Origin of the sequence: Sphaerisporangium sp. NPDC005289, assembly GCF_040607455.1 — a bacterium.
Lineage (GTDB): Bacteria > Actinomycetota > Actinomycetes > Streptosporangiales > Streptosporangiaceae > Sphaerisporangium > Sphaerisporangium rhizosphaerae.
The window spans coordinates 170,112-227,782 of sequence record NZ_JBEXGS010000010.1 but is presented as its reverse complement, the minus strand read 5'-3'; the positions used below and the strand labels follow the sequence as shown (position 1 = coordinate 227,782).

At 72.4% G+C, this 57,671-nt stretch carries 46 protein-coding genes (1 of these 46 only partly in view); 22 read left to right on the top strand and 24 right to left on the bottom strand.

The window, feature by feature from the left end; translation table 11 throughout:
- Positions 1-1,265: the 3' portion of a cytochrome c oxidase assembly protein gene (locus ABZT47_RS19745; RefSeq protein WP_354843711.1), read on the top strand. 727 nt of this gene lie to the left of the window's left edge; only the last 1,265 of its 1,992 coding nucleotides appear in the window; its start codon lies off the left edge, out of view; it ends in the stop codon at positions 1,263-1,265.
- Between the two features lie 267 nt (positions 1,266-1,532).
- Positions 1,533-1,910: an ATP-binding protein gene (locus ABZT47_RS19740; protein ID WP_354843708.1), complete on the top strand. Its 378-nt coding sequence runs from the start codon at positions 1,533-1,535 to the stop codon at positions 1,908-1,910.
- Positions 1,911-1,964: 54 nt separating this feature from the next.
- On the opposite strand, the gene ABZT47_RS19735 is transcribed toward ABZT47_RS19740, so the two are convergent.
- The 5 genes from ABZT47_RS19735 to ABZT47_RS19715 all read right to left on the bottom strand — a co-directional run bounded on the left by ABZT47_RS19735 (position 1,965) and on the right by ABZT47_RS19715 (position 7,331).
- Positions 1,965-2,138: a hypothetical protein gene (locus ABZT47_RS19735; protein ID WP_354843705.1), complete on the bottom strand. Its 174-nt coding sequence runs from the start codon at positions 2,136-2,138 to the stop codon at positions 1,965-1,967.
- 339 nt (positions 2,139-2,477) lie between these two features.
- Positions 2,478-5,516, bottom strand: a complete 3,039-nt coding sequence (locus ABZT47_RS19730; RefSeq protein ID WP_354843702.1) for a hypothetical protein — start codon at positions 5,514-5,516, stop codon at positions 2,478-2,480.
- 192 nt (positions 5,517-5,708) lie between these two features.
- Positions 5,709-6,215, bottom strand: a complete 507-nt coding sequence (locus ABZT47_RS19725; RefSeq protein WP_354843699.1) for a GNAT family N-acetyltransferase — start codon at positions 6,213-6,215, stop codon at positions 5,709-5,711.
- A gap of 40 nt (positions 6,216-6,255) precedes the next feature.
- Entirely contained in the window at positions 6,256-6,522 is a 267-nt protein-coding gene (locus tag ABZT47_RS19720) for a DUF397 domain-containing protein (protein ID WP_354843696.1), read from the bottom strand.
- On the bottom strand, positions 6,513-7,331 hold the full coding sequence (locus ABZT47_RS19715) for a helix-turn-helix transcriptional regulator (protein WP_354843693.1): 819 nt from the start codon (positions 7,329-7,331) through the stop codon (positions 6,513-6,515). Before ABZT47_RS19715 ends, ABZT47_RS19720 begins: the two co-directional genes overlap by 10 nt.
- Before the next feature lie 824 nt (positions 7,332-8,155).
- Here ABZT47_RS19715 and ABZT47_RS19710 point away from each other — a divergent pair.
- Positions 8,156-9,151 carry a LuxR C-terminal-related transcriptional regulator gene (locus ABZT47_RS19710; protein ID WP_354843690.1) on the top strand — a complete coding sequence of 332 codons (996 nt, stop codon included), beginning with the start codon at positions 8,156-8,158 and terminating at the stop codon, positions 9,149-9,151.
- A gap of 446 nt (positions 9,152-9,597) precedes the next feature.
- Entirely contained in the window at positions 9,598-10,398 is an 801-nt protein-coding gene (locus ABZT47_RS19705) for a hypothetical protein (RefSeq protein ID WP_354843687.1), read from the top strand.
- 313 nt (positions 10,399-10,711) lie between these two features.
- On the opposite strand, the gene ABZT47_RS19700 is transcribed toward ABZT47_RS19705, so the two are convergent.
- The 3 genes from ABZT47_RS19700 to ABZT47_RS19690 form a co-directional block, all read right to left on the bottom strand.
- Positions 10,712-12,430 (bottom strand): thiamine pyrophosphate-requiring protein, encoded by a 1,719-nt coding sequence (locus ABZT47_RS19700; RefSeq protein ID WP_354843684.1) that lies wholly within the window; start codon positions 12,428-12,430, stop codon positions 10,712-10,714.
- A 181-nt stretch (positions 12,431-12,611) separates the two neighbouring features.
- Positions 12,612-13,250, bottom strand: a complete 639-nt coding sequence (locus ABZT47_RS19695) for a DedA family protein (protein WP_354843681.1) — start codon at positions 13,248-13,250, stop codon at positions 12,612-12,614.
- Positions 13,251-13,511: 261 nt separating this feature from the next.
- Positions 13,512-14,213 carry a TetR/AcrR family transcriptional regulator gene (locus tag ABZT47_RS19690; protein ID WP_354843678.1) on the bottom strand — a complete coding sequence of 234 codons (702 nt, stop codon included), beginning with the start codon at positions 14,211-14,213 and terminating at the stop codon, positions 13,512-13,514.
- An 85-nt stretch (positions 14,214-14,298) separates the two neighbouring features.
- Between ABZT47_RS19690 and ABZT47_RS19685 the strand changes: the two genes are divergently transcribed.
- From ABZT47_RS19685 to ABZT47_RS19675, 3 genes are all read left to right on the top strand, one after another.
- Positions 14,299-15,177, top strand: a complete 879-nt coding sequence (locus ABZT47_RS19685; RefSeq protein ID WP_354843675.1) for an aldo/keto reductase — start codon at positions 14,299-14,301, stop codon at positions 15,175-15,177.
- Positions 15,178-15,272: 95 nt separating this feature from the next.
- Positions 15,273-16,171 (top strand): IS5 family transposase gene (locus tag ABZT47_RS19680; protein ID WP_354843878.1). Its coding sequence is split into 2 segments (ribosomal slippage): positions 15,273-15,621 and positions 15,621-16,171, totalling 900 coding nucleotides; the frame shifts between segments, so codons are not numbered across the junction.
- Between the two features lie 186 nt (positions 16,172-16,357).
- On the top strand, positions 16,358-18,307 hold the full coding sequence (locus tag ABZT47_RS19675) for an alpha/beta hydrolase (RefSeq protein ID WP_354843672.1): 1,950 nt from the start codon (positions 16,358-16,360) through the stop codon (positions 18,305-18,307).
- 93 nt (positions 18,308-18,400) lie between these two features.
- Here ABZT47_RS19675 and map read toward each other — a convergent pair whose 3' ends face one another.
- Positions 18,401-19,249, bottom strand: a complete 849-nt coding sequence (map, locus tag ABZT47_RS19670; protein ID WP_354843668.1) for a type I methionyl aminopeptidase — start codon at positions 19,247-19,249, stop codon at positions 18,401-18,403.
- 105 nt (positions 19,250-19,354) lie between these two features.
- Here map and ABZT47_RS19665 point away from each other — a divergent pair, with 105 nt between their 5' ends.
- Positions 19,355-19,537 carry a hypothetical protein gene (locus ABZT47_RS19665; RefSeq protein WP_354843665.1) on the top strand — a complete coding sequence of 61 codons (183 nt, stop codon included), beginning with the start codon at positions 19,355-19,357 and terminating at the stop codon, positions 19,535-19,537.
- Here the strand turns inward: ABZT47_RS19665 and ABZT47_RS19660 are convergent.
- Both ABZT47_RS19660 and ABZT47_RS19655 read right to left on the bottom strand, forming a co-directional pair.
- Entirely contained in the window at positions 19,534-19,794 is a 261-nt protein-coding gene (locus ABZT47_RS19660; protein WP_354843662.1) for a hypothetical protein, read from the bottom strand. The two genes, ABZT47_RS19665 and ABZT47_RS19660, sit on opposite strands and share 4 nt — an antisense overlap.
- 402 nt (positions 19,795-20,196) lie before the next feature.
- The gene (locus ABZT47_RS19655) at positions 20,197-20,781 is read right to left on the bottom strand and encodes a hypothetical protein (RefSeq protein WP_354843660.1); all 585 of its coding nucleotides are present in this window, start codon (positions 20,779-20,781) and stop codon (positions 20,197-20,199) included.
- A 97-nt stretch (positions 20,782-20,878) separates the two neighbouring features.
- Between ABZT47_RS19655 and npdG the strand changes: the two genes are divergently transcribed.
- Positions 20,879-21,550 carry an NADPH-dependent F420 reductase gene (gene npdG / locus ABZT47_RS19650; RefSeq protein ID WP_354843657.1) on the top strand — a complete coding sequence of 224 codons (672 nt, stop codon included), beginning with the start codon at positions 20,879-20,881 and terminating at the stop codon, positions 21,548-21,550.
- Positions 21,551-21,668: 118 nt separating this feature from the next.
- The gene (locus ABZT47_RS19645; protein ID WP_354843654.1) at positions 21,669-22,844 is read left to right on the top strand and encodes an aminotransferase class I/II-fold pyridoxal phosphate-dependent enzyme; all 1,176 of its coding nucleotides are present in this window, start codon (positions 21,669-21,671) and stop codon (positions 22,842-22,844) included.
- Between the two features lie 128 nt (positions 22,845-22,972).
- On the opposite strand, the gene panB is transcribed toward ABZT47_RS19645, so the two are convergent.
- Positions 22,973-23,824: a 3-methyl-2-oxobutanoate hydroxymethyltransferase gene (gene panB, locus ABZT47_RS19640; RefSeq protein ID WP_354843651.1), complete on the bottom strand. Its 852-nt coding sequence runs from the start codon at positions 23,822-23,824 to the stop codon at positions 22,973-22,975.
- 433 nt (positions 23,825-24,257) lie between these two features.
- Here panB and ABZT47_RS19635 point away from each other — a divergent pair, with 433 nt between their 5' ends.
- Positions 24,258-25,817 carry an MFS transporter gene (locus ABZT47_RS19635; protein WP_354843647.1) on the top strand — a complete coding sequence of 520 codons (1,560 nt, stop codon included), beginning with the start codon at positions 24,258-24,260 and terminating at the stop codon, positions 25,815-25,817.
- A 7-nt stretch (positions 25,818-25,824) separates the two neighbouring features.
- Positions 25,825-26,430 (top strand): TetR/AcrR family transcriptional regulator, encoded by a 606-nt coding sequence (locus ABZT47_RS19630; protein WP_354843644.1) that lies wholly within the window; start codon positions 25,825-25,827, stop codon positions 26,428-26,430.
- 93 nt (positions 26,431-26,523) lie between these two features.
- Here ABZT47_RS19630 and ABZT47_RS19625 read toward each other — a convergent pair whose 3' ends face one another.
- Both ABZT47_RS19625 and ABZT47_RS19620 read right to left on the bottom strand, forming a co-directional pair.
- The gene (locus ABZT47_RS19625; RefSeq protein ID WP_354843641.1) at positions 26,524-28,314 is read right to left on the bottom strand and encodes an NAD+ synthase; all 1,791 of its coding nucleotides are present in this window, start codon (positions 28,312-28,314) and stop codon (positions 26,524-26,526) included.
- Between the two features lie 114 nt (positions 28,315-28,428).
- A complete protein-coding gene (locus ABZT47_RS19620) occupies positions 28,429-29,658 on the bottom strand; it encodes an MFS transporter (RefSeq protein ID WP_354843639.1) in 1,230 nt (409 codons plus the stop codon).
- Positions 29,659-29,739: 81 nt separating this feature from the next.
- Between ABZT47_RS19620 and ABZT47_RS19615 the strand changes: the two genes are divergently transcribed.
- Positions 29,740-30,708, top strand: coding sequence for a DUF5937 family protein (locus tag ABZT47_RS19615; protein WP_354843636.1), 969 nt, complete (start codon positions 29,740-29,742; stop codon positions 30,706-30,708).
- 217 nt (positions 30,709-30,925) lie between these two features.
- Here ABZT47_RS19615 and ABZT47_RS19610 read toward each other — a convergent pair whose 3' ends face one another.
- A complete protein-coding gene (locus tag ABZT47_RS19610) occupies positions 30,926-32,641 on the bottom strand; it encodes an expansin EXLX1 family cellulose-binding protein (RefSeq protein WP_354843633.1) in 1,716 nt (571 codons plus the stop codon).
- 684 nt (positions 32,642-33,325) lie between these two features.
- Between ABZT47_RS19610 and ABZT47_RS19605 the strand changes: the two genes are divergently transcribed.
- Positions 33,326-34,687, top strand: coding sequence for a glutamine synthetase family protein (locus ABZT47_RS19605; RefSeq protein WP_354843630.1), 1,362 nt, complete (start codon positions 33,326-33,328; stop codon positions 34,685-34,687).
- Positions 34,688-34,793: 106 nt separating this feature from the next.
- Positions 34,794-35,306: a hypothetical protein gene (locus tag ABZT47_RS19600; protein ID WP_354843627.1), complete on the top strand. Its 513-nt coding sequence runs from the start codon at positions 34,794-34,796 to the stop codon at positions 35,304-35,306.
- Here the strand turns inward: ABZT47_RS19600 and ABZT47_RS19595 are convergent.
- Entirely contained in the window at positions 35,261-36,190 is a 930-nt protein-coding gene (locus tag ABZT47_RS19595) for a hypothetical protein (protein WP_354843624.1), read from the bottom strand. The two genes, ABZT47_RS19600 and ABZT47_RS19595, sit on opposite strands and share 46 nt — an antisense overlap.
- Positions 36,191-36,439: 249 nt before the next feature.
- Between ABZT47_RS19595 and ABZT47_RS19590 the strand changes: the two genes are divergently transcribed.
- Positions 36,440-37,171 carry a hypothetical protein gene (locus ABZT47_RS19590; RefSeq protein WP_354843621.1) on the top strand — a complete coding sequence of 244 codons (732 nt, stop codon included), beginning with the start codon at positions 36,440-36,442 and terminating at the stop codon, positions 37,169-37,171.
- A 60-nt stretch (positions 37,172-37,231) separates the two neighbouring features.
- On the opposite strand, the gene ABZT47_RS19585 is transcribed toward ABZT47_RS19590, so the two are convergent.
- From ABZT47_RS19585 to grpE, 6 genes are all read right to left on the bottom strand, one after another.
- Positions 37,232-39,283, bottom strand: coding sequence for a hypothetical protein (locus ABZT47_RS19585; RefSeq protein WP_354843618.1), 2,052 nt, complete (start codon positions 39,281-39,283; stop codon positions 37,232-37,234).
- An 82-nt stretch (positions 39,284-39,365) separates the two neighbouring features.
- The gene (locus ABZT47_RS19580; RefSeq protein WP_354843616.1) at positions 39,366-41,981 is read right to left on the bottom strand and encodes a hypothetical protein; all 2,616 of its coding nucleotides are present in this window, start codon (positions 41,979-41,981) and stop codon (positions 39,366-39,368) included.
- A 375-nt stretch (positions 41,982-42,356) separates the two neighbouring features.
- Positions 42,357-43,529: a hypothetical protein gene (locus ABZT47_RS19575; RefSeq protein WP_354843613.1), complete on the bottom strand. Its 1,173-nt coding sequence runs from the start codon at positions 43,527-43,529 to the stop codon at positions 42,357-42,359.
- 4 nt (positions 43,530-43,533) lie between these two features.
- The gene (locus ABZT47_RS19570) at positions 43,534-46,242 is read right to left on the bottom strand and encodes a hypothetical protein (protein WP_354843611.1); all 2,709 of its coding nucleotides are present in this window, start codon (positions 46,240-46,242) and stop codon (positions 43,534-43,536) included.
- 12 nt (positions 46,243-46,254) lie between these two features.
- Positions 46,255-47,838 (bottom strand): Hsp70 family protein, encoded by a 1,584-nt coding sequence (locus ABZT47_RS19565; RefSeq protein ID WP_354843608.1) that lies wholly within the window; start codon positions 47,836-47,838, stop codon positions 46,255-46,257.
- A 3-nt stretch (positions 47,839-47,841) separates the two neighbouring features.
- Positions 47,842-48,606: a nucleotide exchange factor GrpE gene (gene grpE, locus ABZT47_RS19560; RefSeq protein WP_354843605.1), complete on the bottom strand. Its 765-nt coding sequence runs from the start codon at positions 48,604-48,606 to the stop codon at positions 47,842-47,844.
- A 369-nt stretch (positions 48,607-48,975) separates the two neighbouring features.
- On the opposite strand from grpE, the gene ABZT47_RS19555 reads away from it, so the two are divergent.
- From ABZT47_RS19555 to ABZT47_RS19540, 4 genes are all read left to right on the top strand, one after another.
- The gene (locus ABZT47_RS19555) at positions 48,976-49,740 is read left to right on the top strand and encodes a type 1 glutamine amidotransferase (protein WP_354843602.1); all 765 of its coding nucleotides are present in this window, start codon (positions 48,976-48,978) and stop codon (positions 49,738-49,740) included.
- Positions 49,741-49,821: 81 nt separating this feature from the next.
- Positions 49,822-52,812: a bifunctional [glutamine synthetase] adenylyltransferase/[glutamine synthetase]-adenylyl-L-tyrosine phosphorylase gene (locus tag ABZT47_RS19550; protein WP_354843599.1), complete on the top strand. Its 2,991-nt coding sequence runs from the start codon at positions 49,822-49,824 to the stop codon at positions 52,810-52,812.
- A 259-nt stretch (positions 52,813-53,071) separates the two neighbouring features.
- Positions 53,072-54,094 (top strand): hypothetical protein, encoded by a 1,023-nt coding sequence (locus tag ABZT47_RS19545; protein WP_354843597.1) that lies wholly within the window; start codon positions 53,072-53,074, stop codon positions 54,092-54,094.
- A gap of 160 nt (positions 54,095-54,254) precedes the next feature.
- Complete coding sequence (locus tag ABZT47_RS19540; protein WP_354843595.1) at positions 54,255-55,307, top strand: polysaccharide deacetylase family protein; 1,053 nt, start codon at positions 54,255-54,257, stop codon at positions 55,305-55,307.
- A gap of 4 nt (positions 55,308-55,311) precedes the next feature.
- On the opposite strand, the gene ABZT47_RS19535 is transcribed toward ABZT47_RS19540, so the two are convergent.
- Positions 55,312-55,494, bottom strand: a complete 183-nt coding sequence (locus ABZT47_RS19535; protein ID WP_354843592.1) for a hypothetical protein — start codon at positions 55,492-55,494, stop codon at positions 55,312-55,314.
- A gap of 304 nt (positions 55,495-55,798) precedes the next feature.
- Between ABZT47_RS19535 and ABZT47_RS19530 the strand changes: the two genes are divergently transcribed.
- Positions 55,799-55,966: a hypothetical protein gene (locus ABZT47_RS19530; protein WP_354843589.1), complete on the top strand. Its 168-nt coding sequence runs from the start codon at positions 55,799-55,801 to the stop codon at positions 55,964-55,966.
- A gap of 23 nt (positions 55,967-55,989) precedes the next feature.
- Here the strand turns inward: ABZT47_RS19530 and ABZT47_RS19525 are convergent, their stop codons facing one another.
- Positions 55,990-56,823, bottom strand: a complete 834-nt coding sequence (locus tag ABZT47_RS19525) for a helix-turn-helix transcriptional regulator (RefSeq protein WP_354843587.1) — start codon at positions 56,821-56,823, stop codon at positions 55,990-55,992.
- 198 nt (positions 56,824-57,021) lie between these two features.
- On the opposite strand from ABZT47_RS19525, the gene ABZT47_RS19520 reads away from it, so the two are divergent.
- Complete coding sequence (locus ABZT47_RS19520; RefSeq protein WP_354843584.1) at positions 57,022-57,603, top strand: TetR/AcrR family transcriptional regulator; 582 nt, start codon at positions 57,022-57,024, stop codon at positions 57,601-57,603.
- Positions 57,604-57,671 lie beyond the last annotated feature (68 nt).

Genomic DNA, 57,671 nt, shown 5'->3' with positions numbered 1-57,671 from the left:
GCGTGTCCGGGCTGTTCAGCGCGCTGAGCAGGCTCACCTCGGTGGGCGACCTGTTCACCTCCTCCTACGGCCTGATCATCATGGCCAAGATCGTCGCCTTCGCCGCGCTCGGCGTGATCGGCTGGTGGCACCGCGGCCGCACGCTGTCGGCGCTCGCCGCCGGGCGGCCCGGCGCCTTCACCCGGCTCGCCGGCGTCGAGGGCCTCATTATGCTGGTCGCCGTCGGCCTGGCCGTCGCGCTCTCCCGCACGGCCCCGCCCCCGCTCGACCTGCCCGTCGACCGCGCCTTCGAGCTCCTGGGCTACCTCGTCCCGCCGCCGATCTCCGTGGCCAACCTCCTCACGCTGTGGTGGTTCGACCTGTTCTTCGCGGTGGTCGCCGCCCTGCTGGCCGGCCTGTACGGGGCGGGCGCCGTCCGGCTGGCCCGCCGCGGAGACCACTGGCCCGTGGGCCGCACGATCAGCTGGGCCATCGGCGTGCTGCTGCTCGTCCTTGTCACCCAGAGCGGCGTGGCGCGCTACGCCCCCGTGCTGTTCAGCGTGCACATGACCGAGCACATGGTCCTGTCGATGCTCGTGCCGATCTTCCTGGTGCTCGGCGCCCCCGTCACCCTGGCCCTGCGCGCGCTCAAGCCCGCCGCCCGGCGCGGCGACCGCGGCCCGCGCGAGTGGATCACCACCATCCTGCACAGCAGGTTCGTCAAGGTGGTCACCCATCCGGCCATCGCCACGGCCCTGTTCATCGTGTCCACCTACGCCCTGTACTTCACGCCGCTGTTCGCCGCGGCCATGGAGGAGCACCTCGGGCACATCGCGATGACCGTGCACTTCCTGCTCAGCGGCACCCTGTTCTTCTGGGTGATCATCGGCATCGACCCGGCGCCGACCAAGCTCCCCTATGTCGGGCGGCTCCTGCTGCTGTTCGTCACCATGCCCTTCCACGCCTTCTTCGGCATCGCGCTCATGAACATGGGCACCCCTCTGGCGGGCGAGTGGTACGACCAGCTCGGCCGCACCTGGGGTGCCTCCGGCGTCGCCGACCAGAGCACGGGCGGGGCCATCGCCTGGGCCTTCGGCGAGATCCCCACGCTCATCGTGCTCATCGCCCTGGCCTTCCAGTGGTATCGCGACGACCAGCGCACGGCCCGGCGGGCCGACCGGCGCGCGGACGCGCGCGCCGCCAAGGAGGGCGGCACCGGCGACGCCGAGCTCGACGCCTACAACGCCTACCTCTCCCGGCTCAACCAGCCCGGCGGCCGCGAATGACCGCTCTCCACCGCGACGCGCCGCGACCTACCTGCGGGTAGCGTGGCATCAAGGAGTTCGGGCATAACCACCTTGGGCCGGATAGCGGCATATCTGCCTCCCGGGGTGGTCTCGCCTTCACTCCGAGCGATTTTCTCGACCGCTCTTCAAGCACGCGCCGGTAGCGCACCGCCGTCCCATCGGCGGTGACGCGGTGGGGCCGGGATCACGTAGCCCGGAGCGGCGCGCGGCCCAGAAGGGTTGGGGGAGTTGTACGAAGAGTTGCGCATGCGCGGAAAGCGAAGTCTGGCGCGGGCGATCGAGGACTATCTGACGGAATGGTCGGAGCGCACGGGAATCACCGTCGAGGTATGGGCCATGCCCAAAGACAGGGTCACCGGACCGGTCGCCGACGCCGTCTACGCCGTCGTGCTGGAGGCGCTCGCCAACGTCGAGATGCACAGCGGGGCCCACACACTCTCCGTCGCCCTCACCACGGGGAGCGGTGGGCTGCGGCTCACGATAAGCGACAACGGCATCGGCTTCCCGCCGGGACGCACCGGCCGCGGCATGGACATGATGAAGCGGCGCTTCAGCGAGGTGGGCGGCACACTGACGGTCAACAGCGTCGTCGGCGAGGGCACCACCGTCAGCGGCCACATCTGACCCACCGGGCCTTGGGGTCGTGGTGAGGGGGCCACGACGGGGGAGGGGCTGTGGTCAGGGGGCCGTGACGGGGCCGGAGGCGCCGGTGGAGTGCGAGATGTCGAGTCGCAGCTCCACGGCCTCCACCGGGCCCGCCTTCGCGGCGAACACGACGCCGGCCAGCGCGCCGATGAGGGCCAGGAGGCTCAGAGCAGGGGTGTGACCACGTGTCCCGCGCGCGTCCGCCATCCACGTCTCCTTCCGTGCCGGTGATCTCCGCGGCACCGCATCGATCGCCGGCGCCGATGTCCGCGGCTGACCGGAGATACGCGGAACACCCACCGATCGTTCGACCGGCCCTCCGATGACCCGACCGGCCCTCCGATGACCCGGCCGGCCCTCCGATCGTTCGCCGGGCCCTCCGATCGTGTGAACCGTCGGCGCTCGCGCGGTTCCGCCCCGGTCGTGTGGTGCGTCCCCGGTCGTGTCCTGGGTCGTGCGGTGTGTCGCGGTCGTGCGGTCCGGCCCACGGTCGGCTGGGATGATCACCGCGGTCACGAGGGTCGCCGGCGGAGGGGCGCAGGGGCCTCAGCAGAGGGAGGTGGAGTCCTGCTGGGCGTAGAGGCGCCCGCACTGGCGGACCACGACCTGCGCGCCGTCGGGGTCGACGGTGACCAGCAGGATCGGCCGGTCCAGGGCGTGCCGGCCGTCGGAGGCGCCGTGCAGCTTGATCAGCCCGCTGTCGCCGTCGATCTCCTGGAGCTTCTCCAGCGCCAGCAGCACGCCGGCCCGGTCGACCATGCCCGGCGCGCCGGCCGCGGCCGCCGGGCCGCCCTGGCCGGAGAACGCCACCTGCGCAGCCCCGATGAGCACGTCCGCCGCGTCATGCGCCTGCACGGCGTACTCCTTGGACGGCAGCCGGGTGCTGGGCAGCCTGTCCATGTGCAGCTCGGTGATCAGCGTGCTCAGCTGGTGGTAGAAGTCGCTCCTGAACTCGGTGGGGACGTTCGCCCACGCGCTCTCGGCGGCCAGCGCCACGTACATGACCCGCACCCGGTTGTTGCGTCCCAGCGCGGTGGAGTAGTCGTTGACGTACTGCGTGATGTCGTCGTTGGCCATCACCGTGAGCCGGTGGCACTGCGACTTGGCGATCGCGTCGACGAAGGCGCCGAACTGCGCGGTGCGACCGGCGTAGTACACCAGCTCCGGCTTGACCGGCCGGGCGCACACCTGCGTGACCTTCTCCTCCAGCGCGGCCGCGTTGGAGTAGCCGATCGAGGTCGCCCCCTTGCCGAAGTCGCGGACGAACCTGGCGCCGAGGTCCTTGGTGAACAGGTCGCTGAGCATGGTGTCGGTGAACACGGCCGCCGTGCGGGCGGGCGGGACGCCGCGCTGGGGGATGCCCGCGCGCGCCCACCGCGCCGCCGCGGCGGCCAGCAGGCTGTTGGGCGGGGCCAGCGGGAAGAAGGAAGGGATGAAGGACTGCCCGTCGCCGCGCCGCCCGAGGTCGTCGTAGGTGGAGGTGGTGCTGATCACCGGCACGGCCTTGCGGCCGAGGATCTGGATCGCGGCCTGGACCTCCCGCCGGCTCTCGCCCAGGCCCACCACGCCGATCACGCTCGGATCGCGGTCGATCTCGCGCAGCACCTGCCGGGCGACGTCCTGCGCGTACCGGAAGTCGGCGCCGGCGTTGGCGACGAGCACCCGCATCTGCAGCTTGCTGCCGTCGCCGCTGTTGCCGATCAGCCTGCCCTGCTCCAGGGCGATGCCGGCCAGCTCGCCGTGGATGTCGGTGAGCGCGTCGTCGGCCGCGGCGACCGCCTTCCCCGGGGTGGTCAGCTTCCCGAAGTAGATCACGGTCGCGTAGGGGTTGCCCGAGGCCAGGACGGAGCGGTTCTGCTGGTCGATGCGGCCGAGCACGGCCGCCAGATGCGGGGCGAAGACGAAGCCCCCGTCGCTGATGCCCACGCACTCACCCGTCCCGGCGCGCCAGATGCCGGGGCCGCAGTTGCTCGTCGCCGTGGCCAGGACGCGGACCAGCGACAACGCGACCAGGGCCGTCACGGTGACCCACGGCAGGATCGGGTGCGCCAGCAGCGGGCGCCGCCGCCCGCGGACCGGGACGTTGATCTTCTCCAGGATCGGCGCGTCCTTGGGTTCGACCTCGATGCGCAACACGCGGTGCGAGCCCAGGGCGCGGTCTCTGGCCAGCTCCTTCCCCCACTGCTCCCACAGTTCCTCGGTGAGCTCGGGCCGGCCCGTCATGATCGGCACGTCGTCGCCGCCGGGCCGCGCCGGGGGCAGGATCCGCTGGTCGCCGGGACCGGTCACGACCACCAGCAGCGGGTCCGACAGGCAGGTGATCGCGCGCACCTCCTCGATGCGGGCGACAAGGCGGCTGCCGTCTCCCTCGGCCAGCAGCACCGGGTAGGACGTGCGCGCCCAGGCGACCCGCCGCCACACCTTCCACAGGCGGCGCTCGTACCCCTGCCGCAGATCCTCCAGGAACGCGTTCACCAGCAGGCGCTCGATGCCCTCGTTCGCCTGGACGGCCTCCAGCCTCTTGCGGTCCTCGCCCGGCTCGGCCTGCCGGGCCCACGCCTGCGGGCCGGTCACGGACGGCGCCGGCGGATCGTCGGGAACGGCGCTCACCGGAGGAAGCGAGGCGACCGGGGGGATGCCGCGCGGCGGGACGGTGGGGCGGGCGGCGCCCGGGTCGCCGAGCGCGACCGACTCGGCCCGGCGGCGGAACTGCAGCAGGCGGACGGCGAAGGTGGTGACGTCGTGCGGCTGGTTGCGGCGCTGGCCGGGCATGAGGAACGGCTGGCGGCGGAACCACCGGTAGCGGCGCCGCCCGGCCCAGTTACGCGACAGCAGCAGGACGTGGAACGATCCGATCACCGGGCCGGCGAGGATCGCGCACACGCCGAAGAGCGTGGTCAGCTGGTCGGCCCATCCGGCGCTCAAGATGGCCGTGGCGGCGGCCCAGGCCGGCAGCGGGCCCTCCGCGTAGGCGCGGACGTTCGCCCAGAAGTTGCGCCGGTCCTGCCCGGTGCCCGCGCTGATCTGCCTGCGCCGCTGCCGCACGGCCCTTTTCACCCCGTCGTGCAGGCGGTCGGGCTCGTCCTCGGGAACCTGCAGGTCGAGCATCCACAGCACCTGCGCGAACAGCGGGAACCGCAGGTGCGCCTCGCCGGGTGGGGCGACGGCCGCGAGGTCGCGCGTCACCTGGCGCAGCCGTGCGGCGAGCGCGGCGTACGGCGGAGCGGGGCGCTCCCCGGCCGGCGCGCCCTCCTCCTGCTCGGTGGAGGGCGCGAGGTGGGCGAACGGTGTGCCGTCGCACCGGGCCTCCAGCGCCTGGACCGCCGCCGACGTCGCCGCGTACTGCCCGGTGACCCACACCACGGGCAGCGGCACGTCGCCGCCGCGCCAGGTGGGACGCACGCGCATCTGGTCGAAGACGCGCAGGAACTCGCGGACGCCCTCGTTGCGCCTGCGGTAGCTCTCGTCGGGGTCGTGACGCGGGACCGTTCCCGTCTGGTTCCCGGTGCGGTTCCCGGACGGGGAGCCGGGCGACGCGGTGGCCGGGTCGTCCGGATCCGGGGAGGGCGGGGGTGCAGGGGGCACTGGGTTCACTCCCGATCGGCAGGGGCTGACGCGCTCGCTTTCGGCTGGTCGTGCGGTGGGGAGGGGTCGGATTCCAGCATAGGCTTCCGGCGCCCGCGGCGGTCGAAGCTCACGTCCACAGATGGGCCGTGGGCTCGTGGCGCCCGGCGTCCGGGCTCGCGGCCGGTGTCGAGGTCGGCGGGGTGCGGGCGGTCAGAGGTCGCGTCGCATGCACACCCGGGGCCAGCGGTCCAGGCCGAGCGCCCGCTCGCGCCGGCGCAGGTCGCGCAGGCCCGGGGTCAACTCGGCGTCGTCCAGTGACCAGAACCCGCACCGCTCGTAATAGGGGGCGTTCCACGGCACGCGGGTGAAGGTGATCAGCGTGAGCGCCGGCAGGCCCTCGGCCGTGGCGTAGGCGGCGGCGTGGTCGATGAGCGAGCGTCCCATGCCCCTGCGGGCCGACGCGGGATGCACCGAGACCTGTTCCAGGTGGAGGTTGCCGTCGATCACGTCGGCGAGGAGGTAGGCGACCGGCCGGTCACCGGCGTCGGTCTTCACCCACGCGCGTCCCGCGCGCTGGTAGCCGGCCAGGACGTCGATGGGGAAGGGCTCGTCGTCGGCGACCTTCGTCATGCCCAGGTCGAGGAAGGATCGCCCGGCGGCGCGCTCGATGTCCTGCAGGAGGGAAAGCTCGTCGAGGGCGGCCATACGGATGCTCATCGGCTCATTGTCGTCGCCGCCGGCGCCGCTGAACAGTCGTTTACGTGCGGCCCGGCGCCCGCCGGAAGGCGGTGGTCGCCGGGGCCGCGGCCATGATGGGCCCGAGCACGACCCGGCCGGCCTTGAGGGTGTTCACGAACGTGGACCATTCGCCGGAGGCGACGACGAGGGCGGGGCCGTCGGGGTTCTTGGAGTCACGCACGGCGATGGCGTCCTCGCCGGCCAGGTTGCTCGCCACCTCGACGCAATGGCCGCCATTGTCACCAGACCGAGATGATTTGCGCCATAACGCGTGGCTCAGGTCCATTTGTCTACCGCTTCCTTGATTACTTTGAGCGACAGCGACTGAGGGAAGGCCTCCGCCCTGATGGCGTCGTAACGAGCGGTCAGCGACGCGATCGCGTTTCGATCGGTCATCGTGCGTCCGTCGGGCACCGAATCCACATATACCGTATAAGGCGTGCCGCGCTGTTCGGCTATAACGAATCCGGCAAGAAGTCCGGGGATGGCCTCGGCGTCGAACGGAACGATCTGGATCGTCACCCGCGGGTGCTCCGCAATTTCCAGAAGGTGCAGCATCTGATCGCGCATCACCTCCTTACCGCCGATGGGACGGCGCAGGACGCCTTCGTCCATCAAACTGAGGACCAACGGCGGGTTTTCCTGGGACAAGATGCTCTTGCGTTGCATCCTGCCGGCCACTCGCTCCTCCACTATTTCGGGTGTGCTGTCGGGCGCGCGGCAGAAGACTCGCCGTGCATATGGCTCGGTCTGGAAGATCCCCGGAACGAGCAGTGGGTCCCAGGTCTGGATCGCGGTCGCCCGCCGCTCCTCGAAGGTGAAATCGCGGAAATGATCGGCGACCGGAGGCGGCGGTGGCCAGCCCTCCAGGTAGAGGGCCTCGAAGTCCCCCTCCAGGCCGAATGCCTGGTCACAGCGCTTGGCGAAGTCCTCGCTGGGGGTGCGCTTGAGGTTCTCCACCGCGCCGACGAGGCTGCCGGAGAAGCCCACGCGCCGGCCGAGTTGCCCTTGGGTGAGGCCGGCGAGTATCCGGTGGCGCTGAAGCTCGTAGGCGAAGCGGGCGCGCGCGGATTCCCCGGGGTTGATTTTCGTCATATGTGGCATTTGAAACATCTATTCCATTTCGGGAGTGGTGACATGGGAGGGGTGACCGCCGTTCCACGGAGACCGTGGTTCCGGTGTGTAGTTAATCGGATACCCAAGGTAATGGATCGGGAGTATCACGAGAAGACAGAATCGTTATGGCCGGCGCCGTCGCATCTCGACGTGCCGGAAAAGCGGCATGCGGGCTGGGCGCTGGAACGGTCATATCCATACGATCCGGGCAGCCCTTTTCCGGTCGTCCGTGGGATGAACTCTGGCCGCTGTTCTCCCCGGGCCGTCCGGTACCACCGCGGTGTGAAGAATCGGCCGGTGTCCTGATCTGCCGCGCTAATGGGGCCGCGTCGCTGGGCAATGGCACACCAATTCGGCACACGTGATGTGCGCGTGGCGCGGAAACGCCGAGCCGGCCCGCGTCCCGCGATTCGCCGGGGCGCGGACGCGCGTTCGGGTGGGCGAGTGGATGGGGCGGGTTCGCCCCCGGGGACCGCTCCACTCCCCGCGAACCCGTGCGCCGCGCCGCCGTTCTTGACTCCGTCCGCTCGTTCCGCAGTCAGTGCCGCGTCTCGGCGTCGTTTCGGAGGGTTTCTCATGTTCCAGTGGCGCGCATATAACGAAATGGTATCGACCGAGGTCGTGGGCTTGTGAGCCGCGGTTGTCCGTGTTCTTTGGGTGGGTTTGGGAGCGAAACGATCACTTAATGGCACCAATTCCGGTGGAATGATGACGTAGCGGACGTCGGTCAGTAAGGCTCGACAGCACATCCGCATTCGCCGGGTGTGAGTCCACGGACGCCGAGATGGTCAAGGGAGAGACGAGTGTCGGCAGCTCGTTCCAACTCCGGGTTCTCGCCGGACGTCGCGGCGGCTCTGAGCCAGGCCGACCGGGGAATTCGCATGCGGATGGGCGACCATCACGCGCTGTTCGACTACTGGCGCTTCGCCATGAGCACGATCTGCAGCGTGGACGCCTTCTACGTGGGGTTCTACCGGGAGGGGCGCAGAATCGTCTATCCGTACACCTACGACGACACCATCGCCGTCAAGCGCTACATGCCGCCGGAGGTGTTCGGATACGGCCCCACAGGGCAGGCCGCGTGGATTCTGCGGAACAAGCGCACCTACACCTACGCCAGCGACAACGGCATGCTCCTGCACCACGGCGTCGCCTTCGGCGACGACCAGCGGGTGTCGGCCGACGCCATCACGATCCCCATGTTCGACACCCGCGACGGCGAGGAGGTGGTGATCGGCCTGGCCTCCATCCAGACCTACAAGAGCCACGCCTACACCGACGAGCACGTGCGGGCCTTCGAATGGACGGCCGCTTCGGTGGCGACCGTGCTCGCCCGCGAGCGGGAGGACGAGCTCAACCGTGAAGGGCTGGCCGTCCCGCCGGCCGGCGCGGACGGCGACCAGCCGTCGGTGGTGGAGGTGGTGCAGGACGTCTCGGAGATCCTCGCCGAGCTGCACAGCAAGATCTGCGCGGTGGAGGAGGCCATCCCGATCGGAGAGCGAGAGCTGGTGCGCATGGTCAGGGAACTGCGGCACCAGTGCGAGCGGGGCCAGACCGAGACCATGGACATCATCGCCCGGCCTTCCGTCCGGGCCGAGAACCTGCTCAACTCGCTTTCCTCCAAGGAGCGGGAGATCGCCTTGCTGATCGCGCGCGGCGGCCTGAGCAACAAGGAGATCGCCGCGCGGGTTTTCGTCACCGAATCCACCATCAAAGGCCACGTCTCCCGCATATTGCGCAAGCTCGGCGTCGAGCAACGGTCCGGTATCGCGGCCAGGCTGGAGCAATTCTTCGACTAGTGCCGCCGGTTCCGGTCGGGGGCGGCGCTCCCGGCGCGTCCGTACCCCCTGAGGACCCCTGGCCGATCTTGTGTGACCGCATCGTCCCTGGACGGCGGCGTCTCGCACGTTACTTGCGAACCATTCGCAACACACGTTCGTCTGCACGTTCCGCGTTCTCTGTATGGTGCTCTGAGGTCGTTTGAGGTGTTTCTCGGGTGCCCTCTCCCCGCATTGTGGTCACCGGCTGTTCACTCGGCTTCACCGAGCGAGCCCAGGCAGTACTTAGTACTGCGGTATCCACCGGGAAAACCCACCCCAAGGGGTGGCGCTATGGGTGATCGATGCGGATATCGTCCTTATGTCAAAAGGGAGGGGTTTGTCGGCACCTGGCGGCTTCCGGCCGTCGGCACGGGGGGGAGACGGGTCGACGTCGCCGGTGGTGCCGGCGCAGGCGAGGAGCGGCTATGGAGGGGTTGACCATCGCCATCCTCGGGATCACGCTGCTGTCCGGAGTCGTCTATTCGTGGAGCAACCGGCGGGGGAGCGACGCGCTCGCGTCGATCGCCGGTGAATTCCCGATGACGCCCGAGCAGGCCGCGCTGATCGCGATGGAGGCTGGTCTGACATGGCGGGAAAGGGCGAACGGCAGAGCCGTGCCCGTGACGCGTAGCGGAGATGTACTGAAGGTCGAGATCGAGTGCGGTGCGGGAGTGATGTCGTTCGAGATCCGCCAGACCCCGTCGGGAAGCCGGGTCACCGGGCGGGCCGAGGAGATCGCGATCGTCCGGATGCCGCAACTGGGAGGGTTCGGCGTCTCACCGGCGGACGTGCTGACCATGACGGCGGGCATGCCGAGGAACCCCGCGCGGCTGCTCCGGCGGCGCGAGCGGGTCTTCGACGCCCTCGCCTTCGCGGCACGCGAGGGCGACTCGGCCGGAGTGGATCACGTCCACGAGCCGGAGACCGTCCTCGCCGCGAACACCGGCCGAAGGACGGACGCCGGCCAAGGGCGGGAAACCGGCCAGAGGGAGGACGCCCGGCGAAGGGAGGACGCCGGTCAGGGGACGGACGCCCGTCAGGGGACGGACGCCGGTCAGGGGACGGACAGCGGTCGCGGTGCGCATGCCGGGCGTGGTAGCGGTCGGCTGATGCGCGTCCGGCGAGGTGCGGTGGCCCGGCATCGGGCGGGCGCCCGCGGTGCGGTGGACGTGCTTTACGGAGTGGACGCGGGCCGAAGACGGTGCGACGCCGTGCCGAGGCCCTGACCAGCGCGCAGGCCGGCCCCGTCGCCGGGTGGGCGGCGACGGGACCGGCCTGTGTCCTTCGCCGGCGCCGCCGCGCGGTGTCCGGGGTGTCGTTCACCCGTGCCTGTGCCTGTGCCGGTGCCGCCGTGCGGCGTCCGCGGTGTCGTCCACCTGTGCCGGTGCCGCGGTGCGGCGTCCGCGGTGTCGTCCACCTGTGCCGGTGCCGCGGTGCCGCGGTGCGGCGTCCGGGGTGTCGTCCGCCTACCGGCGGTGTCGTCCGCTGTGGGCGGTGCGGGCGGCCGTGATCGAGCGCCCGCACCGCTGTCAGAGGGGCTCAGTCGCGGATGATGTGGACGTCCACCACCGCCGACCGGCCCGCCTCGACGGCCTCGAGGCCGCGGCGCAGCGCGGGCAGCAGGTCGGCCCGGTCGGTGACGGTCTCGCCGTGGGCGTGGCAGGCGCGGGCGACGGCGGCGAAGTCGGGCGGCGCGCTGAAACGCGTCCCCTCGGCGTCCCCCCGGTTCGCGGACAGGCCCTCGGGGAACAGCTCGAAGACCGGCAGCCGGCTGGCGCGGTAGCCGTCGTTGTTGAGCACGACGGCCATGATCGGCGCGCCCGCCTCGGCCGCGAGGCACAGCGCCGCCGTCGGCACGCCGAACATGAAGCTGCCGTCGCCCACCACGGTCACGACCCGGCGTCCCGGTGAGGCCAGGCTGACGCCCACCGCCCCGCCGAGCCCCCAGCCCAGGCCGGGCGACCCCGTGCCGTACATGGTGGCGGCCTCGGTGCGGGCGAGGTTCTCGTGCAGCGCGCGGGCGTTGGTGACCGACTCCTCGACGACGAGGTCGTCGGCGCGCAGCACCTCGTTCAGCGCGGTGACGACCTCGGCCCCGGTCATCGGCCCCTCGGCGGCGCCGCTCGTGGCCGCCGAGGCCGTCTTGCTCGCGGACGTGGAGGTGCCGGTGGCGGTCGCGGCCGGCCGCGTCGCGGGCGCGGTGTGGCCGATCTCCTCCAGCCGGTCGGCGATCTGGCCGAGGGCGGTGACCCCGTCGGCCGTCACGGCCACGTCCACCGGGAAGGTCCACATCGGCATGTCGGTCTTCAGCGGGTCGACGTCGATGTGGACGACCGTCGCGTCCTCGCGGGGATGGGTGAACCTCGGGATCCACGGCACGTCCGCGTCCACGACCATGATCAGGTCGGACTCCTCGACGGCCTGCTGCGCCTCCGCCGCCGTCAGCAGGTTCATCGGGTGCGACGTCGAGATGCTGACGCAGCCGCTCTCGGCCAGATCGACGACCCGGACCCGCGCGAGATCGGCCAGGCGCGTGACCGCGTGGAAGCCCTCGGCGCGGCGGCCCACCTTCGCGGTGATGAGCAGCGGCCGTTCGGCGCCCGCCACCCGCTCGGCGATCCAGCGCACGGTCTCGGGGTCGGCCGCGGGCGGGCGGGGGACCGCGTAGCCGGTGGTGCGGCCCAGCTCCGGCGCCGGCGGGTCCATCAGGACGTCGCGGGAGACCATGAGGTACGACGGCCCGGGCACCCCGCCCGTAGCGACCTGCACCGCACGGCCGATGGCCCGGGCCAGCATGCCCGGCCGGGTGATCTCGGTGACCCACTTGGCGTACCCGCGCACGACGCCGGCCTGGTCGGGGACGTCCTGCTGCCAGTGGATGGTGTGGGAACGGCCGCCGGGCGCGCCCGGTTCCTCCGCGTACGGCGTCTTGCCCGCGATGACCACCACTCCGGCGCGGTCGCGCAGCATGTTGTGCACCATGGCGCCGAGGTTCTGCGTGCCCACGTCCACGTGCACGAACACGGCCTGAGGGCGACGGGTCACCTGCCAGTAGCCGTGCGCCGCGGCCAGCGCGACCGCCTCGAACGAGCAGATGATGACCTTGGGGGCGGGCGCGCCGGCCTTGGCCAGCGTGGCGATCGCCTCCTGCAGCGGGGCGGAGTCCGTGCCGGGGTTGAGGAACAGGTGCTCCACGCCGTGCTCGGCGAGCAGCCACAGCAGGTGCTCGGCGGTCGTCGCCGGCTGGAAGTGGTCCACGCGGTATCTCCTGACATAACTGACATAGCGGCATCTATCGCGCGTTGAATCTGCGTCGAGTGCTGAGCGTAGAAGATCAGCGCCCGCGCCGTCTCCCCCTCGGCGGCAGGACCGGAGGCGCCCGGCACCCTTGAGCATCCGGCGGCCGCGGCCGCCGTGCCGTCGGCTGCGTGCCGGCGGATCAGCGGGCGGCGTGCCTGCCCTTGCTCCGGCGTTCGCGTAGCCGCACGACCACGAACGTGACCACGGCCAGCGCGGCGAGCCCGATGACGACCTTCGACAGAATGCCCGCGTAGCCCTCGACCAGCGACCAGCTCTCGCCCAGCTGGTATCCGGCCAGCACGAACACCGAGTTCCAGATCAGGCTTCCCAGGGTCGTCAAGGTGACGAAGTGCGCCAGCGGCATCCGCTCCACCCCGGCGGGCACCGAGATCAGGCTGCGGAAGACCGGGATCATCCGTCCGAAGAACACCGTCTTCGTCCCGTGCTTGCGGAACCACGCCTCGGCCTTCTCGATGTCCTCTACCTTGACCAGCGGCAGGCGCGCGGCGATCGCCACCGTCCGATCGCGCCCGAGTGCGGCCCCGACGCCGTACAGGGCCAGAGCGCCGATCACCGAGCCGAGGGTGGTCCAGAGCAGCGCGTCGAACAGGCTCATCTCACCCCTGCTCGCGGTGAATCCCGCCAGGGGGAGGATCACCTCGCTCGGCAGCGGGGGGAACAGATTCTCCAGCGCGATCGCCAGTCCGGCGCCCGGGGCTCCGAGCCGTTCCATCATCCCGGTCGCCCATCCGGCGACCCCGTCAACCGTCGTGTCCATGCCCGACACGCTATGCAAGATCGGGCATTCCGCGGCATGAGGGCGAGAACCGGGTGGGCGATCCGGCGTCAGGGCCGCGAGGTCGCCGGGCTCCGGACGCCACCGCGAGTGGCTAGTGCGGTGACCACATACGTTCTCCGGGCGCGGCTCTCCATCCCCGGCCACGTGCTGCGGTGATCGGCGCCGGGTCGGCGGGTCGTGGTACGGCGATGCCGGCGCCTGCCACGGCGCCCGAACCGGTGAACATTCGTGGACAGCGCGCTAGTGGGCGAGACGCTGGAGCCAGTCGTGCAGGAGTGCGGTCTCGACGGGGCGGAGCGGGACGGTAGCTGGATCCGCCCCGCCGAGGGCGGCATCGAGCGCGAGGGCGCGAGCGGCGAGGGTCGGGTCTGGGGCTGGGCTCGTATCGGTGGTCAGGGCGTCGATGAGTGCTTCCCGCATGCGTGGTGAGACCTCCGGATCGCGGTCGCTCTCGGGGATGCCGATCAGGGAGAGCGTGACGCCGGTCACCGCTGCCAGCGTGAGGTGGGCGGCAAGGACGGGCGGCACCCGTAGGCGGCCGTCGGAGGCGGCGCGGCCGAGGAACGTCATGAGGAGTTCCTGCGCCTCCCGCGCGGCGGGTGGGCGGCGGCCGGGGCGGTCGGTGCCGTACATCAGCAGGTAGAAGGCGGGGTGCTTCAGGCCGAAGTCGACGTGCATGTCCCATCCGCGGCGCATGTCGTCGACCGGGTCGCCGCTCGGCGTCAGAGTGTGCTTCTGCGCCAAGTACAGGTCGAAGGCGTGGATGGCCAGCGCCGAAAGGAGCCCGTCCTTGTCGCCGAAGAGCTGGTACAAGGAGGCGGCCCGGATGCCGGCCGCCGCTGCGACGGCGCGGGTGGAGAGCGCCTGGGCGCCCTCCCGTTCCAGGAGTTCGGCTGCGACTTCCAGGATCTGCCGGCGACTGCGGGTCTTCGCATCATCCACGTTGCAATGCTACGCCATAAGGCGTATCACTGATTCAGACAGTGATACGGAAAATAGCGTTACAGCGATACGGCGGGAGAGGTCGATGAATCGTGTGGGATACGGCGCCATGCAGCTCGCGGGCCCTAAGGTCTGGGGATTCCCGGACGACCCGGAGGCGGCGCGGCGGGTGCTGCGCCTGGCCGTCGAGCTGGGCGTGACCTTCTTCGACACCGCCAACGCCTACGGGCCACGAACGGTGAACCAGCTGATCGGGCAGGCGCTGGGACCGATCCCCGAGGGCGTGATCGTGGGCAACAAGGTCGGCGCAGAGCGCGGCCCGGACAAGTCCTGGATCGTCGACGGCCGCCCCGAGACGGTCCGGCGGCAGGTCCACGAGGCCCTTACCGACATGAGAACGGACGCGAGCGAGCTGACCTACCTCCGACTCGTCGGCGACACCCCCGGCGCGCACCAAGACGTACCGCTGGAGGAGTCGCTCGGCGCACTCGTCCAGCTGCGAGACCAGGGGCTGATCCGCCGCATCGGCCTGTCCGGCGCGTCCCCGCAGATGCTGGCCCGCGCCCAGCAGATGACCCCCATCGCGGCGGTGCAGAACCGCTTCAACCTGCTTGACCGCAGCGGCGTCCAGGTCCTCGCCGACTGCGAGACCCAGGGCATCCTCTTCATCCCCTACTTCCCGCTTGCCGCCGGACGGCTGAGCGACCACCAGGAGCTGACCGGCCCGGCAGAGCGCCTGGGCGCCACACCGGCCCAGATCGCACTGGCCTGGCTGCTGCGCCGTTCGCCCTCCATGGTCGTCATCCCCGGCACGAGCAGTACCGACCACCTCCGGTCCAACATCGCAGCTTCCGAAGTTGCCGAACAGTTGACCGACACCGAGGTCGCGCGCCTGACCGGACTCGTCGACGAGTCGCAAGCGGCCCTCGGCCAGCCCACGCCCCCCGCTCAGAGCCACCGCTGAACAAGGGCCCCGGGGATGTCGCTATCGGCCCTTGGCCGCACCTGACGAATGATCTCCGGGGTTCTGTGACGGCGCCCATATCGCCGTTCGGGATGATGCATGTCGTGGCGATTCGGGGAGAGTCGACGGATGCGGCGTGGGAGCGGATAGAGCCGCTGCTTCCTCGGGCTGATAGGTGTGGACGGCCGTGGAGGGATCATCGACAGGTGGTCAACGGGGTGCTGTGGCGGCTGCGTACAGGTGCGCCGTGGCGGGACCTGCCGCAACGGTATGGGCCCTGGCAGACGGTTTACGAGCGCTTCGCCCGATGGGAGGCGGACGGCGCCTGGGCGAAGCTGCTGAAGCACGTCCAGGTCCGCGACGACACGGTCGGTGCAGTCGAGTGGACCGTGTCGATGGATTCCACGATCAACCGCGCCCATCAGCACGCCGCCGGCGCCCGTATAAAGGGGCGGTCGGCGGGGACGAACTGGCGGATTCAGAACGCTCGGCGACGCGGCAGGCCCTCGGCCGGTCCCGGGGCGGGCTGACGACCAAGGTCCACCTGGCCGTCGACGGCCGCGGCCTCCCACTCGCCCTGGTCCTCACGCCGGGCAACGTCCACGACGCCACCACGTTCGAGGCCGTGATGCACGCGGTCCGCGTCCCGCGTGCGGGCAAGGGACGGCCCCGCACCCGCCCGGACAGGATCCTGGCCGACAAGGCGTACTCGTCCCGGGCCATCCGAGCCTGGTGCCGGCGCCACGCCGTCACGGCCACCATTCCCGAACGGCGGGACCAGCAGGCCAACCGGCTCCGCCAGGGCTCCCGCGGGGGCCGCCCGCCCGCCTTCGACGCACAGGCGTACAAGCAGCGCAACGTCGTGGAACGCTGCTTCAACCGGCTCAAACAGTTCCGCGCCGTCGCCACCCGCTTCGACAAGCTCGCCGTCCGTTACCGGGCCGGACTCGAAATCGCCTCACTCATCCTCTGGCTCCGCCAACCAGCAAAGTGATCATTATCAGACACGGCCTAGAGGGGGCAGGCTGGTCCGCGAACCGTGAACGATCATGTGCCGCGGTCTGCGCTCGTCCGCTGTTAGAGCGGTTGTCCACAGGGCAGAGGTCGGCCTGCTCGTGGCGAAGATCCGGCTACTAGTCTCGGGACACATGACCGAGTGGCCCCGGGCTGGAGGAGATCGATGCACCGGCCGTTCCGCGGTTTCACGCGCCTGACCCGGCGGTGGCCGGCATTGGGGTTCACCCTGCTCACCCTGCTCACACTGACCTCTGCCCTTCTGCCGGCCACCCTCGCCCCGCCCTCCGCGGCGGCCGCCGCCCGTCCCCTCACCGACGCCACCACCGCCCGGGTTCCCCGGGTGGAGGCGGGGGTCTGTCCGGTCCCGGTGCCGGCGGGCACGCAGTGTGGGTTCCTGGTGGTGCCCGAGCGCAGGGACGTCGGCGACAGCCGGGAGATCCGCGTCGGTTACGCCCTTCACCGCTCCACGGCGGCCGACCGCCGGCCCGATCCCGTCGTCTACACCAGCGGCGGCCCGGCCTCGGCCTCCGTCCAGCTCACCGGCTACCTCACCGACATGCCTCTCGGCCGCGACCGTGACGTCGTCGTGCTCGAACAGCGCGGCAGCCGGTGGTCACGGCCGCGGCTCGACTGCCCCGAGATCGCCCGGGCCCTTCTCGACACCCTGAGCATGCCCGGCGGGCCCGCCGACCCGGCCGAACGCGCCCGCATGGCCTCCGGCGCCACGGCCTGCCGCGACCGGCTCACGCGACAGGGGGTCGACCTGCGCGGCTACGTGACCTCCGAGATCGCCGCCGACGTCGTCGATCTGCGGCGCGCGCTGGGATACGACCGGTGGAACCTGTTCGGCGTCAGCTATTCGACCAGGTCGATGCTCGCCGCCGCGGAGGCCGACCCCGAGGGCACGCGGTCGGTCGTCCTGGACTCCTTCTTCCCCCCGCTGACCCGCCGGTACGACGAGGCGGCCGCCGATCTGGCGGGTTCCATCGCGTCGCTCGGCCGCGAATGGCCGGGCCTGTCCGGGCGCTTCGCGACGATGGTCCGGCGCCTGAACCAACGGCCGGCGCAGGTCCGCACCTCCGACCCCCTCACCGGCCGTCCGATCACCGTCCGGCTGACCGGGGACGACGTGGCCACCATCCTGGACGAGGCGATGCACGAGGTGGACGTCCTGCCGGTCGTGCCCGCGCTGGTGGACGCCGTGGCCGACGGAGACGACCGTCCGTTGCAGGTGCTGGCCGACCAGGCCGGCGGCGGGCTGGTGTCCCACGAGTTCGGGCTGTTCTACGCGGTGATGTGCCAGGACGAGGCGCCCTTCAACACCTTCTCCGGCCAGGGCCACCCTCGGCTGTTCACGGTCGAGGCCGACAAGGCGGTCTGCGACGCCTGGGGGCTGCCCGCCTCCCCCTCCGCCGTCCTCACCCGCGGCCCCGCACCGACGGCGCCGCGCAGGGTCGTCAGCGCGCCCGTGCTGGTGGTGGGCGGGGAGTTCGATCCCACGACGCCGGTCGCGAAGGCCAGGTCCGCGGCCCGGGCACTGCCCGGGGCGAGGGTCGTCGAGTTCGCCGGCGTGGGGCACGCCGTGTTCCTGTCGAGCCGGTGCGGGCGGCAGACCATCTCGGCCTTCGTGGCCGACCCTCGTGCGGCGTCCCCGTGCGATCCCGGCCGGGCGTCGTACGCCATCTCGGGCCCGGGGGACTTCCACGTCACTCCGGTCGTCTACCGCGTGAGCACCGGCGCCTGGTGGCTGCTCATCCCGTTCGCCCTGTTCCTGGTCACCTCGTTCGGCCAACTCGTGGTGGGGATGCGGGCGCTGGTCCGGCAGAGCGCGGCAGGCAGGGTGAGCTCGGTGGTGGCCCTCACCACGGTCGCCGGTTTCACGGGGGTCACCTTCATCCTGCTGACCGCGGTGGGCCTCTACAGCGCCGCGGCGTCCAACCAGACCGCGCTCGGCATCGGCGTCCCCTCGGCGGTCCTGTGGTATGGCACCGTCGCGGCGCTTTCGGCGGCGCTGAGCCTGGTGGCGCTGCTCCGCAGCCGCCTGCACTGGCAGACCGCCGTCCCCGTGGCCGCCGCCGTCACCCTGCTGCTGTGGTGGGTGCTGTACCTGTGATCACGCCCGGCCGCCGGCCGGTGCGCGGCGCTCCGACGATGCTCCGCATCTCGCGCATGGCGGTTCAGGGCGGGCGCGATGTGCGGGGAGCGGTCAGGGGAGGGTGAGGATCTCGCTGCCGGTGTCGGTGACCACCAAGGTGTGCTCGAACTGGGCGGTGCGCTTGCGGTCTTTGGTGACGGCGGTCCAGCCGTCGGGCCACAGGTCGTACTCGATGGTGCCCAGGGTGAGCATGGGCTCGATCGTGAAGGTCATGCCGGGCACCAGGGTGACCGACAGCGACGGGTCGTCGTAGTGGGGCACGATCAGGCCCGAGTGGAAGGAGGTCGAGATGCCGTGCCCGGTGAAGTCGCGCACCACGCCGTAGCCGAAGCGCTTGGCGTACGCGGAGATCACCCGGCCCACGATGTTGAGCTGACGCCCCGGGGCCACCGCCTTGATCGCCCGCATCATCGCCTCGCGCGTGCGCTCGACCAGCAGGCGCGACTCCTCGTCCACCTCGCCGACCAGGTAGGTGGCGTCGGTGTCGCCGTGCACGCCGCCGATGTAGGCGGTGATGTCGATGTTGACGATGTCGCCGTCGTTGAGGACGGTGTCGTCGGGGATGCCGTGGCAGATCACCTCGTTGATCGAGGTGCACAGCGACTTGGGGTAGCCGCGGTAGCCCAGCGTCGAAGGGTAGGCGCCGTGGTCGCAGAGGAACTCGTGCCCGATGCGGTCGAGTTCGTCGGTGGTCACGCCGGGGGCGATGTGCCGGCCGACCTCCTCCAGCGCCTGGGCGGCGATGCGGCCCGCGACGCGCATGCGCTCGATCGTCTCGGGCGTCTGGACGTCGGAGGTGCCGCGCCGGGGCTCCTTGCGGCCGACGTACTCCGGGCGCTCGATGTCGGCGGGAACCTTGCGGGTGGGCGAGAGCCGTCCTGGCCGGAGCAGTGTCGTCATGCGCCAAGTCTAGTTCGGCGGCAAGCGGGCAGGATCTGCCGCAGAACGAGCGCGCCGGCCGTTCTGCGGGCATTGTTGTAGATCATCCGTACGGCAAGGAGAGACATGAGCGCCGACCAGTGGTGGTTCTGCCTGAAGCACATGGCGGTCGAGCCGGACGAGGGCTGTCCGAACAAGGACCGCATGGGGCCCTATGCCACGCGTGACGCGGCGGCGGCGGCGTTGGAGACGGCCGCCGCGCGCAACAAGAGCTGGCAGGAAGGCGACAAGGAGTGGGACGGAGACTAGACCTCGCGCCTCCACGGCCGGGTGGCCATCACGCGCCGGACGGCGAGGATGCCGATGCCGCACCAGACGAGGTTGAGCAGGGCCGATGGCCACGCGAGGTGCACGGCGGAGTTGATCATCAGGGCGATCGCTCCGCCGAGGTTGAGGAGCTGGTAGGCGAGCCCATCGCCGGACAACCTGCGCATCGACAGCATGGCGTAGGCGTAGACGAGCACCCCGGCGCCGAGCATGCCCAGGATGTCGATCAGGAGCGGCACCGTCTCATGCCCCGGCGGAAGCGCGCAGCCGGCGGTGAAGGCGATGAAGGCGGCGCGTGTCGCCTATAACGGGAAATGTCTGGCGTGGGTGGGTGCAGTGCAACTCTGTTCCCCCTATCCATCGACATGCCGGCGTCCGCGGTGGGCCGGGCCGCGCGCTGCTGCGAGTGCCGGCGTTCGTGCGGCTCACCTCGCTTGACCGGTGTTGTCCGCCAGCGTACGCCCGGTGCGGGCGCCGTCCGGGGTGGGCGCTGAACAGGCATGCCACCTGGTTGGGCATGATTCAGCAGCGAGCGAACCTACGTCCTATCGGGACGTAGGTTCTGCTTCCGATATCCCGGCCGAATGGGTCTTTCTTCGACGATGTCCGGCCGGCCCCGGAGGGTGGCCGGGGCCGGTGGCTCAGTCGGGGAGGCGCGGGCCGGTGATGCGTTCGGCCAGGCGGGCCAGGCGATCGATGAGCCGGCCGCCCGAGCGCGGCCCCTCCCCGGCGGCCATGCTGACCAGGTGCTGGGCGGCGTCGAAGGTGAACAGGCCGTCGTGGGACGGCACCGCCAGCGCGTCGTGGGCCAGACCCTCGAGCTCGGGGTCGCCGCCGTCCAGAGCGAGGATCGTCGCCCCTGTGCGCCGCGCGTCGTCGACGCGTTCGAGCAGAGGCGCCGGCGCCTTGTCCTCGGCCACGACGAACAGCGTCTCGCCGCGACGGGCCGCCTGGATGCGGTCGATGCCGACGGCGAGGTGCGGCGGCGCGTCCGCCGGGGGCGACCAGCGCACCAGCGTCGGGGCGAGCTGGGACAGCCCCGACATGCGCGCCTCGTCGTCGAGGTGGGCGGCGAGGTGCCACGGCTCGTCCTTCGGGGTGCCGACCAGCAGCAGCCCGCCGGGCGAGCGGGTCGAGCGGAGGAAGGTGCCGAGCTCACGGGTGCGCTCGACCCAGCGGGTGGTGGAGAGCACCTCGCGCAGGAAGGCCACCGACGCAGCGTCCATGGCCTCCATGGTGCATCATCGCCCCCGCCGCCGTCCCGGATAGCGCCACCTGGCATGATCGAGAGGATCAGAGCGCGACGAGGAGATCAGGCACACCATGAGCGATGCACTGCCGGACGTCAGCGGCCTGTCGGTGGGGATCCTCGGCGGCACGGGCGACCAGGGGAAGGGGCTCGCCCGCAGGTTCGCGATCGCGGGGCACACCGTGATGATCGGCTCGCGCAGCGCCTCGCGGGCCCAGGAGGCGGCCGACGGTCTCGGTTCCGGGCTCCCGATCAGCGGCGCCGACAACGCCGCCGTGGCCGCGGAGGCGGACGTCGTCATCGTGGCCGTGCCGTGGGACGGGCACCGGTCCATCCTCGCGTCGCTGCGTTCTGAGCTGACCGGCAAGATCGTCGTCGACTGCGTGAACCCGCTCGGGTTCGACAAGCAGGGGGCCTTCGCGCTGGAGGTGGAGGAGGGCAGCGCCGCGCAGCAGGCGGCGGCGGTCCTGCCCGGCAGCCGCGTGGTCGCGGCCTTCCACCATGTCTCCGCCGTCCTGCTGCTCGACCCGGCCGTGGCGGAGATCGATCTCGACGTGCTGGTGCTGGGAGACGACCGCGAGGCGACCGACACGGTGCAGGCGCTGGCGTCGCGGATCCCCGGCGCACGCGGCGTGTACGGCGGGCGGCTGCGCAACGCCCGGCAGATCGAGGCGTTCACCGCCAACCTCATCTCGATCAACCGCCGGTACAAGGCCCACGCCGGTCTGCGGGTGACCGACGTCTGACCTCGCGTCCTGCGAGGGCGCCTGACCGTGGTGCGGGCGCCGGACGGTGGTGGGGGTTGCGGCCTGTGGCCCGGAGGCGATCTGACAAAACGGGGCGTTTGCGGTCATTCTTGACGGCATGAGCTCTTTGCACCCGGAGACCCGTGCCGTCCACCTGCCCAACCCGCCGCTGAACGGAAGCACGCCGATCGCGGTGCCGCTGTACCAAACGTCGGGGTTCGTGTTCGACGATCCGGCCGTCTTCGCCGACGGCATGGGACGTCCCGACGGCGCCTTCGTCTATGGGCGGCTGAGCAACCCGACCGTGCGCGCGCTGGAGGAGGCCGTCGCGGGCCTGGAGGGCGGCGTGGGCGCGGTGGCCGCGGGTTCGGGCATGGGGGCGATCAACACCGTGCTGTTCGGGCTGCTCCAGCCCGGTGACCATGTGATCGCGCAGACGGCCCTGTACGGCGGCACCGCCGCGTCGTTCGCCGACCTCCAGGAGCGGTTCGGGGTGTCGGTGACCTACGTGCCGCAGGACGACCCGGCGGCGGCGCGCGAGGCGATCCGGCCCGAGACCAAGCTGCTGTACCTGGAGACCATCGCCAACCCGATGACCCAGGTGGCCGACCTGCCCGGCATGTGCGCCGTCGCCGGCGAGGCCGGGGTGACTACGGTGGTGGACAACACCTTCGCCTCCCCGGTGCTGTGCCGGCCGCTGGAGCACGGCGCCGACGTCGTCGTCCACTCCATGACCAAGTACCTGAGCGGGCACAGCGACGTGCTGGGCGGCATCGCCGTCTTCGCCGACGACGCGGCGCATCGCAAGGTCTGGTCGTACGCGACGAAGCTCGGCGCGACCCTCGACCCGTTCGCCGCCTGGCTGACGCTGCGCGGCATGCAGACGCTGCCGTTGCGCATGGCCCGCCACTGCGACAACACCCGCTCGCTCGCGACCCGGCTGGCCGAGCACCCGGCCGTCGCGGCCGTCCACTGGCCCGGCCTGCCCTCGCACCCGTCGTACGAGCTGGCCGCCAAGCTGCTGCCCGACTTCGGCGGGGTGTTCTCCTTCGACCTGGTGGGCGGGCGCGCGGCGGGGGAGAGGTTCATGAGCTCGGTCCGGCTCGCGCTGCTCGCCCCCTCGCTCGGCGGCGTCGAGACGCTGATCCTGCACCCGGCCACGACCTCGCACCGCTCGCTGACCGCCCACGAGCTCCAGCGGGCGGGGATCGGCGAGGGCACCGTACGGGTCGCGGTCGGCATCGAGCACCCTGACGACCTGTGGGCCGACTTCGCCCAGGCCCTCGACGCCTAGACGGACGGTCACCGCGCCACCCGCCCGCTCTGCTCCGTTGGTGGGAACGAGGTAGAGCGAGCGGGACGGCCGAGTACGGGGTGCCGCACGGGCGGCGGCCTGACCGGTCGGCGGGCCGCCGCGGGCGGTCAGCGGTAGCTGTGCTCGGGAGCCGGGAAGGCGCCGGAGACCACCTCGTCGGCGAACGCGCGGACCGCGTGGTCCATCTCGCCGGCCAGGTCGAAGTACTTCTTCACGAACTTCGCCGGACGCTGAGTGAGACCCATGAGGTCCTGCCAGACGAGCACCTGGGCGTCGCAGGACGGGCCCGCGCCGATGCCGATGGTGGGGATCGACAAGGCGGCGGTCACCCGCGCGGCCAGGTCGGCGGGCACGCATTCGAGCACGACGGAGAAGGCGCCCGCGTGCTCCAGCGCCTTGGCGTCGGCCATGAGCTGCTCGCCCGACTCGCCGCGTCCCTGCACGCGGTAGCCGCCGAACGCGTTGACCGACTGCGGGGTCAGCCCGAGGTGGCCCATCACCGGGATGCCGGCCGAGACCAGCGTCTCGACCTGGGGGAGCACCCGGCGGCCGCCCTCCAGCTTGACCGCGTGGGCGCCGGCCTCCTTCAGGAACCGCGCCGCGGAGGCGAGGGCCTGCTCGGATGAGGACTGGTAGGAGCCGAAGGGCAGGTCGGCGACCACCATCGCGCGCGAGGACCCGCGGACGACCGCCGCCGTGAGCGGGATGAGGTCGTCGACGGAGACGGGAAGGGTCGAGTCGTACCCGTAGACGACCATGGCGGCCGAGTCGCCCACCAGCATGACCGGAATGCCGGCTTCGTCGAACACCCGAGCCGTCATCGCGTCGTAGGCGGTGACCATCGGCCACTTCTCGCCGCGTTCCTTGGCGGCGGAGATGTCGCGGACGGTGATCCTGCGTCCAGCTTGGCCGCCGTAGAGCGCGGTCGGCGAGCTGGCAATCTGGGACGTAGAGGACATCATGGATCCCTCCAGGCCTCGAGGCGCCCTTGTGGCGTCCCCGGACGGTCAGATCATCGCATGTCTGACCGTCAAGGCAACACCCGGGAGGCCCCCTCCTCATCCCGGCGTTCCCCTGTCGGAGTCCCCCATACCCCTGGGGCCGCGAGCCCGTGCCGGCGAGATCGCGGGCACGCCGGCGGGGATGCCGCCGCACGTCCGAGGAGGTTCTGTCGGTGCGCTCGGGTAGCGTCCCGCAGGCCCCTGGGAGAGCGCCCGGCGCCGCCCGGGAACGCCCGAGGTCCGTCATGCCCGCCAATGGGACGGCCGGGTGGACGGCCGGTGAATAACGAAACGAAACCGTTGCGTATCGAATCTAGAAGCGCTACGGTAGCGTTGCGATACTCAACCGTATCGAAATTACAGACGTGTTAATTCCTGGGGGGATGAAGCAGTGGAACAACCGACAGGTCACCCACGCCGATGGCAGGTCCTCGGCGTCATGGTGTTCAGCCTGCTGGCGATCGTTCTGGACAACACGATCCTCAACGTCGCGCTGAAGGTCATCTCCGACCCCGAGGCGGGGCTCGGCGCGACGCAGAGCCAGCTCGAGTGGGCCATCAACTCCTACACGCTGGTCTTCGCCGGCCTGCTGTTCACCTTCGGCGTGCTGGGTGACCGGTTCGGGCGCAAGCGCATGCTGCAGGTCGGCATGGTGTTGTTCGGCCTGGCCTCGCTGGCCAGCGCCTACGCGCAGGATCCGACGCAGCTGATCTTCGCGCGGGCCGCCATGGGCCTCGGCGGCGCCGCCGTCATGCCGGCCACTCTGGCGATCATCGCCAACGTCTTCGCGCCGCAGGAGCGCGCCAAGGCGATCGGCATCTGGGCGGGCGGCGTCGGCCTGGCCATCGCCATCGGCCCGATCACCGGCGGCGTGCTGCTCGAGCACTTCTGGTGGGGCTCGGTCTTCCTGGTCAACGTGCCGGTCGTGCTCATCAGCTCGGTGCTGATCGCCCTGCTGGTGCCCGAGTCCAGGAACCCGGACAAGGCACAGCTCGACCCGGTCGGCGTGCTGCTGTCGATCATCGGCCTGGTCGGCGTCATCTACGGCATCATCAAGGGCGGCGAGCTCGGCACCGTCACCGACCCTGAGGTGTGGGCGCCCGGCCTGGCCGGCGTCGCGGTGCTCGCGGCCTTCGTCTGGCATGAGCGCAGGACCGCCCACCCGGCCTTCGACGTCCGCTACTTCGGCATCGCGAGGTTCTCCACCGCCGTCGCCAGCGTCGGCCTGGTGTTCTTCGCCATGATGGGCGTGATGTTCTTCCTGGCGTTCTACCTCCAGATCGTCAAGGGGTACAGCCCGCTGCAGGCGGGGGCGCTGATGCTGCCGTTCGCGGCGGCGCAGCTCATCTTCTCGCCGCTCAGCGCCCAGATGGTGCGCAGGTTCGGCGGCAAGGCCGTCGCCACGGTCAGCCTGGTCATCGTGGCCGGCGCGCTGGCGGGCTTCGCCTTCCTGGAGGTCGGCACCTCGGTCTGGGTCTTCATGGGGCTCGCCTTCGTCCAGGGCGCGGCGATGGCCAACATCAACCCGCCGGCCACCGAGGCCGTCATGTCGTCCCTTCCCCGGGAGAAGGCCGGCGTCGGCTCGGCGATGACCAACACCGTCCGCCAGGTGGGCGGAGCGCTCGGCGTCGCCGTCCTCGGCTCGCTGCTGTCGGCCAGCTACCGCGACAACATGGCGGGGGCGCTGTCGGGGTTGCCGGAGAACGTGCGGCACGCGGCCGGCGAGTCGATCACGGCCACCTTGGGCGTCGCCCAATCGCTCGGCCCCAAGGGCGCCGCGCTCATCGCCCCGGCCAAGCAGGCGTTCGTCGACGGCATGCACGTGACGGCGCTGTGCGGCGCGGTCGTCGCGCTCATCGGCGCGGCCGTCGTCGCCAAGTGGCTGCCAGGTAAGAACGCGACCGCCACCCCGGTCGCTCGACCGGAAAGCAAGGAACCGGCAGTAGTGTGATCTGACCATGGTGACTGAGCAGACGGGGACGGTCCGCACGCCCGGCCGTCCCCGCAGCGAGAAGGCCGAGAAGGCGATCATCGACGCGGCGATCGCCATGATCGCCGATGGCACCGGTGTCGCCGAGCTGTCCATCGAGGCGATCGCCGCGCGGGCGGGTGTCGGGAAGACCACCATCTACCGGCGGTGGTCCAACAAGGAGGAGCTCGTCGTCGACGCGCTCGCCAGCCTCAAGGCCCCGATACCCGAGCTGCCCGGCCTGTCGGTGCGCGACGACGTCATCCGCTACCTGGCGGCGATGCAGGCCGACAGCCACAGTCCGCGCACCCGCTGCATCATGAACATCGCGCTGGGCGAGTCCGACCGCTTCCCCCACCTGACCGAGCGGTTCCGGGAGATCGTGGTGCGTCCCCGGCGGGAGGCCCTGCGGTCGGTCATCCAGCGGGGTGTCGAATCCGGTGAGCTGCGCCCGGACGTGGACGTCGAGATGGCGATCGCGGCGCTGTCCGGCGCCATGATGTTCTTCACCAAATGGCGTGACAACGACGACGAACTGCCTGCCGACCTCCCCGACCGCATCGCCGACCTCATCCTGAGCGGCCTGCGGCCCTGAGCGGTTCGTCCCGGCGAGCGTTCCCCGGGGGCTTTGAGGGCGGCCGGTGGCGGAGGGATCGTGGCCCGGCCGCCGCCCGGCGTAGGGCGGGGACTACGAGGCGGGGGTCTCCCGCCAGCGGTTGGTGATGGGCAGGCGGCGGTCACGGCCGAAGTTCTTCGGGGTGATCTTGGGGCCCGGGGGATACTGCCGCCGCTTGTACTCGGCCAGGTCGACCAGGCGGATGACCCTGGCCACCAGCTCGGCGTCGTGCCCGGCGGCGACCAGCTCGCCCTTGCCCATGTCGTGCTCGACGTAGTCGGCGAGCAGCCGGTCGAGCACGTCGTACGGCGGCAGGGAGTCGGTGTCCCGCTGGTCCGGACGCAGCTCGGCGCTCGGCTCCTTGGTGATGGAGTTCTCGGGGATGGGCGGCCGGTCGAAGCGGTGCAGCAGCTCGCTCTCGCGCCCGGCCTGCTCGTTGCGCCAGCGCGACAGCTGCCACACCGTCGTCTTCAGGACGTCCTTGATGGGGGCGAAGCCGCCCGCCGAGTCGCCGTAGAGAGTGGAGTAACCGGTGGCCAGCTCGCTCTTGTTGCCCGTGGTGAGCACCAGGTGGCCGTGCTCGTTGGACAGCCCCATCAGCAGCATGCCCCGCACGCGCGCCTGGAGGTTCTCGGCGGCCAGCCCGCTCAGCTCGACCTCCTTCTCGAAGGCGTCGACGATGCCCTCGATCGGGACCAGCCGCGAGTGCAGCCCCTGCCGGTCGACCAGGTCGCGCGCGTCGCTCACCGAGTGGTCGGAGGAGTGGCGGGAGGGCATCAGGACGACGTGGACCCGGTCGGGGCCGACGGCGTCGGCGGCGATCGTGGCGGTCAGCGCCGAGTCGATGCCGCCGGACAGGCCGAGGATGACCGACCGGAAGCCGTTCTTGGCGAAGTAGTCGCGCACGCCGAGGACCAGCGCCGAGTAGACCTCCTCCAGGTCGGGGAGACGCGGGGCGACCGTCGGCGGCTCGGGGTCGTAGGCGGGCAGCGGGTCGCCCGACAGCACCAGCCGCTCGACCGTGATCGTGGTGCCGTCGCCGGCGTCCACGGGGAACGAGCCGGGGCTGACCCACGGGTCGGCGGTCGGCAGCTCGAGATCGGTGACCAGGAGCTCCTCGCGGAACTGGCCCGCCCGGGCGACCAGCTCACCCTGCGCGTCCACCACGATCGAGTCGCCGTCGAAGATCAGCTCATCCTGGCCGCCGACCTGGTTGGCGTAGGCGAGGGCGCACCCGGCCTCCCGGGCGCGGTTGGCGCACAGCGCCAGGCGCACGTCGTCCTTCTCGCGCTCGTAGGGGGAGGCGTTCGGCACCACGAGCAGGCCCGCGCCCGCCTGGGCGACCGCGGCGACCGGGCCGCCGTCCTGCCACAGGTCTTCGCAGACGGCGATCGCCACGTCCACGCCGTGCAGCCGGAAGATCGGCAGCCGGTCGCCGCGGATGAAGTAGCGGTATTCATCGAAGACGCCGTAATTGGGCAGGTGGTGCTTGGCGGTCCTGGTGACGACCCGGCCGCGGTGGAGCAGCGCGGCGGCGTCCAGCGGCGCCCCCTTGGGCTGCCCGGCGCGGGGCGTGACCCCGGAACGGTCGACGTAGCCGACGACCACGGGCAGCTCGCCGAGGCCCTCGTCGGCCAGCCGGGTCGCCGCCGCCGAGAGCGTCGCGATCGAGGCGTCGACGAACGAGGTGCGCAGCACCAGGTCTTCGACGGGGTAACCCGTCAGGAACATCTCGGTGAACACGACCAGGTGTGCGCCGCGATCTGCGGCGCGCCGCGTCCACTCGACGAGTTCACCGGCGTTGGCGGACAGGTCGCCTACCGACGGGTTGGTCTGGGCGAGGGCTATTCGCAGTTGAGGCACGGTGTCCACCTTACGTGTGACGGCGTCGGCGAACAGGGGCCGGACCGCCGGCTGTGGACGAGCGCCCGGCCGTAACCCGCCTTCCCCGGCGGGGGCCGCCCATCCCTCCCTGCTCTAGGAGCCCACGCCCACCCCGACGGGGTGGGCGGCGGCGGCGCGCCGGCGGATGGCGGGGCCGATGGCGAGCTGGCCGAGAGCCGCGAGCAGCCCCAGTACGCCGACCGTGATCCACAACGTGGCCTGGCCGGCGCTCAGCAGGCGGGTGCCGATCAGCGGGGCCAGCAGCCCGCCGGCCGACCAGGCGAAGCCGAACAGCCCGCTGTAACGGCCACGCAGATGCGGCGGAGCCAGGAGCGCGACGACCGTGCCCGCCATGCCCGCCGTGACCACCTCGCCCAGCGTCCAGATCGCGACGCTCACCGCGTACCCGGCGGTGGTGGAGACGAACGCGGTGAGCGCGAACCCGAGCGCGCACACCGCCATGCCCAGCGCCAGCGTGCCGCTGGGGTCCCGCTTGGCCAGCCAGTGCCCCACCAGCGGCTGCACCACCACGATCAGCAGACCGTTCACCGCCATCGCGAACCCGTACGCGGAGGCGGGCAGCCCCGAGGAGGTGACCGCCAGGGGCAGCGTCGTGTACGCCTGGAGGTAGACGAAGGTGTACAGCAGCGTCAAGGCGACATAGGTGACCATCAGCCGGTCCTTCAGCACATCACCGAAGCCGCCCGCCTCGCGCGTCCTGTCGGGGCGCGTCTCCGGCACGGCACGCCACACCAGCACGCCGAAGACCACCGAGGTGACCGCGTCGATCCAGAACAGCCAGACGAACCCGGACCTGACCAGCATGCCGCCCGCGACCATCGCCACCGCGAAGCCCAGGTTGATCGCCCAGAAGAGCAACCCGAACGCGCGCGACCGGTCGTGCGCCGGGATCAGGTCGGCGACCAGGGCCTGCGAGGCCGGGCGGTAGGCGTCCACGACGACGCCGAGCACGCCCATCGCGGCGACGATCGCCGGCAGCGAGGTGCTGTACCCGAGGGCGATCATCGTGGCCGCCGTGGCGACCATGCCGCCCGCCAGGGTCGCGCGCCGGCCGAGATGGTCGGCCAGCCAGCCCGCAACGAGCTGCGACATCAACGAGCCGATGCCGAAGACCGCCAGCACCAGGCCGGCCGTCGCCAGGGGCAGCCCGCGCGCCTGGGTCAGGTAGATGCCGATGAAGGGCTCGACCATGGTGCCGAGCCGGTTGATGAAGGTGCCGCCGAGGAGCACCCAGAAGGCGCGCGGGAACCCTCCGATTCTGGACTGGAGAAAGGAAGGCCTGTCGGAGATAACGCTGGTCACGAGGTCCAGCCTTGGACATGGCCTTGCCGCCGTGCCAATCTTTTAGGCTGTGCTAAAACATCGGTGAAGGGCGGGGGCCCCGTGGGAGTGCAGTGGCGGTTCGAGGCCGACGACCTGGCGCGCCTGCGGTTCGCCTTCTCCCCGCTCTGGGAGGTCGTCGCGAGCCTGCGCGTGCTCAGCGCTCCCGCGCGCCACTCCGTCCACCTGCCGTGGTTGCGCGCCGTCAAGCCGCGGCTCGGCGAGCTCGACCTGTCCGAACTGCTCGCCCTGGCCCCGGCCCGCGGGTACATCGCCGACTTCCTGACCCCGCCGCCCGACACGCCGCTGCCCGACTTCGCCGCCGAGCTGGCCCGGGTGCGCGAGACGCCCGCCGAGAAGGCCGCGGAGGAGGCCGGCTGGGTGGCGACGCCCGACACCCGGGCGATCGCCCGGTTCCAGGCCGACCCGGCCGCCGGGGTCCGCCGCGTGGCCGACACCCTCGCCGCGTACTGGGAGCTCGCGCACGCCGAGCACTGGCCGCGGGTGCACGGGCTGCTGGAGGCCGACCTGATGTGGCGCACCCGCCGTCTGGCCGCGGGCGGGGCCAAGGAGCTGTTCGCCGACCTGCACCCCTCGGTCCGCTGGGAGGGCGACCGGCTCACCACCGCCACAGGAGGGGCCTGGTGCCACGCCGGTGACCTGGGAGGAGACGGGTTGTTGCTGGTGCCGAGCGCCTTCCGCTGGCCGGACATCGCGGTCATGGCCGAGCCCTACCAGCCGATGCTCGTCTACCCGGCGCGTGGCGTCGGCACGCTGTGGGAGGCCGGCCCGCCCCCGGCGCCCGGCGCGCTCGCCGCGCTCATCGGCAGGACCCGCGCCCAATTGCTGCTCTCGCTGCGCGACCCCGCCTCCACCACGGCCATCGCCAGGCGGATGTCCATCACCCCTGGCGCGGTCTCGCAGCATCTGTCCGTCCTGAGCGCCAGCGGCCTGGTCGTCCGCAGACGACTCGGCCGTGAGGTCCTCTACCGGCGCACCCCCACCGGCGACGCCCTCGCCGGCGCCTCCTGACTTCGAGGCACCGGCGGCGGCACACCAGCCGCCGTCCCTCCTTTGACTCAAGCCGGATCCGGGACGCTTACTCCTTACTCCGGCCGGATCCGGGATGGCGGCGATGGTCACTCCGTCCGGATCGGTGGTCCGGGCGACGGCGCGCGAACCGCCGCCTGACCGCCGCCTGACCGCCGCCGGACCGGCGATCCCGGCGACGGCGGGCGGGTCGCCGGCGTCAGCAGAAGAAGGGGCGGACGGAGGGCAGGGCGGCGAACGGGGCGCGGCCGGACGCGGGACGCGAGCCGCCCGGATAGGCGTCCAACGTGCCCCGCGCCGCGCCGTTCTCGTTCACCGGCCCCTCGGCCACGGCCCGTGAGGACTCACCGCTGCCCACCGGCATGCCCTCGGAGGCGATGCCGCCGGCCGACGCGAGACCGGACGCGGCCGGCCCGAGCGCCGCGCCGTCCGGGGCGGCCCCGTCAGGACGCGTCCCGCCGGACGCGCCGGCCAGGGAGGAGGCGTCCGCGGACCCGGCCCCCCAGGATCGGCCCGCGGACGAGGCGCCCCCGCCGGCGCCGTTCGCACCCGCCGAGGGCGGAAGGTTCGCGTTCGTACCGCCCCCTGGCGCGACGTCCGCGGCCGTGCCGTCCCCGGAGCGCGGCCGTGCCGCCGGCCCGCCGCCGGCCGGCCCGGCGGCCCGGCCGCCCGCCCGGGAAGCCCCGGCACCACCAGAAGACCCGGAACCACCAGAAGGCGCGGAGGCCCCGGAACCACCAGAAGCCCCGGAACCGCCGGGACCGCCGGAAGTCCCGGACGCTCCGGAGGTGCCGGAACCGCCCGAACCGCCCGAACCGCCAGGGCGGGAAGGCGCGGACGCGCCGGGGGCTCCGTGGGCGCCGGAGGCCCCCTGCGTGCCGGACCGCCCTTGCGCACCCGAGGCGCCGGAGAGACCCGAGGGACCCGAGCCGGCCGAGGGAGCCCGGGAACCCGGCGGCCATCGAGAGCCCGCGGGCCCATGGGAGCCCGGCGCACCGGGGGCGCCATGTGCGGCCGACCACCTTGAGGCGCCGGCCGGTCGGTCGTCCACGCGGGAGGGGACGCCGCCACCCGTGCGGGGCGGCCACCCGCCGATGCGCGGAGGTGCGTTGCCGGAGGTGCGCCGCGCGGACGCCCCCCACGCCGACGGGGCGGGAGATGCCGACCCCGGGGCGTACAGGCGGTCGGAGGTGCGCTGGAGGCTGCCGGGCAGCAGGCCGATGCCGCGCGCGACCAGCCGCTGCCCGTAGACGTCGGTGATGCGGACGGTGTACGGCCCGGACCCGGCCCCGTGGTCGGCCACCCAGTAGTTGTCCGGCGCGCGCGACAGGTCGCGCCAGCGCCCGTCCCGCGAGATCTGCAACCGGCGCAGCGGGTTGCCGTGGTCGACGGCCTGGATGGCGAGCCAGCGGGCCGAGGAGCCCTGCTTGAGGCGGAACGCCACCGGCCTCGGGACCGCGGGGTTGCGCACCCTGTGGTAGCCGACGGGCACGACGCCCCGGCCGGGGTCGGCGATGCGGGCGAAGGCGGGGCCGCTGAGGTCGAGCTCTCCCGTGGCGCACGACAGGCACTCGTCGACGACCTGCACGCGGACGGTGCCGCGCGGGCCGGTGACGTCGAGATACGCGCCGCAGGCGGCCGAGCCGGCGTACTCGACGGGGGAGACCGCGACGACCAGGGCGTCGCGCACCGCCCCCAGCAGGGAGCAGTCGCCGCCGAGCACCCGCGACAGGCCGCCCGGCCCGCCCGGCCCCGGGCCCGACGCGGCGCACGCGGCGTTGCGGCCGACCTGCGCGCCGAGCGCCACCAGCGCGAGCGCGGTGCCCAGGGACACCGCCCACGCCAGCCGGTGCCACGCCGCCGCCCGCGACCGTCGCCCCCTGCGCCGACGGTCGCCCCGGGAGCGCGCGGACACGACCTCGTGGTCGCCGGGTGACCGTCCGGACGCGGCCTCGCCGTCGCCCGGCGAGCGTCTCGACGTGGCCCTGCGATCGCGCGGTGCCCGCCCAGGCGTGACGTCGCCGTCACCCGGCGAGCGTCCGGAAGTGACCTCGTCATCGCTCGGCGAGCGTCCGGAAGTGACCTCGTCATCGCTCGGCGAGCGTCCTGACGTGATCTCGTCGTCGCCCGGCGCGCGGCGCGCGTCCGGCAGGTCGCGGGCTCCTGCCCGCGCCTGATCATGAGCGTGCGTCATCGGACGCCGTGGCCACCGTCGCGATGCCGTCGGCCTGGCGCGCCGCCGATCCGCCTCCATGTGTGCTCTCCTCGCCGGACGTCGGCATTGACGAATGCGGAACGGCACCATGCTGTCACATTAAGCAACCGCAGGCTGCTCTTGTCCCATCTCCGGAGTGGGATGCCGATCGCAGGGCATTCGGTGACCGATGGGCGCGAAGGTCGTCGCGGGCCGATGGCGGGCGCGGACCGGCGCGAAAGGGTGAAGGTCACGGCTTCGACTCCTCACTACGGACCCGCGTAACGTGTGCGAAACACCAAGCGGGCAGACTGGTAGATGACCAGACATGTCTTCCGCCGACTCAGAACCTGGCTCAGCGTGACGACGATGGTGTCCGAACACCGTCCGGCAGAAGGGGATGCCTTGGACCGCCAGCAGGAATTCGTGCTCCGTACGCTCGAAGAACGCGACATCCGGTTCATCCGGCTGTGGTTCACCGACGTGCTCGGGTTCCTCAAATCCGTGGCGATCGCCCCGGCCGAACTCGAGGGCGCCTTCGCCGAGGGCATCGGCTTCGACGGGTCGGCGATCGAGGGGTTCGCCCGCGTGTACGAGTCCGACATGCTGGCCAAGCCCGACCCTTCGACGTTCCAGATCCTGCCGTGGCGCAGCGAGACGCCGGGCGCCGGCCGCATGTTCTGCGACATCCTCATGCCGGACGGCTCGCCGTCGCACGCCGACCCGCGCTGGGTGCTCAAGCGCACGCTCGCGAAGGCCGCCGATATGGGCTTCACCTTCTACACCCACCCCGAGGTGGAGTTCTTCCTGCTCAAGGGACGGCCGGAGGAAGGCGACAGGCCCGTGCCGATCGACTCGGGCGGCTACTTCGACCACACCCCGCACAGCTCGGGCCACGACTTCCGCCGCAACGCGATCATGATGCTGGAGGCGATGGGCATCTCGGTGGAGTACAGCCACCACGAGGGCGCCCCCGGCCAGCAGGAGATCGACCTGCGGTACGCCGACGCGCTCACGACGGCCGACAACATCATGACCTTCCGCCTGGTCATGAAGGAGGTCGCCCTGGAGCAGGGCATCTGGGCGTCCTTCATGCCCAAGCCCTTCACCGACTTCCCCGGCTCGGGCATGCACACCCACATGTCGCTGTTCGAGGGCGACCGCAACGCCTTCTACGAGCCGGGCGCCGACTACCAGCTCTCCAAGATCGGCCGGTCGTTCATCGGTGGCCTGCTGCGGCACGCGGCCGAGATCACCGCGGTCTGCAACCAGTGGGTGAACTCCTACAAGCGGCTGTGGGGCGGCGCCGAGGCGATCGCCGGGCTCGGGGGCGAGGCGCCCAGCTACATCAGCTGGGGACACAACAACCGGTCCGCGCTCGTCCGCGTCCCCATGTACAAGCCGCACAAGGGCAACTCGACCCGCGTCGAGTTCCGCTCGCTGGACTCGGCGTGCAACCCCTATCTGGCGTACGCGGTGATCCTCGCCGCCGGCCTGAAGGGCATCGAGGGAGGCTACGAGATGCCGCCCGGCGCCGAGGACGACGTGTGGGCGCTCACCAGCGCCGAGCGGCGCGCCCTCGGCATTGAGCCGCTGCCGCAGAGCCTGGACGAGGCGATCACCACCATGGAGCGCAGCGAACTGGTCGCCGAGACCCTGGGCGAGCACGTCTTCGACTACTTCCTGCGCAACAAGCGCGCCGAATGGCACGAGTACCGCCGCCAGGTCACCGAGTTCGAACTGGGCCGCTACCTGCCCGTGCTGTGATCGCGCCCGGGCGGCGTGCGCGCCGACGGGCGAGAGGTGGCAGAAGGACGCGACGGCGGGTCGTCGGCCTTCTGCCACATCCACCTCGTGGTGACCTGAACCGCTGATGGACATCGGCGAGTACGTCGAGTTCTTCGATCCGGACGTGGTCGGCGCATGGCTGCGCTGGGACGCGGTCACCGCGTCGAACTGCCCGGTCACGCAGATCTGCACGCGGTCCAGGGAGTACCTCGCGGGGCTGTACACCATGTGGTACGTGACTCCGGACGGCTCCGACGGCGACTGGCGAGGTGAGCGGGACCGGCCACTGCGGGTGGGCGAAGCCCACACCACGTCGAGCAGCTGGCCGGAAGGGCGTGCTGACCGCATCGCGCGCCTGAGGGACGCCTTCCAGCGTGAGGGCCGTCCGGTTCACCTCGTGCTGCCCGGATACTCGCTGGGGAACGGCCGGGTTCTGCTGCTCGACGGCACCCACCGCGCGGTCGCGGCTCATCTGTCCGGCCTGGACGTACGGCTGATGGTTTTCTCCATCGAGGGCCCGATGGACGCGGCCGTGCTTCCTGATCTCGCCCGCTATTCGGCCTCTGCGGCGGCTTCCGCCTGCGGAGCGGACGCGTAAGGGGGGCGGGCGGCGGCGCGGCGGGCGAGATAGTCGAGGAGCAGATTCTCCACCGCCTCCCGCTTCTCGGACACCCGCAGCCGCAGCAGCGAGTCCAGCAGCACCGCGCAGAACAGCAGGGCGCCGACCGGCCCCGCCACGACGGCCGTCCAGTGGAAGCCGAAGGCGACCATGAGGTTCGCCGACGCGAGCAGCACGGGCGCGAGGATGGCGGCCAGGACGTTGATCTCCAGCTCCGTCTTGTCGATGCTGTAGACGGGCGCGTACGCCCGCAGCCAGAGCTTGCTGTACACGAACCGGTAGTACTGCGCATCGCCCGTGTGGTAGCCGCCGGTCGGATGGAAGCGACCGCTCGCCGCCTCGGCCGCCTCGGCCGGCCGGGCGGCCCTCTGACCGGACTCCCGTGAGGTGTCCCCCTTCCGCGAGGCCGCCTTGCTCGTGCGGGCGCCTTCGCGCTCCTGCGGGACGGGCTCACCCGATCGCTCCCGTCGCCCGAGATGCGCGTGCACCTCGAAGCACTCGGCGAGATCCTCCGGCGCGAACCACTCCTTCAGCCGGTCCTGAGAACCGATCTGATACCTGCGCCTGACGAACCTCAACCGCTCCAGTCGGCTCACCAGCTTGAATGCCAGTTCACGGCAGATGTAGCCGAGGACGAAGGCGCCCGCGAGCGCGCAGATGGCGACCATCACCCCCAGAACGCCCGTCGCGCCCGCCAATGTCCGCAGGGTGTCCTCGTGACGTAACTGGTTGACGAGCACGGTGCCCTCGGTGAGGACCACCAGGCCCGGCGCGAGGACGCTGGCGAGTTGAAGGCTGATGTAGAAGGACATCCGGCCGCGCGCCAGTTCCGCGCCTCCCAGCAGAGGAGTGAGTGGATCCACCGTTCGCACCCCCGGCACCGTCTGTCGCGACGCATCAAGAGGTATCGACCGCGGTGATCTCCGTCAAGGGAGCCGATGGCGGTGGGCGGACCGGCTCTCATGCGTCATGCCGCCGTTACGCACCGCTAACGGCTCCGTCATCGTCGGCTGATGCAATGACGATCAAGCGGTACGGATAATATCTGGCGGTATCTACCGGAATTTACGGTCTATCGCTCCTGTTAGGAGCAGCATGGGGGGTGCTACCGCATGACAACGACGTCCGCAGGTGTGCAGACCGCGCTTACCGTACCGGCCCGGTTCCGCGGCCCTGAGGGGATGGCGAACGGCGGCTGGGTGGCCGGGACGCTGGCCGGAACCCTCGCCGATCGGCTCGACTGCGCGCACGCGCTCGAGGTCACCCTGCACCGGCCCGTCCCGCTGGACACCGAGCTCGCCGTGAGCCACATGGCCAACTCCGCGTCGCTGTCCCTCGACGGGCAGGTGCTCGTGGAGGCGATTCCCGTCGCGCTCGACGTGACCCCGCCGCCCTTCGTGCCTTTCACCGACGCCGCGCGCGCCGAGGCGGGCTTCCCCGGCCTGACCGGCGGCCATCCCGCGCCCGGATGCTTCGTGTGCGGCCTGCGCGACCCGGGCGACGGGCTGCGGATCTTCCCCGGCCCCGTCGAGGGCACCGACCTGGTCGCGGCCGGGTGGCGGGTGCCGGTGACCGTGACCGACGACGGCGTCGTCCCGGACGCCCTGGTGTGGGCCGCGCTCGACTGCCCCACCGGGTGGGCGAACGCCGGGGAGGGCGGCCCGGGCCTGCTGGGACGCATCACGGCGCAGGTCTTCCGGCGCGTGTACCCGAACGGCACCTACTCCGTCGTGGCACGCTCCACCGGGCGCGAAGGGCGCAAGCTCTTCGGCGAGAGCGCGGTGTACGAAGTGGACGGCACCCTCGTCGCCGCCGCCAAGGCCACCTGGATCATCCCCGCCTGAACGCCCCACCCCGGCATCCTCGTGTGAGGGCCGGTCCCGTCGGCGCGTGCGGACGCCGGGTCAGAGCGCGAGGCCGGCGCGGATCAGGCTGATCGTCCAGATCGTCAGAAGGACCAGCACGCCTGTGCTCAGTAGGGCCGAGGCGCCGAAGATCGACCAGCGCAGGAGCCGGTGGGTCAGCGGCACCCGGTCCTCCGCGCCCCGGCTCGGCGCCCACGGCCCGCGCAGGTCGGCCGTCGTCAGCTCCGGATCGCCGTCCCCTTCAGAACCGTCCCCGCCTGCGTCCGTGCCTTCGTCCCCGCCGCGCCGCGGACTGCCGGGCCGGGTGCTCGCGTCCCCGCCGGGCCGCGGCCTGCCGGGCCGGGCGTCTTCGTCCCCGCCGGGCCGGGTGCCCGCGTCCGGTTCCGCCTCCGGCTCTGTCGCGGTGCCCGGTCCGGTGGAAGCGTCCCGCGCCGTTGCCCGCGCCGGGGCCGTGGCGAGGCGGATTCTCCCGTGGAGCCTGAGCTTGGCGCCGTTGGCGATGCTCGCGGAGGAGGCGTGGTCGTGGCCGTCCGGGTCGGAGCCGTTCACGGGCAGGCCGACCAGCCAGGCGAGCAGGCCGGCGACGGCGGCGTCGTCGGCCGGAAGCCCGGAGGCCAGGTAGCGCACCTCGGCGGCCGTCCTGGCCAGGTCGCGCACCATGTTGCCCAGGCCGACCCCGTCGAACCACTCCGGCAGCCGGTCGGCGTCCTGGCCCACGGCCGTCGTGCGGAGCAGGTCGGCCTTGGTGACGACGACGGCGACGCGTTTCTGCCGGCCCCCGTCGGCCCGTGCGGCCAGCTCGTTCCTGACCCGCTGGAAGGTGTCGGAGGGGTCCTCGGGGGACAGCACGACGCCGGCGCGCTGGAGGGACTGCCGCTCGCCCTCCGACAGGCCGAGCTGCACCAGCGGCAGGGCGAACGGGTCCACCACGAGCAGCATCGCCTCGCCGTGGGCCAGGTAGCTCATCGCCTCCACCTGGGTGGCGCCGGTGAACCCCTCCCCGGAGGGGTCGAACAGGTACAGAATGCGGTTGCCGCTGCGGGCCCGCGAGCCGGGCAGCGTGACGTCCACCATGGTCGCCGACGGGGCCCGCGTCGTGGTCTTGGAGACTCTGCCGAGCCGCAGCTCCTGGCGCAGCCGCGAGAAGGCGATCTCATCGCCCTCCACCACGAACCCGGCCCGGCCCTGCGCGTCCTTCACCACCCGGTTCAGCGCGTTGAGCGCCAGCACCATGAAGGTCGTCTTGCCCGCGTCGGGCCCGCCGATGAAGGGCAGCGGCTCGATGCGGGCCCTGCCGATGCGGGGCGGCAGCGCGCGACCGCACTCGGGACAGTACGCCGGCAGCCGGAAACGGCCGAGGACGATGGCCGTGGGCAGGCGTGTGCCGCACCGGCACACGTGCCGGAACACCCCGTCGAGGTTGGGAGCCAGGTGGCGGTGCCGCCGCCCGCAGGTGGGGCAGGCGTACTCGGGCAGGCTGATGCGCGCGTAGCACTGCGGGTGCGGGCAGGTCTGCAGGATGCGCCGCGCCCGCATGAACACCGTCTCCACGCAGAGCAGCAACAGCAGACAGCTCAGCCACAACAGCAGCCCCGCCGCCGCGACCAGCGCGTACGCGGCGGTGAGCGCGGCGGCGACGGCGGCCAGCGGGACCACCGCCGCGGCGACGCCCGCGACCAGGGCCAGCCAGATGGGCAGGGCGAAGAATCCCTGGACGTTGGTCATCAGCCGCCGTGTGACCGTGCCGAGCGCCCGCCTGGCCGCCTGCGCCATCGCGGGGACGGCCGCGCGCTGCGTCCGCCACCAGTCCAATGCCATCTGGCCGAACAGGTAGTGGCGGTAGACGGGGTCCCGGTCGGTCTCGGCGGCGCCCGGACGGCCCTCCGCGTCCGCCGCGCCGGCGACGACGGGGGAGGCGCCGCGTGCCGTGGCCGGGAGCAGCACCCGCCCGGCACGCAGGAAGTAGTGCCCGACACCGGCCGCGGTCGCGGCGGCCAGGGTCAGCGTGGCGACGACCGGGAACCCGTACAGGAACCCGAAGTACATGCACGCGCCCCACAGCACGACCGCGACGCCGAAGACGAACGGCATCAGCCCACCCCCTTCGAGGGGCTCATGTGGAGGGGCATCGAGGGGGTCATGTGGAGGAGCATCGAGGGACTCATGTGGGGGGTCATCGGGGGTCTCGCTGCCAGGGGAGGGTGCGCCGGCCCTTCGCCATCTCCTTGAGTCCGGCCGCCAGCTCCGGGTCGTGCTTGAAGCGCGAGTCGGCGGACCCGAACGGCGACCAGCCGGTGAGCTGCGATCTCGCCCACGCGTCCAGCTCGGGCACCGTGGCGCCGGCCAGGTGCAGGCGGACCGCGACCTCCAGCAGGGCGGCCTGCTCGTCGCGGCTCCTGCGCTCCTCCAGCCAGGCGTGGGCCAGCCCGGTCCTCGCCTCCTCGGGCAGTCGCCGCATGACCTCGGCGCGGAAGCGCGGCTCCCGATCGGCCGTGATCCGGGCGGCGCAGGCCAGCGCCTCCCGCAGCAGTTCGTCGTCGGACTCCGGCCGCAGGTCCTCCAGCCGCCGCAGCGTCGCCGCCGCGCCCGCGGGGTCTGCGGCCTCCCGGAGGCCGGCGACCAGGAGCACCACCTCGGCGTCCGCGGCCGGATATCCGGGCACGGTGTCCCGCACCAGCCCGGCCAGCCCCACCAGGGCGGGGTCCTCGACGCCCTCGGCGAGGAAGGTGCGGGCCGGCAGGTCGCTGAGGTGCGGCGAGCGGCCCATGGCGGCGCCGAGCCGTCGCACCAGGGCCTCGCACTCGGCCCGACCGGGCGCCTGCTCCCACACCGCGAACACCGCGGCGTCCAGCGCCCCGGCCGGCACGTCATCGCCGTTCGCGCCCGCCCCAGGAGAATGCGCCGCCTCCACCGATCCGTGCGAAGGGGCGGTGCTGGAAAAGGCCGGAGCATAGGGGTCCAGGGCGTGGGAGGCGTCCCCGGCCCCGGGAAGAGGGGAGCCGCAGGCGTCTTCGGCGCCGTGAGGGGGCGAACCGGACGCGGGCCCGGGATCGTGCGGGGCGCCGGGCCCGGGATCGTGCGGGGCGCCGGGCCCGGGGTCGTGCAGGGCGCCGGGAACAGGGCCGTGCGGGGCGCCGGGAACGGGGCCGTGCGGGGCGCCGGGAACCGGGGCGTGTGGGGCGGCGGGAACGGGGGCGGGGCCGGACGCTCCGGTCGCGGTCTCGTGGAGGGTGATCAGCTGGACGGTGGCCTCGACGCGGGGGAGGCGGTCGCGCCTGACCCGGGACAGGATCACCGCCGTCCCGGTGAGCGGCGCGGACGACAGGTCGCGCGAGGCCAGCAGGTCGCACACCTCGTCGCTCAGCATCCGCCCGCGCACCGTCGGCGCCGACTCCTCAAGCCCCCGGACCACTCCCGCGAGCACGGCCTCGCGCATGCCCGGGGGCACCCGTTCGAGCAGGAGGCCGAGGTCGCCCCTGCCCGCACGGACGACGGCGTGGGCCGCGAGCGCGAGGCCGGCGGGGTCGATGGGCGCGCCGACCGCTTCTGCCGTGGCCGCGATCTGGACGAGCTCGGAGGCGTCCCGGACGTCGGCCAGCGCCCGCGCGGCCTCCGCGCGCAGCGTCTCGCGCGTCCGCGGCCACGCCGGAGGGGCGGGGGACGGCAGCGTGGGGTCGCGCAGGGCCAGGACGGCGCAGCGCGCGGCGCACAGCTCGGCGGTCTCGGCGGGCGCCAGGGCACGGGCGGCGTCGGCCAGTTCGTACTCCATCCGGTCGCACACGCGCCCGAGGTCGGACCACAGCCAGTCGGGCAGGCCGGGCGAGAGCGTGCGCGCGATGGCCGACTGCTCCTCGGCGGTCACGCTGTCGTCGCCCCGGCACAGCGCGAGCAGCGCCGCGCTGGTCTCCGGCTCGAACCCCTCGCCGTCCAGGCCGCCGGCGGACCGCAGCTCGCCGATCGCGTCGATGCCGGCCAGGTCCATGCGCCGCCAGCATTCGGCGACCGTACGGGCGAAGCGGCCGAGCGGGGGGCCCGCCGCGGCCGGGGGCTCGGAAAGCCGCACCACGGCGGCGTCGATGTCGGAGGGCAGCCAGACGTCGGGGGTGGTCCCGACGATGACCTGCGGCGCCGCGCCCGGGTCGGCGCTGTAGGTGCAGAACGGCAGGCGCGCGGCCACCTGCCAGGGCAGCGAGTAGGAGATGACGCCGATCCAGCGCACGATCTCCTCGACGTCCGCGCAGACCAGCACCAGCCGTCCGTGGCCCTGGGAGAGCGCCTTGACGACGGCCTCCAGCAGGGCGCCGAGCCGCGTGTAGGCCGCCTCGCCGCCGGAGGCGAGCCAGGAGGCCAGCGACTCGGGGTCGACGTGGTCGCCGGGCGGCAGGTCGGTGAGCGCGGGGAGCGCCGTCCCGGCGGAGGCGGGCACGTCCGACCACAGGGGGGCCTGCCAGAACTCCACCGGGCGCAGGCCCGTCAGCTCCTCGGGGTCGGCGACGACGGCGTGGCCGAGATAGTTGCCGTACCGGCCCGAGTAGTCCTGGCCGAGGTAGACGCAGCGGGTGAGGACGTACCGAGGCCCGGCCGGACCGTAGGCGAGGGCCACGGGCAGCCGGGCGACCTCGGCCGGAGTGGGGGCGAGCGGCGCGCCGGGCGGCGGCCTGTAGGACAGATAGGGGGCCACCTTGCCCGCGAGGCCGGGGGGCAGCCCCGGCGACTCGGCGACGAACTGGAACCCCGCCCGCCCGGCGGGCCCCGCCTCAGCGGAGGTGTAATGCAACTGCCACGCCATCGGCCCCGCCCCCCTCCAGGTCGGAGAAGTGGCGCCGGGTCGCCCGCCGTACGGCGGCGCCGGCCTCGCCGTACCCCTCCTCGCCGTCGCGGCGCCGTCGTGTGCGCGCGCATGGCGGAGGGCACGGCCACCGCCCCGGCGCGGCAGGACTCGAGCGAACCGGCACCGCCGGCGCGGAACAATCGGCTCCCCCGTGCCACGCCCCGGACGGTGGCGCCGGTGGAAGGAGAGCGCCGAGCGCGGTCCGGCGGGGGCACGGCGGGCTCGGGGTCATCGGGGGGCTCGGGTGGGCGGGTCGATGGGGTGGTGCGGCGGTCGGTGGCGCTGGTGGGCGGGGTTCGGCCCGGGTGGTTCGGCGGTACGACCGGGTGGGGGTCATCGGCGGACTCCGGTGAGCATGCCGAAGCGGTGGAGGAGCCATAGCAGGGGGTCCTCGACGCGGTAGGGGCGGATGCCGCCGGGGCCGACGCTGTCGGCGCCGGGGACGCCGCCGAGAGCGGACAGGCCGAACAGCGCGAAGTCGATGAAGTGCTGACGCAGGTAGCGGTCGACCATGCCGGCCTGCCACTCGTCCAGTAGCGCCCTGATCTGCTCGTGGACGGCCTCGCGGTCGTCCAGGTCGAGGGTGCCGGACGGGGTGCGGGCCCGGTGCAGGGCCGACTGGGTGTCCATGCCCTCCTGCAACGCGTCGATCTTGCTGAGCGCCACCGCCACCGGCACCTTCAGCCGCCCCGACCCCGCCCGGTCGCGCAGCAGTTCGGTGACCCGGCTGATGACGTTGATCGGGTCGCTGTCGGGGTCGCCCGCGTTGACGCCGCTCCTGGCCGCGGCGATGCCGCTGAGCGACGCCTTGGCCCCGGGCAGCTCCAGCGGGTCGACCAGGAAGACGATGGCGTCGGCGGCGTTGAGATAGCGGAGATGGGTCTCGGTGGACTCGCGGCTGCGCAGGTCCTCACCGGCGGTGTCGAACAGGACGAGCGTCAGCGACATGGTCTTGGAGCGCAGGCGGCCGGGGACGGTGCGGGTGAGCAGGTACACCAGCGGGTCGCGGGGCTCGGTGGCGGCCGGCCGGGTGGTGGCCAGCAGCCGCTGCTCGCCGTAGAGCGGCCGGGCGAAGTCCTGCTTGTAGCGGGCGATGGTGCGGTCGTCGCAGGCGACCAGCGAGGAGTCCAGCTCGGCCCCGACCCGGTTGGTCAGCTCGTGCAGCAGCACGGCGATGTAGGTGCTCTTGCCCGACCCCTTGGCCCCGACCAGCGCGACGATCTTGCCGGGGTTCGCGCAGTACTCGGCGGGCAGCCGGTTGTGGCATTCGGGGCACACCCGCCACCCGGTGGAGCGCGTGCACCTGGGGCAGTCGGCCCGCCGTCCCGGCCTGCGCACGGAGAACACCGGCGGCAGGGACGCGGCGGCGGGCGAGCCGAGGTAGTCGGCGAGGGTCTCGTCCAGCACGGCGTCGCATCCGCCGCCGCGCCCGGACCTGCCCGCGCAGCGGAAGGCGATGCGGTTGCGATCGAGCCGCGCGAAGCAGAACGGGCAGGTGATCACCACGGCGTCATCCCACCTTCATCCGCCGGACCGGCGGGTCGATGAGGGCGACCTCGCCGCCCGGGCCGCCGCGGTCGGCGCCGTGGCCGTGCGCCGGCCCTGGATCGGGGTCGTCGTCGAACACCAGGCCGCCGCCGAACGACGGGCCAGGCCCGCCGCCGGGAATGGGGGTGCGGCCGGCCGCCGGGGCGTCCCCGTAGGGCTCCCACGCCGGAGCGCTCTCGACGGCGCCCTCGGCGAAGCAGCGCAGCCAGTACGGCTTGGCCTGCCGCGGGGCCGGGACGGTGAGCCGGGCCGGGACCTCCAGGTCGGTCCAGTCGTCCAGCAGGATGCCGTCGTCGGCGGACTTGGGCTGGACGTGCCCGGGCTTGAGCACCAGGGCCAGACGGCGCAGCCGGACGGGCCGGTCGGCGGTGATCTCGACCACCAGCGAGCGCCGCCAGGCGGGCCCCTGCTGGCTGAGGTCGTAGCGGACCGGGACGCGGCCGGGCAGGTGCAGGCTGACGGCGGCGCCGCGCACCCGCTCGCCGCGCACCATGGAGGTGGGCGCGACCTCGACGGTGACCGGCTCGCCCTCGGGCACGTCCAGCCGCACCCCGCCCTGCGCCCGGTAGGCCGCCGAGTTGACGATCATGCTGCGGCCGTTCCAGCGGACCTCGACCTCCGGGACGTCCGGCGGCCAGACGAACCCGACGTACACGGTGACGCCGCGGCGCTGGGCGGTGAGCCGGGCCGGGGGAGCCAGGTTGACGTGCTCGATGTGCGCGCCGACGGTGGCCAGCTCGCCGGACACGGTGACCGCCAGCAGCACGCCCTGGCCGCCGCCGGGGCGGATCGACTGGCCGTCGCGGGTGGGCGCCGAGGGAACGGCCCGGGTCGCCGCGCGCAGCTCGGTCAGCGACAGGGTGGTGCCCATCGGCCAGGGCGGCGCCGCGTCCAGGCCGACGATCTCCAGGGCGCCGGTCGCGGGCTCCTCGTAGTGGACCAGGAAGGTGCCCGGCGCCGACGGGTCGGGCCGCAGGGTGAAGTCGGTGATCGGCCGCGGCCGTCCGAGGGGCGTCATCGTGCGCCGCACGCCCGGCGTGACCACCTCGCCGTCGGGGTCGGCGTAGACGGCGCGGACGGTGTAGCTGTAGCTGGTGCCGTTGGCGACGTCCCTATCGCGGAACCCGGTGTCGCCGGCGGGCACCGGGTGCCCGTCCCGGGTGACGATCACCCGGGTGGCCTCGGCGGGCCGCGTCCAGCGCCCGGACACCACCCCGTCGCCCGCGGTCAGCCGCAGGTCGCCCGGTTCGGGACGGACGATCACCGTGGCGGCGAGCGCCGGCATGGCGACGGCCTCGTCCCTGCGGGCGACCACCCAGTAGGCGACCGGGGTGTTGACCGGCGGCTGCTCGTCGCGAGCGGAGGGCCGCTCGGCCGTCGCCAGCAGGATGCCGTCGCGGTAGACGTCGTAGACGATGCGGCCGGCCCGTGACGGAGAGGGCTGCCAGACCAGGCTCACCCCCTCGCCCTGGACGGCGGCGCGCACGGCCCGCGCCGGGTGGGGGGCCAGCCGGGCGAGCAGTTCGGCGGCGCCGGGCAGGTCGGGGACGCGCTGGAGGGCGTCGCGCGCCGCGAGCCAGGCGTCGTCGGGGTCCAGGGCGGTGCGCGCCCGCTCTCTGAGCCGCACGGCCTGCGCGAGCCGGGCCCGCACCTCGGTGGCCAGCTCGGCGGCGTCGCCGGTGAGCGCGCCGGGCTCCAGCGCCTCGGCGAAGTCGGCCGCCGCGTGGATCTCTCCCGCGTCGACCAGCTCGCGCAGCCGCGAGGCCGCGCCGCCGCCGAGGCCGCCCTCGCCGCGGACCGCGAAGATCAGCCGGCGCGCGTCGCCGGCGGCGAGGTCGAGCTCGGTGGTCGCGTGGCGCAGCAGCGTGTCGTCGTAGGGGTGCTCGCGGACCCGTTCGCGCAGGCGGGACACGATGTCGTACAGGACCAGCGCCGCGGGGTCGGGGGAGTTGCGCAGGGCGGCCAGCACCGTGTCGGCGCCGATGGTCCACGGCCCGCGCGTGCGGGCGGCCCAGTGGCGCCCCACCTCGGCGATGGCCTCGGGCACCGAGCCGCCGCCGGCGACCGCGAAGCCGTCGAGCACCCGCATCTCGGCGCACCGGTCACCGAACAGGAAGCGGCCCAGGTGGGGTGCGCCGAGCACGTCCAGCGCCTCGCGCACCTTGGCGAACCCGGGGTAGGGGGCCGCGTCGGGCAGCGGGTCGGGGTCGCGGACCTCGATGTCCCGCTCGGCGGCCAGCCGGACGGCCTCCTCCTGGCTGACGCCGCTGGAGCGGGCGATGGTGGCGAGCAGCGCGGGGGAGAGCATGCGCAGCCGCCCCGCGGCGTCCTCCAGCCGGCCGCCGGCGCCCGACAGCCGGCGCGCCGCCCTGCGCTCGGAGTCGCCCAGCGCCTCGCGCAGCGGAGCCAGGTCGCCCTCGGCGGCGGCGGTGAAGATGGGCGAGAACCGCGCGTGGTCGGCCTCCAGCCGGTCGGCCAGCCGCTTGTACTTCAGCATGCCCCGGGCGCGCCGCCAGCACTGGCGCACCTGCCGCACGGTCTCGGCGACCTGGGCGGCCGTCATCGCCTCGGTGAGCTGGTAGCGGACGCGCAGGTCCTCCGGCGGGAGACCGCCGGCCTCGCGGGCGGGCTCCAGCACCTCCCGGGTGTAGCGCTGTTCGTCGAACGCCATGCGACCGCCCGGCTAGCTGACCTGGACGCGGGACAGGGCGGCCCGGGACTCGGCGACGTCCTCCTCGGACATGCCGCCGATCTGGATGCGCAGTTCGAGCTCCTCGCCGGTCTCGCGCTCGCGGGCGGTGACCTGCAGCAGCCCGGAGGCGTCCAGGGCGAAGGTGACCTCGATCGGCCACCCGGCCGGCTTGCCCGCGGGGATCTTCAGCACACCCTCGGCGATGACGCCGTTGTCCTCGACCTCCTCGGACTCGGCGGTGCCGGCCTGCTCCATGACCTCGATGGTGACCCCGGTCTGCCCGCTGTCGATGGTGTAGAAGTCCTGCGTGACGCCGGCGGGGAGCGCGTCGTTGGCATGGACGAGGTGCTCGACGCTGCGGCGCCGGGTCTCCTTGTCGGTGACGATGATGCCGAAGGCGCGCGAGGCGACCGTCTTGATCGTGCGGCCGGCGATCTGCTCCTGCTGCTCGGCGCTCAGGCCCGCCCGCTCGGCGATCTCCTTGGCCTTGGCCGGCTCGCCGGAGCGCATCAGGCGGCGGTAGGTCTCCTCGAAGGCGAACAGGGCCGCGCCCTTGGCCACGGCCAGGTCGGGGTCCTGCAGGCGGGGGGTGAGCTGGAACTCCTTCTGCAGGGCCTCGGTGACCGCGGGCATCTTGGTGGAGCCGCCGACGAGCACCAGGTGGTCGTAGGCGGCGACCCCCTTGCCGGTGGCGGTCTCCATCGTGCGCCGGGTGATCTCGATGGTGCGGTCGAGCAGGTCGCGGGTGAGCTCCTCGAAGGACGCGCGGGTGAGCTCGACGGTGCTGACCCGGCCCTCGTGCATGACGCGGACGACGTGCTGGGCGCGCGTGGACAGGGTCTTCTTCAGGTCCTCGGCGTCGCGGCGGAGCTGCTGCTCGGAGTGCTTGTCCAGCAGCGGGTCGCCCGCGTCGGGGTGCTCCTCGCGGAACCGCTCGGCCAGGTGCTCGGCCAGGCGGTCGTCCCAGTCGGCGCCGCCCAGCTCGTGGTCGCCGTCGGTGCAGACGACCTCGATGTCCCCGCCCTGGATGCGCATCACGGTGGTGTCGAAGGTGCCGCCGCCGAGGTCGTACACCAGGATCGTGCGGTCCTGGTCGGGGTTGAGCACCCCGTAGGTGATGGCCGCGGCGATCGGCTCGGAGATGATGTCGATGACGTTGAGGCCGGCGATCTGCCCGGCCTTCCTGGTGGCGTCGCGCTCGGCGGCGCCGAAGTAGGCCGGGACGGTGATGACGACGTCGTCCACCGTCTCGCCGGTCGCGGTGGCGGCGTCGTCGGCGAGCTTGCGCAGGACGAAGGCGGAGATCTCCTCCGGGGTGTAGGGCCTGCCGTGCCGCACGCGCGGGGTGTCCTGCCCCATGTCGCGCTTGATGCGGCTGACGACCAGGTCGGGGTGCAGGACGGCGCTGTCCTTGGCGGTCGCCCCGACCACGACGTTGTCGGGCGACTCGAAGAACACCACCGAGGGCGTGGTGTCGGCGCCCTCCAGGTTGCGCAGCACCGTGGGACGGCCGACGTCGTCGACATAGGCGATGCACGAATACGTCGTACCGAGGTCGATCCCGTGAACAGCCATCCCCTACTCGCTCCCCTTCTCCGTGCCGCCGCCGGCGCGTTCGGCGGCGCCGTTCACCGCGTCACGCGCATTGTCGGCCTTGCCGTCTTTTCGATTGCCTCGCTGTTGCTTCGGGTCGTCCGCGCTGCCCGCTTTATCCTGTTTCTTCGCTTTTTTCGGGTCGGTCGATTTCGGCTGCGCGGCCCGGTCGTCGGCCCTCCCCACCACCACCGGCGCCTTGCGCAGCACCCGCTCGCCCATGGTGAAGGCCTCGCCCAGCACCTCCACGACCGTCCCGTCCTCCCCGGCGGCCACCGGGCTGGTGCCCGCCGGCCGGTGGAGGGCCGGGTCGTAGGCGTCGCCCGCCTTGACGCCCGCGCGCTCGGCGCCCGTGCGGCCGAGCACCTCGGCGAGCTCCTCGGCGATGGCCGACAACAGCGGCCCGGCCAGCTCGGCCGACGGGACGCGCGGCCCCTGCCAGCGCGCCGCCTCGCGCGCCACCGTGTCGTGCAGGCGGTACAGGGCCGCCCTGACCGGGGTCAGGGCCTCCTGGAGCGCCCCGTGCCGCAGTTGCTGGTTCTCGGCGTGCAGGCGGTCGATCACCTGCTCCCGGTGCGCCGCCCGCTCGTGCTCGCGCCCCACGGTCTCGGTGAGGGCGGCGAGCCGGCGGGTGAGCTCCTCGACCTGGCGCGAGAGCTCCTTGGCGGCGTCGGCCTGCCCCTCGGAGGGCGCGGAGGGCGTCGTGCCGCCGGAGGCGGGCTCGCGCGGCTCTTCGGGGGGAGGCGCCATCGATCTCCTCGCGGCGGAAATAAGAATTCCTGACGTCAGTAACTGTAGGCCACCGAAGACCCCGCCCGGTAGAGATTGATCTGTCCGGTAATGAGCCTTATGTCGGACTGATCGGTCATCCCGGTCGCGGGCCTTTCGGAGGCGGGACCTGCACCGTATATACATCCTTCACGGCTCGGCGCAGGGAATTCTCGGTTGGATATGGCTTAGATCCCATAAGTCCCATTAGTTACACGCATTGCGCGCCGGGCGATGTCAGATGGATCGCCGCCGCCTCTCGTCCCGCCAGGCGAATCCGCCGGGCGCGGGTCCGCGTACCTCCTGCGTTCCACCGGCGGAGGCGCTGATCCGGACACTCATAATTGAGGGATGACAAACCGGATCCTGATCGTCGAGCACGAGGCCGAGGCGGGCCTCGGCCTGTTCGCCGGGTGGCTCGCCGGCGCGGGCCTGGCCTGCGAGGTCGTACGGCCGTACCTGGGCGAGGAGATCCCCTCCCTCGACGCAGGGTCGGGAGTGACCGGTCTCGTCGTGCTCGGCGGCGCGCCGTCGGCCTGGGACGACGAGGGGACGCCATGGCTGCCGGCCACCCGCGAGCTGATCAGACGGGCCGTCGAGGCGTCGCTGCCCACCCTCGGCATCTGCCTGGGCGCCCAGCTCATGGCGCTGGCCTGCGGCGGAGAGGTCCGTCCGGGGGAGGCGGGGCTGGAGGTCGGGCTGGGCGAGGTGTCCCTGCTGCCGGCCGCCGCCGACGACCCGCTGTTCGCCGGGCTGCCGCTCACCGCGCGGGCCGTGCAGTACCACCAGGACGCCGTCACCCTCCTGCCCCCCGGCGCCGTCCCGCTGGCCACAGGCGCCGCCTACCCCAACCAGGCCTTCCGCCTCGGTGAGCGGGCCTGGGCCGTGCAGTTCCACCCCGAGGCGTCGCCGGAGATCTTCCGGTCGTGGACCGGGCCGAACCTCGCCGAACTGGCCGCGGCCGGACATGACGCCGCCCGGCTCTGCGCCGAGGTGGACGCCGCCGAGCCGGAGCTGCTGCGGACCTGGCGCCCCCTCGCCGAAGCCTTCGCCGCCGTCGAGCGGAAGGGGCGGGAGCCCGGCGACCTGCCCGGCACCCATGTCCAATCCCGGTGACCGGGCGATTACGTAGCGAAACCACTAACGACGAATCGGTGAGGAAGCGGCTACGTTGAGCATGTGACCGCCGAGTCCCGTATGCAAACGACAGCAGGGCGTCTCGCCCGGCTGGGCTTCGCCGACGGAGCCCAGGCCGAGCGGCTTCTCGACGACCTCGGACCCGAGGCCGTGGGCGATCTTGACCTGCTCGCGGCCCTGGTCGGCGCGGCCGACCCCGACCTCGCCCTCATCTCGCTCAACCGCCTCGCCGAGCGCGACCCGAGCGTCCTCGGCGCGTTGCGCGCCGACCCGGGCCTGCGATCGCGGCTGCTCGGCGTCTTCGGGCTGTCGGCCGCGCTCGGAGACCACGTCGTGCGCCATCCCGAGCACTGGAAGCTCCTGTCCGGCGACGAGGCCGTCCAGCGCACGCCCCGGCACGCGATGCGCTCAGAGTTGCTGGCGGCCGTCGGCGCCGACCCGGATGACCCCGAGCCGTGCGCCGCGCACGGCGGCGCCGAGGCCACGTCGGCCACGTCGGCCATGTCCGCCCTGCGCGTCGCCTACCGCGGCAGGCTGCTGCACCTGGCCGCCCGCGACATCACCGGCGCCGCCTCGCTGTCGGAGATCACCTCCGAGCTGTCCGACCTGGCCTCCGGCGCCCTGGAGGCCGGGCTCGCCATCGCCAGGGCCGAGGTCCCCGAGAGCGCCGACGTCCGCCTCGCGGTGATCGGAATGGGCAAGTGCGGCGCCCGCGAGCTGAACTACATCAGCGACGTGGACGTCGTGTTCGTCGCCGAGCCCCGCGACGGCGTCGACGAGACCAAGGCGCTCCAGACCGCCACCCGGCTGGCGCAGGGCATGATGCGTGCGTGCTCCACCAGCACCCCCGAGGGCTCCCTGTGGGAGGTGGACGCCGCGCTGCGGCCCGAGGGCAAGGCCGGGCCGCTGGTCCGCACGCTCACCAGCCACCTGACCTACTACCGCCGGTGGGCCAAGACCTGGGAGTTCCAGGCGCTGCTCAAGGCGCGGCCGGTCGCCGGCGATCTCGAACTCGGCGGCGAGTACGTCGCCGCGGTCAACGAGCTGGTCTGGCAGTCCGCCGCCCGCGAGAACTTCGTCGAGGACGTCCAGGCCATGCGCCGCAGGGTCGAGGCCCACGTCCGCGCCGGCGAGGCCGACCGGCAGATCAAGCTCGGCCCCGGCGGCCTGCGCGACATCGAGTTCGCCGTCCAGCTCCTCCAGCTCGTGCACGGCCGCACCGACGGGCTGCTGCGCCGCCGCGCCACCCTGCCCGCCCTGGCCGCGCTCTCGCGGGGCGGCTACGTCGGCAGGGACGACGCCAAGGCCCTGGCCGAGGCCTACACCTTCCTGCGGCAGATCGAGCACCTGCTGCAGCTGCACCGCCTGCGCCGCACGCACGTCGTGCCGGAGAACGTCACCGACCTGCGCCGCATCGGCCGCGGCCTCGGCATGGTCGTCGACCCGGTGGGGGAGTTCACCACCCGCTGGAAGCGCCACGCCAGGGAGGCGCGGCGCCTGCACGAGAAGCTCTTCTACCGGCCGCTGCTGCAGGCCGTCGCCCGGCTGCCCGGAGAGGAGGCCCGCCTGTCGGCGGCGGCCGCCTCGGCCCGGCTGTCCGCGCTCGGCTACGCCGACCCCGACGGAGCTTTGAGGCACATCGCCGCCCTCACCAGCGGCGTCTCCCGCCGGGCGGCGATCCAGCGCACGCTGCTGCCGGTCATGCTCGGCTGGTTCGCCGACGCGCCCGACCCCGACGCCGGGCTGCTCGGCTTTCGCCAGATCAGCGACAAGCTCGGCACCACCCCCTGGTACCTGCGCCTGCTGCGCGACGAGACCGCGGTCGCCGAGCGCCTGGCCCGCCTGCTGGGCACCAGCCGCTACGCCACCGGCCTGCTGCTGCACTCGCCGGACGCGGTCGCCATGCTCGGCTCGGACGGCGAGCTGACGCCTCGCCCCAAGCAGGCCATCGCCGGCGAGGCCGCCGCCTCCGTGCGGCGCCACTCCCAGGACGCCGAGAGCGCCGTGGTGTCGGTCCGCGCGCTGCGCCGCCGCGAGCTGCTGCGCACGGCGGTCGCCGGGCTGGTCGGCCGCATCGACATCGAGGAGGTCGGCCAGGCCCTCTCCGAGCTCAACGACGTCACCATCCAGGCCGCGCTGGACTCCGCCGTCCACAAGGTCACCCTCGAACGGCGCGGCGAGTTCCCCACGCGCTTCGCGGTGATCGCGATGGGCCGGCTCGGCGGCTACGAATGCTCCTACGGCAGCGACGCCGACGTGATGTTCGTCCACTCGCCGCTGGAGGGCGCCGACGACAAGGCCGCCGCCGACGCCGCGCACGCGGTCGCCAACGAGCTGCGCCGCCTGCTCGCCCGTCCCGCGCCCGACCCGCCGCTGCTGATCGACCCCGACCTGCGCCCGGAGGGCCGCCAGGGCCCCCTCGTGCGCACCCTGTCCTCCTACGCCGCCTACTACCGGCGCTGGTCCTCGCCGTGGGAGTCCCAGGCGCTGCTGCGCGCCCGCTTCTCGGCCGGAGACCCGCACCTGGGCCAGGCGTTCATGGAGCTGGTCGAACCGCTTCGCTACCCGCCCGACGGCATCGGCGAGGCGGCCATGCGCGAGATCCGCCGGCTGAAGGCCCGCATGGAGGCCGAGCGGCTGCCCCGCGGCGCCGACCCGCTGCTGCACACCAAGCTCGGCAGGGGCGGGCTGTCGGACGTCGAGTGGCTCGCCCAGCTCATCCAGCTCCGCCACGCCTGCGAGATCCCCGAGCTGCGCACCACCCGCACGCTGGAGGCCCTGCGCGCGGCCGTCGGAGCCGGGCTGCTGGCCTCCACCGACGAGGAGGTCCTGGCCGAGGCCTGGCGCTTCGCCTCCCAGATCCGCGACGGCATCATGCTGGTGCGCGGCCGGGCCGGCGACAGCATCCCGGTCGACGTGCGCGAGCGCATGCTGATCTCCCGCGCTCTCGGCTATCCGCCCGACGGTTCGGAGGACTTCGTCGAGGACTACCTGCGGACCACCCGCCGGGCGCGGGTGGTCACCGAGCGCGTCTTCTACGGCGGCGCCTGACCCGCCGCGTTCCGCTCTCTTCCGCTCTCTTCCGCCGCGTTCCGTTCTCTACCGCCGGCGACGCCTCCCTCGGCGGTCGGCCGCGTGTCGCGACCGAGGCGCGGCGTCGTCCCGGCGCGGCGTGGGCGAAGGTCCCCGCGCCCCATGACCTCAATGAGTACCTTTGTTGACGTTCCGTTGACCTACCGCTTCGTGGAGGAACGGTCATGCCCCCCTCGGACTTCCGCGCCGCCCCGCAGGGCCCGGCCGGTGATGCCCGGTGAACTCCGTCTACATCGACCTCGCCATCGGCCTGGTCCTGGCGTTCCTGATGTTCTCCCTCCTGCTCAGCGGCGTGAACGAGGGCCTGGTGCGCCTGCTCGGCATCCGCAGCAAGTTCCTGTGGGCCTACCTCAGGGACACCCTCGACGGGCACAAGGGCAGGAAGTCCATCCCGAGCACCATCGCCGAGGTGTTCGCGAGCCTGCCGTTCCGCCGGGACGAGCGCCCCGCGTTCAGCGCCCAGCCCCCGCCGGTGCGGAACTCGGCGACGAGCTGGACCGGTCTGCTCTACGAGCGGCTGCGCGAGATCGACCACGGCAAGGACGGCAGGACCAGCATCGCCTCCATCCCGCCCGGCCGCTTCGCCATGGCGATGATGGAGATCGTCACCGGCGAGGGCGGCGTGCCGGCCATGCTGACCAAGCTGGAGCAGAGCGGCAGCCCGCTGTACCGGCCGCTCAAGAGCGCCTGGGACACCGCGCACGGCGACCTGGACGCCTTCCGCAAGGCCGTCGAAGAGTGGTTCGACGGCGAGATGTCGCGGCTCACCATGCTCTACCGCCGCTACGTGCGCTGGGTGATCGCCGCGCTCGGCCTGGTGCTGACGCTGGTGTTCAGCATGGACGCCCTGGAGTACGGCAGGGCCATCCTCACCGACAACGCCATCAGGGCGCAGGTCGCGACCACGGCCGACGGGGGAGCCCGGTCGCTGGAGTCCCTGCGCGACAAGTGCCCCGAGCACCCCGCCGACCCCTACGGCTGCGTGACCGAGGTGCTGTCGGCCCCCGCGTTCGTGCAGATGGTCAGCCACGCGCCGGTGTCGGTGCGCATCCCCGAGGGCGGCAGCCCCCAGTGGTCCTGGAAGGGCGGCGACTGGTTGCACCGGCTGATCAGCCCAGGGCACTGGCCGGGATTCCTCATCACCTTCTTCGCCCTGCTGTTCGGCGCCCCGTTCTGGTGGGACATCCTGCGCCGGCTCACCGGCATCCGCGTGCGGGCGGGGGAGACGTCCGGAAAGTAGGCGCGGCACCGGCGAACGCCGCCCCGAATGCCGCCCCGAATGCCGTCGTGCACGGCGAATGCCGTCACTGTAGGTGTTCGACGTGCTGCGTTACGTGTTGAGAGCGCGGGACGGGGGGTAGGAGAGCCATATCTCATTCCGCGCGCTGGTTGGGGGGACCATGGGGCGGTTCCGGGCAGGTCATATCGGGGTGCTGTCGCTCGGCGTCTTGGCGCTGGCCGCGTGCGGCCACGGCGACACCAAGGTCGCCGCGCAGCCGGCCGCGCCGCACAAGCAGGCCGGGCCGGCCGCCGCGCAGGAGGCGCGCAAGGCCGCCGTGGCCATCGCGGCCAAGGTCAAGGCGAACGAGCTGGGCCAGATCCCGGTGATCATGTATCACCGCGTGGTGGCCAAGCCGACCGTCACCGACGACCGCACCCCCGCGCAGTTCCGCGCGGAGCTCGAACGCCTCGCCAAGGACGGCTACGTCCCGATCACGGCCAGGGAGTACACCACCGGCAAGATCGCCATCCCGGCGGGCCGCCACCCGGTCGTGCTGACCTTCGACGACTCCTCGCCCTCGCAGCTCACGCTGGACGGCATGGGCAAGCCCAAGGCGGACACCGCGGTGGCCATCCTGCAGGACGTGGCCGCCAAGCATCCGGGGTTCCGGCCGGTGGCCACCTTCTACGTCATCAGGGACATGTTCGGCACCTTCGGGCCCGAGGCCCAGGCGCAGACGCTCGGCTGGCTGCGGGACAACGGCTTCGACATCGGCAACCACACGCGCGACCACATGAACCTGCGCGGCAAGTCCAAGGAGCAGGTCACCGACCAGATCGCCGCCGGCCAGAAGCTGATCACCTCGTTGATCAAGGACGTGCCCGTCACGCTCGCCTTGCCCTACGGCAACCAGCCCAGCACCAAAGACTGGGCCATGCGGGGCGAGGCCGGTGGCGTGAAGTACAACTACTCGGGGGTCTTCCTCGCCGGGTACACCCCCGGCGCCTCGCCGTTCAGCAAGGACTTCGACCCGCTCGGCATCCCGCGCATCCGGGCCATGGACAAGGTCGGCGACTGCGCCCGGTTCTGCTCCACGGCCTGGCTCGACTGGCTCAACGCCCACCCCGAGGACCGCTACACCTCCGACGGGGACATCAGAACCGTGGCCTTTCCCAAGTTCAAGGCGCCGTACGTCGCGAGCCGCTTCGCCGGATACACGCTGCCGTACTGACCGGCTAGTGCAGGTCCAGGGCCATCAGCACGACGAGCCCGATCAGGTGGGCGAACACCACGAACACGATCAGGAAGACGAAGACGAACTTCGCGGGCCCGTGCTCGAAGTGCTGCCCCTCCTTGAGCGGGGGCAGCTGGGCGCGGCGCTCGGCGATGCGCTCTTCGAGGGGCTTGCGACCGAACAATGGACTCCCTTTCCTCACCCGGGCAGCCATCGCTCGCGTGTGCCCGTCACCATGTCAACGTCATGAACCCCGGGAGGCTTCCTCGGCGCGGACGCCACCGGGCTGAACGGACACAACACGAGGGTATAGCGCCCCCTCCCCGCCCCTTCGCCCGGGAACCATCGGGGGCACGGGGCGGTGACCAGGGCGGCGCGGGGCGGTGACCAGGGCGGCTGGACGGGGCCGGTGGACGCGACATATCGTGATATTGAGCACGTCGGACGATATGACGTTCATGAGCCTTCGTTCACGGGAGGAATCTTCCATGTCGCACACCCCCAAGAGCACAGGGAGCGCGCTGCGGGAGCTGCTGCGGGCCGTGGCCGGGCTGACCTCGGGGCTGTCCTCGGGCGTCATCGGCAAGCCCACGGCGCCGGGCCCGGTGGTCGACATCCGCGACGGCAAGGGCCACGACCCCCGGCGCCGCCGCTAGAGACCGGGGCGGGGCCGCTCGACTCAGGTGCGCGCGGCGCCGATCGGCGACAGCTCGCGGAGCCTGTCCTCGGTCGGGCTGCCGGGCCGGGCGGTGAAGACCTGCAGGAACTGTGACCGGTCGGGGTCGGCCAGCGTCTGGCAGTGCAGCTCCAGCAGGCCGAGCCGCGGGTGCCGGACGCGCTTGGCCGGACAGGCGGGGCCCAGCACGGGATGCTCGCGCCACACCGCGGCGAACGCCGGGCTCTCCTCCAGCAGCGCCTCGACGATCGCGGCCGCCCGCGACCCCCTGCCGTCGCGCGTGTAGGCATCGTGCAGACCCGCCGCGAAGAGGCGGTCATGCAGCGGATGGTCGTCCTCGGGGTGGATCAGCCGCTCGGCGGGGTCGGTGAACCAGCGGTAGTGCAGGCTGCGCGCCAGCCCGGTGTGGCGGGTCTGGTCGCCCATCAGCGCGACCGCGGGCGGGGTCTGCCTGAGCGTCTCCCCGAGATGGGTGACCACCTGGGCGGGGGTGTCCTCCAGCCGGTCCAGGATGCGCGCCATGCCGGGTGAGACCTGGTCGCCGCGCGGGACCCGCGGCGGCGTGGCGTGCCCGGCCAGGCGGAACAGGTGGTCGCGCTCCTCGGCGGACAGGCGCAGGCCACGGGACAACGCGGCGAGCATCTGCTCCGACGGCATCGGGCCGCGCCGCTGCTCGATGCGGCTGTAGTAGTCGGTGGACATGCCGGACAGCGCGGCGACCTCCTCGCGGCGCAGCCCGCCGGTGCGGCGTCGCGCTCCGCGCGGCAGGCCGACGTCCTCGGGCTGCAGCGCCTCCCGCCGCGTGCGCAGGAATTCGGCCAGTCGGACCCGGTCCATGGACGAGAACACCCCCTCGACCCCCACCGGGCGCGGGCGCCCCCGGCGCCGCCGTCCCATGCCTCGGATCAGGGCTGTCTGCAGCGTACCCGCCGCCGGCCGAGCCCCCGACATCTCCGCCAGGCCGATGACGTCCCCTTCTGTGACCGGCGGCACTGATACTTGACCGTGCGTTCCAGATAGTCGTAGCCTGCTCCCATGGCTCGAGTCAGGGAGTTCGACACCGAGGCCGCGCTGGAGGCGGCCATGTCCGCCTTCCGCCGCAGGGGGTACGAGGGGACTTCGGTGCAGGACCTGGTCGACGCCACAGGAGTCGGGCGGGGGTCGTTGTACGCGGCGTTCGGCAGCAAGGAGGGTCTGTACCTGGCGGTCATGGATCGTTATCGGGAGCGGTACGCGGTCCCGCTGGTCGAACTTCTCGGCAGCGGCGCGCCCGCCCGGGACCTGATCCGTGCGGTGCTGGTCGGCGTGGTGGACGAGATCGTCCACGACGGCGAACGGTTGTCCTGTCTCATCGTGAGCGCGACGACGGAGCGGTTGCCCCATGACCCTGATGTCGCCAAGCGTGTGCGGGCGACGACCGCGTCACTGGAGGACGCGCTGACCGAGGTGATCCGCCAAGCCCAGGCGAGCGGGCAGGTCGCCGGCGCTCGGGATGCGAGGGACCTGGCGGGATTTCTGCTGGCGACCGTCCACGGCCTGCGGGTCATGGGCGCGATCACCGCCGATCGCGGGTCACTGATGCGCATCGTGGAGGTGGCCATGGGCTGCCTCGACTGAGTTCTCCCTGCCCTCAAAATGTAACGATCATTCAAGAATTGGCCTGTGCGCGGCTCACGCGTCACATC

Coding starts and splice junctions, on each gene's coding strand:
- ABZT47_RS19740 (WP_354843708.1), top strand. CDS start 1,533: ATGCGCGGAAAGCGAAGTCTGGCGCGGGCGATCGAGGACTATCTGACG.
- ABZT47_RS19735 (WP_354843705.1), bottom strand. CDS start 2,138: ATGGCGGACGCGCGCGGGACACGTGGTCACACCCCTGCTCTGAGCCTC.
- ABZT47_RS19725 (WP_354843699.1), bottom strand. CDS start 6,215: ATGAGCATCCGTATGGCCGCCCTCGACGAGCTTTCCCTCCTGCAGGAC.
- ABZT47_RS19720 (WP_354843696.1), bottom strand. CDS start 6,522: ATGGACCTGAGCCACGCGTTATGGCGCAAATCATCTCGGTCTGGTGAC.
- ABZT47_RS19715 (WP_354843693.1), bottom strand. CDS start 7,331: ATGACGAAAATCAACCCCGGGGAATCCGCGCGCGCCCGCTTCGCCTAC.
- ABZT47_RS19705 (WP_354843687.1), top strand. CDS start 9,598: ATGGAGGGGTTGACCATCGCCATCCTCGGGATCACGCTGCTGTCCGGA.
- ABZT47_RS19695 (WP_354843681.1), bottom strand. CDS start 13,250: ATGGACACGACGGTTGACGGGGTCGCCGGATGGGCGACCGGGATGATG.
- ABZT47_RS19685 (WP_354843675.1), top strand. CDS start 14,299: ATGAATCGTGTGGGATACGGCGCCATGCAGCTCGCGGGCCCTAAGGTC.
- ABZT47_RS19675 (WP_354843672.1), top strand. CDS start 16,358: ATGCACCGGCCGTTCCGCGGTTTCACGCGCCTGACCCGGCGGTGGCCG.
- map (WP_354843668.1), bottom strand. CDS start 19,249: ATGACGACACTGCTCCGGCCAGGACGGCTCTCGCCCACCCGCAAGGTT.
- ABZT47_RS19665 (WP_354843665.1), top strand. CDS start 19,355: ATGAGCGCCGACCAGTGGTGGTTCTGCCTGAAGCACATGGCGGTCGAG.
- ABZT47_RS19655 (WP_354843660.1), bottom strand. CDS start 20,781: ATGGACGCTGCGTCGGTGGCCTTCCTGCGCGAGGTGCTCTCCACCACC.
- npdG (WP_354843657.1), top strand. CDS start 20,879: ATGAGCGATGCACTGCCGGACGTCAGCGGCCTGTCGGTGGGGATCCTC.
- ABZT47_RS19645 (WP_354843654.1), top strand. CDS start 21,669: ATGAGCTCTTTGCACCCGGAGACCCGTGCCGTCCACCTGCCCAACCCG.
- panB (WP_354843651.1), bottom strand. CDS start 23,824: ATGTCCTCTACGTCCCAGATTGCCAGCTCGCCGACCGCGCTCTACGGC.
- ABZT47_RS19630 (WP_354843644.1), top strand. CDS start 25,825: ATGGTGACTGAGCAGACGGGGACGGTCCGCACGCCCGGCCGTCCCCGC.
- ABZT47_RS19600 (WP_354843627.1), top strand. CDS start 34,794: ATGGACATCGGCGAGTACGTCGAGTTCTTCGATCCGGACGTGGTCGGC.
- ABZT47_RS19590 (WP_354843621.1), top strand. CDS start 36,440: ATGACAACGACGTCCGCAGGTGTGCAGACCGCGCTTACCGTACCGGCC.
- ABZT47_RS19585 (WP_354843618.1), bottom strand. CDS start 39,283: ATGCCGTTCGTCTTCGGCGTCGCGGTCGTGCTGTGGGGCGCGTGCATG.
- ABZT47_RS19580 (WP_354843616.1), bottom strand. CDS start 41,981: ATGGCGTGGCAGTTGCATTACACCTCCGCTGAGGCGGGGCCCGCCGGG.
- ABZT47_RS19570 (WP_354843611.1), bottom strand. CDS start 46,242: ATGGCGTTCGACGAACAGCGCTACACCCGGGAGGTGCTGGAGCCCGCC.
- ABZT47_RS19565 (WP_354843608.1), bottom strand. CDS start 47,838: ATGGCTGTTCACGGGATCGACCTCGGTACGACGTATTCGTGCATCGCC.
- grpE (WP_354843605.1), bottom strand. CDS start 48,606: ATGGCGCCTCCCCCCGAAGAGCCGCGCGAGCCCGCCTCCGGCGGCACG.
- ABZT47_RS19555 (WP_354843602.1), top strand. CDS start 48,976: ATGACAAACCGGATCCTGATCGTCGAGCACGAGGCCGAGGCGGGCCTC.
- ABZT47_RS19550 (WP_354843599.1), top strand. CDS start 49,822: ATGCAAACGACAGCAGGGCGTCTCGCCCGGCTGGGCTTCGCCGACGGA.
- ABZT47_RS19540 (WP_354843595.1), top strand. CDS start 54,255: ATGGGGCGGTTCCGGGCAGGTCATATCGGGGTGCTGTCGCTCGGCGTC.
- ABZT47_RS19530 (WP_354843589.1), top strand. CDS start 55,799: ATGTCGCACACCCCCAAGAGCACAGGGAGCGCGCTGCGGGAGCTGCTG.
- ABZT47_RS19525 (WP_354843587.1), bottom strand. CDS start 56,823: ATGGACCGGGTCCGACTGGCCGAATTCCTGCGCACGCGGCGGGAGGCG.
- ABZT47_RS19520 (WP_354843584.1), top strand. CDS start 57,022: ATGGCTCGAGTCAGGGAGTTCGACACCGAGGCCGCGCTGGAGGCGGCC.